This window comes from Ornithinibacillus bavariensis (assembly GCF_050433565.1).
Classification (GTDB): Bacteria; Bacillota; Bacilli; order Bacillales; family Amphibacillaceae; genus Ornithinibacillus; species Ornithinibacillus bavariensis.
In genome coordinates this window covers 159,444-201,693 of sequence record NZ_JBNPWZ010000002.1, presented here as the reverse complement: position 1 = coordinate 201,693, position 42,250 = coordinate 159,444, and the positions used below count along the sequence as shown (strand labels likewise).

Here is a 42,250-nt window from a genome sequence, read left to right as displayed (position 1 = left end):
TGTTTAGAACCCCTCTATGTTTCATTTCACCCAAAAGTTAACCTTGAAATGACACTTAGAGCACTCCTATGTTTCATTTCGTCTCCTAGTCAGCCTCGAAATGATGTTTAGAACACTTCTATACTTCACTCCACCCCAAAACCAGCCCACTAAACCATACAAAAGTCATCCCTCAACTGATTGCACAATAAATTGAAGGGGGAACAGGAAATTAATCCATTGTTCCAATTGGCTTATTGTATTTGACGAAAAATGTTAATACGAGTCCGATTGCAGCAAAAACACCGGCTAGGGCAAATGCCATATTTACTCCATGTATCATTCCACTTAAACCTTCAGATGGTATGGCTGTTGAAGTCATTACTGTGACAAGCATTGCTGTACCAATTGCACCTGCCACCTGTCGTAAAGTATTATTCATTGCCGTACCATGTGGAAGCATTTCTCGTGATAATTGATTTAACCCAGCTGTAGTCACTGGCATCATAACCATCGATATACCAAACATTCGAAACGCATTTACTGTTGCAATATACGTAAAAGTGGTTTCAGGAGAAAACGTAACGAACATAAATGTAGTTACTGTCACAATAATCAACCCGATTAACGATAACCATCTCGCTCCATACTTATCAAACAAACGTCCTGTTATTGGGTTCATTAACCCCATAATAATTGCACCTGGGAGTAAAGCCATTCCAGACTTCATAGGAGAAAAACCAAGCATATCCTGCATTAATAAAGGAAGAATAACAGCTCCACCAATCATGGCTAAAAATACGGTCATTCCTAGCACGGTAGTTAACGTGAATACAGCGTTTTTGAATATCCGAAACTCCAATATTGGATGTTGTAGTTTTAATTGTCTTACTATAAACCAAAGTAAACCAAGCGCGCCAATAATTAAGCTGCCAAACACCTGTATACTTGTCCAGCCTACACTTCCAGCAATACTAAATCCATATAACAGCCCGCCAAATCCAATAGTTGATAAGGCAATTGACACTAGATCAACCTTTGGAAACGTACGCTTTGTAACATTAACTAAGACAAAATACGCGACAATAATATCTAGTAATGCAATCGGGAAGACAATATAGAATAGACTTCTCCATGGATAATGCTCGATAATATAGCCTGATAATGTCGGTCCTATTGCCGGTGCAAATGAAATAATTAAACCAAATAACCCCATCGCTGCGCCTCTTTTTTCTATTGGAAATATTAGAAACATAATCGTTTGCATTAATGGCATTATAATACCCGCACCACTTGCCTGTAACACCCTTCCTAATAGTAAAGAATAAAATTCAGGTGCAATTGCACAAATTAATGTTCCGATAGCGAACAATCCCATTGCTGTAAGAAATAGTCCCCTCGTAGTGAACCTTTCAATCAAGAACGCCGTAATCGGGATCATAATTCCGTTTACAAGCATAAAAATCGATTGTAGCCATTGGACTGTATTATCATCAATACCGAAGTCATGCTTAATGACAGGTAATGCAGTAGCTAAAAGGGTCTGATTTAAAATTGCTACAAAAGCACCTGATAAAAGTACAATGATTAGAGGAACCTTCTTAATATTTTCACCTGTTGTTACACGATTATTTCTTCTAACCATCTTGCTTCCTTCTTTCTCTTTTTTCTCATTCTTATTGATGCCACAACAACACATTTTTATGTTACTTTGAGAAATCTAGGTTCGGTTAAAAACTTAACGCTCGCATAAATTTTATGCGAGCGTCGATTTACAATATTATGGAAAGTGGTATCTGTGCCCGGTCTTATCGTACTCTATCCGATATCTAAATAGAGGAATATCGTAAATAATCCAAAAAATGGAACAAGCTCTCATTATAGAAAAGATACTTTGAGCTACATAATATAAAGTGATTTTTATCCTCGTATCACCTATAATTTAGGGAGAAGGAGGACTTACTAACCTATGTGCTTAATACTTTTTCAATTACAAGACCATCCAACATATAAACTAATTCTCGCTGCAAACCGCGATGAGGCATATGATCGTCCTACTAAGGAGGCTAGCTTCTGGGAAGACAAGCCTACTATTTTAGCTGGCAGGGATTTATTACAAATGGGGACCTGGTTAGGAATAACAACGGAAGGTAGATTTGCTGCGTTAACAAATTATCGTCATCCAGACCATATGAAATCAGGGAAATTCTCGCGTGGTGAAATAACAACGAACTACCTAGCAGGGAATGAATCCTCTAGACAATATTTAGAAAAACTTAGTCAAGCTAAAGGGAATTATGTGGGCTTCAATCTTCTTGTTGGAAATGCTGATGGCCTAGTGTATTATAATAATATAGAAGATAAGATAACAAAAATTTCACCAGGAACTCATGGATTAAGCAATCATTTTCTTGATACACCCTGGCCAAAGGTAGAAAAGGGAAGAGCAAAGCTGAGAGAGTATGTTAACCAAACAAATCAGGTGAGCCATGAGGAGTTATTTCAAATTCTGGCAGATTCAGATGAAGCACAAGAAGAACTTTTGCCTGATACTGGAATTGGATTAGAATTAGAAAAAAAACTTTCCCCATTGTTCATCAAGATGCCTGATTATGGGACCCGATGTTCTACCGTTTTAACGATTAATAATTCCAATCATGTAGCCTTCACCGAAAGAACATACATTTCTGGTGTTTTCCATAATGAAAAAAAATATAACTTTCAAGTATAAAGTGGAAACAAGGACTATATCCAAACAATTATAAAAAGATAGGGGGAAATTGGAGTGAGATTTATATTGGAACTAGCGCGAATTATATTGATTTTTGGTTTACTAGGGGCTATTTTTAGTTCTGTTTTAAAATATGTTTATCAATCGTTCGGCGTAATTCAATATGAATGGCTAGGGTATATTGCTATATTACTACTTTTGTTTGTAGCTTATCGGAATAAATGGCAATTTTCCGGTTGGTACAAGGGGAAAGGAAGAGAAAAGCTACCCCAATCAATCACTAATTTGCTAGTCTCTTTCTCTGTAGCGTTATTAATAGTACCTTCCGTCTTTTCTTACATTTTATAAAGTTATTGGAGTTATTCTCCCATTTATATCAGAAAAGTCTAAATAGGAGACCCTAAGCAATAGGGTTTCCTATTATTCTATACTCATAATATCCCACGCAGTAATCATACCTAATAATTTCCCATCTGCTTCACCATTATCCGTGATTAGTAATGCGTCCATGCGATTTCCTTTACTAATCTCATCTTTAAATAACTCCACTGCCGTGTAAACAGAAGTATCCTTATCTATAAATTGATGATTCGTCTCCTTTTCATATGGTAAAATTTCTTCTATTAGCACATCCCTGATAGAGGTTTCTTTATTCATTGATAACCATTTCGTTATACCGCTCCCTGTTACGAGCCCTTTGAATTCCTGAGCATCATAAATTGGAAATTTAGAATACCCCTTCTCTCGAATAACGTGCAGCAACTCCGAAAGTGCCTTATTGCTTTGAAAGATATGTACCCTTCTCTCAAAAATAGGAATAACAAGTCGCGGCTGTGTAAATTCTTTTTCAATCTTCTCAATACTCTCCACAACGGAATCATGGGGTTCAGCAATTACTTGAATGGTATCCAAGCGATTATGTACAATCGCATTTCGTAGCTCAGCAAATTCAAGTAAATCATCCTTATATCTGCGTACAATAGCATTATATCTTGTTAAAATTCGTACCGCTTTAGAAAATCCAATCCCTTTACTGCTTTGTAATTCCCCATCCATTGCTTTATCAATTCGATTAAATGCGGTAATAAATCGTTCTGAATTCTCTGCCATGAATATTTCTCCTTTTAAACTGGAAAAAATAACTAGAAACGTTAAGATATCTTCGTACCGTTTTCTACCTTTTCATCTGGTCTTAATAGTATTACATCATCCTCACCAGGCACCCCACCAAGTACTAATACTTCCGATTTGAATCCTGCAATTCGTCTAGGTGGAAAATTAACAACTGCCACGACCTGACGACCCACTAACATTTCAGGATTATATCGTTTCGTTATTTGAGCAGACGATTGCTTCATACCAAGCTCACCAAAGTCGATCTCTAGCTTAATAGCAGGCTTTCTTGCCTCAGGAAATGGTTCTGCTTTTACGACCGTTCCGACCCGCAAATCTAGCTTTAGAAAATCTTCAATTGTCGCCATAGTATTTACCTCCTAAAAAATAATAAGCCCCTATGTAAATAATCGTTTAACATGGGGGCTCTCTTCTTCTGGTTGTGTATCTCTATTATTACTATTGTACTATCTCTTATACATTTCTAAAAGCTTTTAAGTAGCTACTATTTATAAAATATGTAAGTATGTATTCTTTTCTTTCATAAGAAAATATTATATCCTAGTAACTGTGTACGAATTAATTTTAGGGGGATTTTACCATGACAATGAAAAAAGCATTAACCCTTGCAGGATCGGATACGAGTGGTGGCGCTGGAATTCAAGCAGATTTAAAAACATTCCAAGAACATGGCGTTTATGGTATGAATGCTTTGACTTCTATCGTTACGATGAACCCAAATGGTTGGAATCATGATGTGACAACCATCGATGTGGAGGTTGTAGAAAAGCAGCTTGATACTGTTCTATCTGTCGGTATTGATGCAATGAAATCAGGTATGCTTGGAACGGTTGAAATTATTAAGCTTGGTGCCCAAAAAATAAAGGAGCATCATATAGATAAATATGTACTTGACCCTGTAATGGTATGTAAAGGCGAAGATGAATTACTATTACCGGAGAATACAGACGCTATGCGTGAAGTCTTACTTCCATTATCCCTAATTGCAACACCGAATCTTTTTGAAGCATGGCAATTAGCACAAACCTCTGGTCCTATCAAAACCATTGACGACATGAAAGAAGCTGCGAAGAAAATTATTGACCTAGGGGCAAAGAATGTTGTTATAAAAGGTGGAAGAGCTATCCAGCATGAAAAAGCAGTAGACTTATTTTATGACGGAAAAGATTTCACACTACTTGAAAGTGAGAAAGTCGATACTACCTATAATCATGGTGCAGGTTGTACATTTGCAGCTGCAATTACAGCTAATCTGGCAAATGGACTATCTGTTTTAGATGCGGTTACAAATGCAAAGAAATTTGTATCGGCTGCTATCAAGCATGGCTGGAAACTTAATGAATATGTTGGACCAGTTATGCATGGTGCTTACAACAAAATGTAACGATATTTCACTTTTTTAAAAAAACTAACACATGCCTTTTTTCACAAAAAGGAGTATGCGTTAGTTTTTTATCTTTGATCGTTTTTTATTTATTTCATGAAAATATGTATTTCCTACTCATTTAAAAAGGAATCTACTAGCTCGAGAAAAGCTACTCTATCCTCTATATTAGGAGCATGACCGGAGTTTTCAAATACAACAAACTGTGCATTAGGAATATGTATAGCAATTTCCTTTCCATCTTCAGGTGGGTTCAATCCATCATGTCTTCCGTTTATCACCAATGTTTTTGCTGTCACCTTATGTAAATCTGGTCGAAAATCAAATTCGACTAGAGCATTAGCTGCTATCTCTTGTTGTTCTCTTGTTAGTCCCCCTGGGATACCTTCAAGCCATTTACCAACTGATACTAAATCATGGAAAATATAGGAGGATAACTTAGCCATTTGCTCTTCGAAGGTGAGACCATTCAACTCATTTGCATGTCTACCTAACAAACTAGTTGATGGATCTTTAGCATGAGAATTCCCCGAGACAAGAATCAATTTGTTCACCCGATCAGGTATTGCAACCGCCACTCCCTGGGCGACATACGTCCCCATTGACATACCGAATAGATTTGCACGTTCAATTCCGAAATCATCCATAAAAGCAATCACATCTTGAACATGGTCATTCAATGTATAGGTGAGGGGTTTTTCGGACTTTCCATGTCCTCTGGAATCAAGCCCAATCACTCGAAAACGGTCCTTAAAATAGTCCATTTCCTGTTTAAGCATGAGATGATTGCTTGTTAAGCCATGAAGAAATATCATCACCTCTCCTTTTCCAGTTTCCTCATAATAAAGCTCTATTCCATTAACAACAGCTTTCGGCATACTATTCCCTCCAATTGAAATGGTACTATCATTATAACAAAAAGTAATATCTAGTAATTGTTTTAACTAACTATATTCAACTCAGATTAAAATCCGAAATCACTTTGAATATAAAAAAAGACAAGGAATTAGGTTATTTCCCAATTCCTTGTCTTGTATTAAGCCTCTTTTTCTTGTAAAACAGCAACAGGCTGTTTCGTAGGTAACATATTAAAAATTATATTTAATAGAATGGCAGTTACACTCCCTGCTACAATTCCGTTACTTGTTAAGATTTGTATACTAGATGGCAGCTGGGCAAATAGTTCTGGAACAACTGTAACCCCTAGTCCCATACCAACGGAGCATGCTACGATCATCGAATTGCCTGTAGATTTTCCAATTTCCTTACTTAACATTTTAATTCCTTGGGCAATAACCATACCAAACATCGCAATCATAGCCCCTCCAAGAACAGAGGTTGGAATGACGGTTGTAAATGCAGCAATTTTAGGAATTAGCCCTAATGCCACTAACATTCCACCAGCGACCATAATCACTTTTCTTGTTTTTATTCCAGTTATCTGAAGCAGTCCTACATTTTGCGAGTAGGTTGTGTATTGAAGGGCACTGAAGAGTCCACCAATGACAATCGCTAAGCCCTCCGCTCTGTATCCTTTTGACAGGTCTTCTTTTGAAAGCTTCTTATCGGTCATATCACTTAATGCAAAATAGACACCAGTTGATTCCACTAAGGAAACACATGCAACAAGTGTTAATGTAATAATCGCAGGCCATTCAAATGTTGGCATCCCAAAATAGAAAAACTCTGGTAATCGAAAATAAGATGCTTGATGTACTGCACTTAAATCCACTTTCCCCATAAAAGCAGCAATAATCGTTCCACCAATCAAACCGATTAAGATAGAAATCGAACGGATATAACCTTTCGAAAATCGGTACATCAAAATGATAAAGAATAATGTACCAAAGCCTAAAGCAATATTAGAAATAGAACCAAAATCAGCTGCATCTTGGCCACCACCAAGATCATTAATTGCTACCGGTATTAGCGTTACCCCTATTATTGTAACAACAGTCCCAGTTACAATTGGTGGAAAAAAACGGACCAACTTCCCGAAAAAACCACTAACTAGTACAACGACAACTCCGGAAACAATAATTGCTCCATACATAGCACTTATCCCGTACTGACTACCAATTGCTATCATTGGGCCTACAGCGGTGAAAGTGCAACCAAGCATAACTGGTAAACCAATTCCAAAAAAGCGATTTTTTACAACTTGAAGTAATGTTGCGACACCACTCATCAATATATCAATTGCTACTAAATAAGTGAGCTGTTCAGGGGTTAAACCTAGTTTACTACCTATTATTAGAGGAACTAATACGGCTCCTGCATACATTGCAAGTACATGTTGAATGCCTAAAGTAGTTGTCTTCATCATAATTCCTCCCTAAAGATTACTTGATTATGATGTAAAGATTCGATAATCGCCAATGATTCTACACGAACACCTTGATTTCTAAGGAAATCTCCACCTGCTTGAAATCCTTTTTCAATGACAATCCCAACACCAGCTAGATGTGCTCCAGCTTGTTTAACAATATCTATTAATCCACGAACAGCCTGTCCATTCGCTAAAAAGTCATCAATAACTAATACTACATCATCGTCTTTTAAGTAATCCTTTGAAACGGAAATCTCATTTGTTTCATTTTTAGTGAAAGAAAATACCTTTGCTGTCAATAAATTATCAACTAATGTGAGGGACTTTCTCTTTCTAGCAAAAACAACAGGTACACCAAGCTCTAACCCTGTCATTAAAGCAGGTGCTATACCAGATGATTCTATCGTTAGGATTTTCGTAATACCCGCTTCTCTATATCGCTCTGAAAATTCCTTACCTATCTCCTGCATTAAAGTCGGATCTATTTGGTGGTTTAAAAATGCATCAACCTTTAACACCTCTTCCGATAATACCCGACCTTTTTCTATAATAGCCTTCTTTAATAGTTTCATAGAAACCTTCCTTTCTATTCATGCATTTCACCGTTTATTTTCAAAACAAAAAAAGCTCGAAAAACATGCCCCCACTATGAAGAAGCACTGTTTTTCGAGCCAAAAGGTTGTCGAAAAATCGAATGATAAAATACATCAATTAATAGAATGTAATTGATCATTCAGCCACTTTTCATAGTCAGTTCATTTACGGTGAACTGGTAGAAACTTGCAAGCCGTATCCTTGCGATTATATGAAAAACGTATTTAATTGTTTTAAGTATAGCGGTTGAAAAAGACAAAATCAACCCTATAACCGAATATAGAAAGATTCTGATATTTCTAGATTACGAATTAATCCTAGCTTTATGCCGTTTCCAAACTCGTCGATAATCTACTCTCCCGTGGTGATCCAACTCTATATTAGCGTATTCACTATCTTTATGCTGATATATCGTGTGCGTGCGATGATTTAAGAATATTATTTGATACTCCGATTTTAAATAATCCTCCATTTCAAAATAGAGTTTCCACCTAGAGGATTCATCCTGAAGCAATTTTATTCTGGTCATAAAATTATCTACTTTTTTATGAATTTCTTTACTCATAGAAGGACAAATTGGTAAATGATTAGAGACGGTAGCAGTTAAGACAGATAATAGATGGTCATCTGACAATGCTATACCACCAACTACTAAATCAAATGAACTTATGATTTTTGGCTTACTTAGCTCTGAGGATTTTACAATTTCAATAGTAGAGTCTATACCAGCTCGCTTTAATTGATTTTGTAAAATTATTGCTTCCCGTTCATGATTAACCCCTTCTCTAATTTCTTGTGCAGCAATCTTCAGTGTATTATCAATCGGAATCATTTTAGTAGCTGCTATGAATTTTTTCTCGTTCAATTCTAGACTTCTATTCGATAGAAAGCTAGATGCAACAATTTCCCCTTCGATACAGAACTCTACAGGATTAATGATTTCGCTTAAACGTTTTCTAAATCGAATGTCCTTCATTAAAGATCGACTACAATTAAAGGTGATATAATCTGCCCCCTCTTCTATCTCTCTAATTTCCTCCCACGAATCGTCAGGCGCCTTTAACATCAGGGGATGGTTAACTTCTCTTGCTGAATTTGCTGTTTTAATTATTTCAACTCTGTCCAACCATGGTCTCTCACGATAATAATTTTTAAAAACATCTAATCTAACTAAATCGTCATCATGAACAGTCAATCTATATGGTCCTGTACCAATAGGGAATTTCTGAAATTTCTTCTCATCCTCCAGTATTACTTCTATAGGTACGATGGAGGCTTTACTATTGGAGAAATATCTTGGAAATAAGTAATCAACTTCATTCAAATAAAAAACTATCGTATACGGAGAAGGTGTAGCAATTTCTTTGATTGATTTCACTATTATATTATTGCTTGGTATCCGTTTAATGGATTGCTTAACATCTTCACTGGTCATTTCTCTCCCGTGGTGAAATGGAACGCCTTTTTGCAAATAAAATATCCATATCCTTCCATCACCACTCTCCCAACTCCGTGCTAATCTAGGAAGAAGGACGTTTCTTTCAGGATCATATTCTACAAGCCTATCAAAGATTTGCTGGATCATATGTCCATCATGTCGCGAAACTGCTTTTATAGGATCCATACATAATTTCGTTTCATAGAATGAATATCGTAATATATCCTGTTCTACATTCTCATCCTTTTCATGTACGATTCCTAAGTCTGCCTCCATCCATTGGTTGAATTCGTTTTGTAAGGATTTTAATGATTTTGCTATTTCAAACGCCTTTCTATATTTCCCAGATGAAACAAGCTCCTTTGCCTCTTCAAATAGCAGTTGCTCCTCTGTAAGAATGATGGTGAGTAAAGGTTTTTTACCCCTTCCTCTTTGTATCACCCATTGGATATCCCCTTGTTCATGCAAAGATTTTAAAATTGTTTTTACATGTCTTTCACTGCAATTCAATATGACGGCCAAGCTTGATATCGTTGTTTCCGTCTGGATATTAGAGGGAAAATAGTGTAATAACGATTTTAAATGATTCCGATATTTCATAAATTCCTCCTATTATTTTATTTCCACAAATCGTACTATGTAGCCTTATGAAAGGCAGAAATAAAATTATACTTCGCTATCTAAAAAAAGGTGAACATATCAATATCAATTTTTCACTTTTTATTCACCTTTTTAAAGGATACTATAAAATATAGCTTTAATCCATTTCCATACAGTACATACAGAAAAATAAGGAAAGAGGCATTTTAAAATGAAGAACCAAGCAATGAACGTAATGAAAGAAAAAGAGATTTCGCTTTGGAAAAATAGAAATTTTTTACTCCTGTGGGGTGGAACTGCAGTATCCAATTTTGGTTCCCAGATGTATTCGGTCGCAATACCATTATTAATTTATGAGATGAGTCAATCCGCTTTAGCAATGAGTGCAATGCGAGCAATAGAATTTTTTCCAAATATCTTTATTGGCATGCTTGCAGGAGTATTAGTAGACAGATTCAATCGAAAGAGGATGCTACAATGGACAAGCCTTATTCAAGTTATCGCTATGATTTTTATTGTTTCTCTTTTATTCTATGAGAAGATAGAATTATGGCACTTATATTTATTTGGTTTCATTTTATCCTCTGCAGGTTATACGTTTGGTAATGCCAACCATTCAACAATTCCACAAATTATAACAAAGGAACAACTTACCACTGCAAATGCTAAATTAACATTTGTGAGTACTCTAATTTCGATTATTGGCCCTGGAATTGCAGGATCATTACTTGTTATATTTTCTTTTTCTTCTACATTAGCTATTTATACTGCAAGTCTATTCATTCTTTTTCTTTGTATCCAATTGCTTCAATTACCAACAGAGGAAAAATCAAGTACAGGTAATATATCCATTTGGAAAGATATGAAAGAGGGTATTGATGAGTTAATCCAAAATAAAATATTATTAACGCCAACTATAACGGTTCTATTTATTAATTTTGCTGCTAGTTTAGTAATTGGTGTGCTTATTTTCTATGTTACAGATCAATTAGGAGCGACCGAGGATGAAGTAGGGCTTATGTTTTCTATTTCAGCTATCGGAGGATTACTAGGAGCATCAGTAGTAAGTAGTATTCGAAAAAAATGGGGACGTGGAAATATTTATACCTATTGTTTATTATTCGATGTTGTAGGTATGGTTACCTTAATCATTGCACCAAATTGGTGGACAATTGGAATTGCCCTAGGTATTAGGACGTTTTCCACAACTATTTCCAATATCGTCTATTTTACTATTCGCCAAGAATTCACACCAAACCATTTATTAGGCCGTGTTGCAGGAACATCATCCATGCTCATGAAGCTTACCCTCCCCCTTGGTTTAACCATTTCAGGATTATGGGCTGAATGGCTACCAATTCCAATTTTATTTGGTATTTCAGCACTTATTATCTTTGTTCTCTTTATAAGGCTTTATTTTCACCCATTTCGTAAATTGCAATAAATCTAATGGGCTAAGAATTTTCTTCTTAGCCCAGCACTAAATTAACCATATTGATTTTACCTAGCTTTTTACTAAATACTTTAGGATATAAACCTATCATGGAAAAAGTGTCACAATATAACAATGAATTTAGCATCTTCATCCAAGATTAATCTATAACACATTTAAAAAAATTCACATTACTTTTCCTTTCAATATGACACAGGATATGGCTCTACATTACTTATTAGCTCAAGCTCTTCTGCACCACGCAGTACCTGTAAGGAAACTGGTTCATTAATGGCTTTTGAATTTAAAAACCGCTCAAACGATTCATAGCCTAACACAGGAACATTATCCAATCCAATAACGATATCTCCAGGTTGCAATCCAGCATTCGCTGCAGCAGAACTATCATTTACTTGTAAAATTTCTGTGCCAATTGACTCGTGATGAGTTGTGTGTACGATCCCAATCCACGCTTGCCATAAGTTTTTCCGATTATCTAATCCTGTTTCATAAACACTTTTAAGGTTCTCCAGAAATTGTCCAGTCCCAAATAACATATTTTCCTTTGAAGCTGCATCCATTTCTTCGAGATAAGAAGCAGAATATGTAATACTGACCTTTACCCCTTCATCCACAACCTCTACGTTTGTTATCGTTGTAAAATCACCATCATTTCCCTGTAAAACAAAGCGCCTCATAGGAACTATCTCGGTAAAAGTACCCTCTGAAGTTGCACCCCAGCCATGATCCATATAACCTTTTCCACCTACACGAAAATCCAATTTCGCTTCTTTTGTATACCATTTGTTTAAGTGCTCCTCTTTTGTAAGAGCCTCCCAAACCTTTTCCATCGGTGCATTTACAACGATTTCCCGCTTAACAAAATTTTCAACCTTGGTCATCTCGACTTTCCCCTTTTTCCACATAATTTTTTAAGCTCTCGAGCTTATTATCTAGTAAGTCTGCGATGTATTGAAGCATTTCATTGTATGCAAGTTGTAATTTCCCTTTATTCAAGGAGTATACACGATATTTTCCTTGAATCTCTTCAGAAATAATATTTTCTTCCATTAAAATATTCAAATGCTTCTTGATTGCTGGTTGTGAGATATCAAATGAAGCTACAATTTCCTTTTGAGTTAAATCACCCTCCTTTAACATATTCAGGATAAATCTTCTTGTTGGGTCGCCTAAAGCTCTGTACACATCCGACATCTTTTTTCACACCTTATTCATATAACCTTTTGGTTATATATAATTTAGCAAAGGATTTCATATTCGTCAACACTTATTTAAAATTGTTTCATTCACATCAAGACAGCTTAGGAGTAACATGCTATTCTATGATTAATAAATAATAAGAGGAGAAATTAAATGAAAAAGACCCTTGGACTTTTACTTCTTTCAACCATCATACTTCTTACGGGCTGTGGCATTATTGAGGAGACAAGGAAGACGATTCATTATGCTACAGAAACAACGGACTTTATTAATGAACTAAGCGCCTTTTCAGTAGAGGTACAGTCAATAATGAATAACGGAGAAGTGAATGTAACTTCCATAGAGGAGAAACTGTTAGATATAGAAAATACCATAGCTGAATTTAATTCTATTGAGGCCCCTGCAATTGCAGAAGGCATACACAACGAAATACTCATACAAAATGAAAAACTACTTGATACAATTAATCAAATACAATCTGGAGAACTAATGATAGAGGATCTCAATAAAACAGACTTCACCCAATCTATAGATAACATTACAACGTTTATGGATCAAATACAAAATTTAGAGAACAATTGAAAAAGGATTATTTAAAAATAATCCTTTTTACAGTCATTACTCATAAAATCTCATATGCTTTTTTTCTTTCCGGTAATAGTCTAATCTATCCTGTAATGTTCCTGTATGAAACTCAAATTTATGTCCATCTGGATCAGTAAAGTAAATAGATTGTTTATCCCGACTATCCCTTTCTCTTCCTATAAGTATACGTACATTTAGTTCCTTTAGCTTTTTACAATGTGCGTCAAAGTCCTTCTCATCTACTGAAAAAGCGATATGTGTATAGGAATGTTCTATTTCGTTTCGAGGAATTGTCTTTTCTTCATTTAATGCCAGCCATAGTCCATTCAAATCGAAGTAAGCAGTTGTTTTCCCCTTTACCAAGAGTTTTGCATCAAATACATGTTGGTAAAATTGAATGGATTGCTCTAAATCCGATACCGAAAATAATAGATGATTAATTCCACCTAATTTCATTCTTAATCCTACTCCTCGTCTCTTACCATTACAATAAACTTAACACCATCGCCCCTAACAAACTCGCTCTGCTTTAAAAAATTAAACTTCTCATATAGGCGAATTGCTCGAAGGTTAAATTCTGCCACCGTTAATCGTATACTGCCTTTTGCTTCTCGTAAAACTTCTTGTAAAATAAACCGTAAAAAAATGGTTCCTATTCCTTTACCAGTTAATTCCGGTTTCATGCCAATTCCAATATCCACACAAGAATCAGCATAGGCATTAACCTCATGCCCCTTAGGTACTTGTGCATCTCTTCCTGTACAAAAGAAACCGATTACCTCTTCCTTATGAAGAACTGCTCGATAAGAATTACTCATCAACTCCAAAATAGCTTCGCCAGATAGAACATTATTATAAAAATCATACGGCTTTTCATATTTCCAAGTTAGGATCTCAATTGCAGTATTTTCTTTAATTCTACTTGTTGTCAATTCCAATTTCTTACCCTCTATTCTTTATTAGATAACCATAGTGACATATATTCTTCATCATAAAATGCATGATTAACCATAAGTGCCTTCTCTTCTAATCCAAATGTCTTAAAGCCATACCTTTGATAAAGTCCCTTTGCTTCATGGTTATTAGATACTACAGACAGATTAATTTTAGATAGACCGCCTAATTCGTATGCCTGTTTAAGTGCAGCCTCAAGAAGTAATTTTCCAATACCTTGTCCCCTATATGCGGGTTTTACGTACATTGCAAAAATACTAGCTTTATGTTTTAATTTTTCTTTTGTTTCGGGAAATAATGTTACCATTCCGATCATCTTATTTTCCTGAAATGCACCAAAATTATAGGTATTTGTCTGTCGAAAGCTCTTCTCATAATGTTCAACTATATTTGGGCTTGTAATTACTTCCTCAAAGCTCGTAGAAAAGGCTTCTGGATTTACTTGCAATGCCTCTAAACGTAAATCGTAATATTCCTTAGCATCGTTTGGTTCTAACAAACGAATTATCACAGCCATTCCCCCATATAAAATTCCTATTCTAGTATTCTAGTTTTTGCGACTAAAACCCTTTAAAAAAATTAAATGCTTTCAAAAAAATATTGGTTGCAAATATATGTTCCTATATAATAAGAAGAAAAAGGACGTGAAACCGAATGCTATCTCCCGTCATACAGGAGGAAAAAGCGACATATGGCTCTCCAGATTATGATAGACTTTGGAAAAAGCTTATAAGTGAATTGTTTGAGGAGTTTATTCTATTTTTCGCTCCATTCCTGCATGAGAAAATCAATTTTTCAAAGGAAGTAACCTTTCTACAACAGGATTTTTTTCAAGAGATTTTAGATTATAGATCAAACAGAAGTTATGCTGTTCTAGTTATTAAAGTGCCACTTGTAAACGGAAACGAAAAGTGGCTATTGATACATATTGAGATTAACGGAAAGGCAGATAGAGCATTTCGAAAACAAATGTTTCGCTATTTCTATCGAATATATGATAAGTACGATCGTGAAATATACGCCATTGCCATTCTTACAAACTCGAAGGGAAATCGCAGACAAAATTACTTTGACTATCATTATTATGGTACAAGTATCATCTATCACTACCACGTGTATAACTATTTAGAACAGGATATTCATGAACTTCAAAAGTCATCGAATCCATTTTCGGCTGCAGTATTAGCAGGAATCTACGCAAATGAAACAAAAAATAATGATTTGAAAAGATACATCTTAAAACGTAAGCTAATGGTTCAAGTGTTAAGACATTTCTCCCAGCAAAAAGACAAATCCAAACAATACCTTTCTTCATTATTCTACTTCATCGATTATTTACTCCCAACACGAGAAGAATTACAATCGATACTAACAGAGGAATTGAGCAATTTAGTTGGAATGGGGGGAGCAGATAAAATTAACTTTGATATATCTGAATTTTTCCCAACATCAACAGGAAATCTAGATAAATTTAAAAAACATTGATTGAAAAGAACACGTACTTTTAAAATCAAGAAAAAGGTTTCACTAATAGTCTTTACGAAATAAAAAATGCTTAGTGACGGAAGTTCTGTAGAAAAAATATAAAAGCCGTATCCTATTGGATACGGCTGAACTCTTAAGTATTTTCCTAACGGAGAAGGTGGGATTCGAACCCACGCGAGCTATAAAGCCCCTAACGCATTTCGAGTGCATCCCCTTATAACCACTTGGGTACTTCTCCATAATAGTGAATGATGCTGGTGAGAGGACTCGAACCTCCGACCCCTTCATTACGAGTGAAGTGCACTACCAGCTGTGCTACACCAGCATAGTTATTAAATTCATGATATACTCCGAACATAAAGCTCCCTGCACTTTCTAAATAACCCATGGATGTTGAGTGCTGTACTTCATAGAATACATGAACCTCTGTAGCAGGTTTACGATATTAGCTAGGATACTTAGTATAACTTACGAAGAAAATAATACTCCTATCCTTGGATGATTTCAAGTAAAAATTATTGGTAATCTATATTCCCTATTTTCATTATAAAAGCTACTAGATGTTATGAACCACAGCTTCTATTTCTACAGCTTTATAAATTTATAAATTTTATTGCAAACTTTTTAAACCTGATTCTGATTTATTTGATCCTCATATTCTAATCTGATAAGTAAATAGACAATAATGGTGGCAATATAGTTGTAATGACTACTTCAATATAAATTTTAATTTTCCTATGTTTTAACATAGTAATGAAGGATATTGTAGTTTTGCTCACCTGATAGGGAAAATTCTAAGACCTATTTTTAGCATTATTTATAAACATAAATCTTTTCTATTAATAGCTTACCTTATCTGTTGCAAAGATTTTACTATATGTATAAAATACTTAAGTGCTTTTAGTTTGAAAAAAGAAAGTAGGAAGAATATTATGACTAAAGTTGAAACACAGGAACATAAAGTCCCTTATGGAATAATAGCGATATTATTTATTGGAGCATTTGTGGCCATACTAAATGAAACATTTTTAAATGTAGCATTACCTTCTATTATTGATGAATTTAGAGTTAGTCCATCGAAGGCTCAATGGTTAGCAACTGGGTATATGCTTATAAATGGAATCCTAATTCCTGCAAGTGCATTCTTCATTCAGCGATTCTCAAACCGCGCGATATTTATAACAGCAATGGGCTTATTCTCACTTGGCACATTACTTGCAAGCCTATCTCCTACATTTGGCGTATTAATTGTAGCGCGAATGATTAAGGCATCTGGTTCAGCTATTATGATGCCACTACTTATGAATGTAATGTTAGTTGCTTTTCCTATTGAAAAACGTGGACAGGCTATGGGAGTATTTGGGCTTGTTATGATTGTAGCACCGGCATTAGGACCAACCTTATCAGGAATTATTGTGGAACATTATAGTTGGAGAATGTTATTTAACATTGTACTACCTTTCTCTATTCTTTCACTAGTCTATGCGATATTCAAACTTAAGAATTTTACACCGCAGCGTAAAATTAAATTAGATGTGCTATCCATCCTATTATCTAGTATTGGTTTTGGTGGACTCCTATATGGATTTAGTGTTGCCGGAGACCTAGGATGGAGTAATCCGCAAGTATATGGTACTATCATCGCTGGAGTAATCGGTGTTATTTCGTTAATTATTAGACAGTATCGACTTGAAGAGCCATTACTTGAATTTAGGATTTTTAAATATCCGATGTTTGCGCTATCCTCCGCAATATCGATTATCATTTCACTGGCATTGTTTTCAGGGATGATTTTAGTGCCAATCTACATTCAAATGATTCGAGGATTTTCACCAACAGAAGCAGGTTTACTAATGCTTCCAGGTGCGATTGTAATGGGAATTATGTCTCCTATTTCCGGTAGACTATTTGATAAGTACGGTGCAAAAACCTTATCCATTATCGGATTACTCATTTTGCTGGTTACGACCTACGAATTTAGTAAGTTATCCTTGACGACTTCATTTGCATTCGTAGCAATCTTATTCTCGATTCGTTCATTTGGAATGTCCATGGTCAATATGCCTGTCATGACAAATGGTTTGAATCAATTGCCACCACAAGCATATCCGCATGGAACTGCAATGAATAATACATTATCACAGGTATCAGGTGCAATTGGATCAGCTTTATTAGTTACAGTCATGAATAAAAGAACAGAGGCAAAATTGGAAGAGTTAACGAAGGGACCGATTGACGAAAGTATGATTGATACAGGAAGCTCTGCAATTGACGTGCAATCACAACTTGTCAATCACGCAATGTTGAATGGGATAAACTTCTCCTTCTTCGTATCTTCATTGATTATAATTGCAGCATTAATATTAGCCTTTTTCATTAAAAGAGTTCCTGTTAACCAGCCTGAAGCAGAAAATAATACCAAAAGTAAATAAAGCAGAAAGACCCTTTTGAATGAATCCACCTTGGATTGTGAGCTTCAAAAGGGTCTTATTAATTATAAGTAAACAATATATTGCCTTCTTTATCTAGAATGTTAAATGTTATCGTATAAGAATCTGAAATGGGCTCCTCTATCACATCGACAAAAACATGCTTTTTATTAATTTCTACATTATTTTGAAATACCTTTGCCCCTTCATCAGTACTATGTATTTTATACGCTACATGTTTAGCACCTGAGTGATGGAATATCCCACCCCATATAACATTAAATGAATCACCAGATTTTTCCTCGATTGAATTTAGCGTGATAAATTCCGACTTCTTGCCAAGCTCTATCGGAATCATCTGATCACCACTTGTGACCAAATTATAACGATCTAATCCATTTTTTTCATAGGAGCTTTGACAAATAATAAATTCTCCTTTTTCATTCTTGGTCAAAAATAATACAATTCCAATATCATCATTCTGGTACAAAATTTCCGGTTTATCAAATTTACCATACACACTATCACTTATTGCCTCTTGCAAGGTATTGGATGAACATCCAACTAAGCATATGATACCAAACAGCATTATTATAAGTAACCTCTTCATTTTCGCCTCCCTGATATCAGGGTACCGTTCCCCCCACCCTTCTCGTATTGAAGAATTAAATAGATCACTATTGTAATAGGAATAACAAATCCCATTCATGATTAATACTACAATGTAAATCCATAGAGTGGGATCTTATCCATTAGTTGGAAGGTATAATATATTCCATTAACATAGTGAAAATTTGACATTCGTCCAACCTTTAGCAAATAACCTTTCTAATAAAGTTGGAAATCAATATAGTTTCTTGTGGGATAATAAAATAATAGTTCTCTTCTATATAAGACGAATATGGACGTGAAAAGGTTTCAAATAATTGGAAAATATTTATATTAATAGTCCGAAAGTATCATTTCTCATTAATGTCATCTAGCTAATTGGCAAAATCTTTTTTAGTAAACCGTCCATAATCTTCAACTTCGTATCAAATCCTCTGGAGTGTCATTTCAATTATACCAATATTTACTTCTGGAATAGCCATTAAATCTGGAGAGGAAATAAAAATAATCTATTTTTTCAGCCAAGCTTGTTTGGATAATGCCTTCATAAATGATTTAAATGGGGTTGCCTTTCTTTCTCGAACTATCCAATCCCTATTTCTTTCAACCTCATCATACCGACTTCAATCGATGTTTCCACGTAACCAATAATCTGTTGGAAGGTAAATACATTTAATGCTGCTTCCAGATCTTCTTGAGGATAATGGATATCTTCAATAAGATAAGGAATAAATTTCTCTACATCCGCTACCTTAACCTCCTCTAGGTCATGAATGGATGTTAGCTGAAAGTCCTTTAAAATATTTGTATCAATCTGATAATAATGCAGTAATTTACCATTCAAAACCTTAAAATCATGGTGATATCTCTCCAAAAGGGTTTTATCTTGATCCATTCGATTTTTCAACCAACCTTGGTAAAAACCTTTTACCCAAATATAATCTGCAATAAGGTGGGTATAATACCCCAGTATATAGTCACTTTGTTGGGGATATTTTTCTAGAAAAGCGTTAAAATCGATCGAGGTTGTGTAATCATCCTCATTACCCTTATAAAAATGTGACCTTGTTTTTGGGTAGACGGCATCAGGTGCAATTCCACCGATTAGAAATGCATGCTTATCCATTATTGTAGATTGTCTAGCGATTTGAGTAGCTACGATTAAGTGCATAATTCGTGACCCCATTAGTCATTCTCCTTCTCTTTTTGAAACGTTATTAAAACTGGCTCTCTTGGGAATGGTTTAGATTTCAGCATGTGCATGGCATAAGGACTTGTAGTATCAAATTCTCCTTCAAGGAAACGGTAGCCATGTAATTGAGAATAATAGATTTGTTTTTCCAAAAGTATAGAGAGTATGTCTATCTCTGATAAATCACTTGCCCCAGACCATCCTAATTCAACAGTCCCTTGCTGGTCTGATTTATGTAGAAATGAATATGCTAATATTCCATCTCCCTTTTCATTGAGATAAACATAGCTTCCATCCAGCAATATATCCTCAGCCCAAATCATTTCCTTCCATTTATCTAACGTTAAATCAGCTACGGGATTTACAAGATGGGTTTCTTCATAGTTACGTTTTACTAGTTTTGTTAGCTGAGTGATAATGTCTGGCCTTGTTTCTATTTCTCTTAATGATTTTATTTGTTGAAGAGCTACGGGAAGCATTCCTTGCAATGACACTGATAAATCCAATGATGGCAAATAGGTTTTTCTGATGATTTTAAAATTAAGCCTGCTAAAATAGTTGCCTAAAATGGAATTCTCATCTAAGGATATTTGTAGAGGATAATCTCCCTTACTAAGGCTACCTTCCATTTCGGCAAGTAACCTATCAAGACAATCTAAATATTCAGGTAGGGCAATACACCGAAAGTAAGTACAGTATGGATGAAAAATACTTTTCCATGAAGTAATTAACCCAATCATCTTCTCTTTTTGTAGAGCAATAAATGAACCTTTACTAGTACTACGATTGCCTTCTACTAAATTTAGAAGATTTAATTCCCCATTGGCTTGAATTATAAGTTCTCTTAATTCCTCTTTATATGAATTATTGTATTTTTTTATAATGATTTCCATTATCTCTCCTTAGCTAATCCAGCCTTAATTTAATGCTTTCTGTAGAGCTTGGATCGCTTGTTTAACCTCGTGAACATTTTCTTTATTGTTCATATGATTTCTTGCATGAAGAAGAACGGGTCTCACTGATTCTACGGAACGGCCGAATTCATACATCCATTTATATCTTGGTACCATCCACGTGTGAAAATGATGGGTAGTATCTTCATTATAGAAGTAATAGACATTCTCGATTCCTAAAATTTCACGCTGTGCTCTCCTAATTCTAGTTAGTAAATGAATATAATCAAGCTGTTCTTCCTCGGACATTTCATCCATAGTGGTAAAATGACGCTTGGATGCTAATATGACTAACCCTTTAATTGGGTATGCGACATCCTGATGAGCGTGAAAAAATTCCGTTTCCACCACTACTCCTCCATCAGGTTGGACTGCGCCACTTACAATTTCACAGCTTAGACATTCTACTTCTACGGTTTCACCATTAGACAATTTTATGATTCTTACCATTTGTTAGTCCCTTTCTTCGTTATTACGAATTATTTTCTCTTTCCAGAAACAATATGCCAATGCAAATGTTTCGATTCTTGATACTCTCCTAAATTTGTAATTACCCGACATGCACCATATTTCTTCTCAACTTCTGCTGCTACCTTTTGGATTACCTTTATTAATTCGAATAAAATAGCCTGATCCTCTAATTCAATGTTCGTTAAAGAAGGAATATGCTTTTTGGGAATAGCGACAATATGAACATCATATGCAGGTCGAGTGTGATAATAAGCCAAAACATTTTCAGTTTCGTGCACTTTTTCTACTATAGTATTTCCGCTAAGTACTTCGTCACAATAAAAGTCGTTAGTCAATATAATGTCCCCCTGTTAAAATGATTTTAAAATATTATAATATTTAGGATATGATAAAATGGAAATTAAAGCAAAAATCATCTTTTGGAGGGATATCATTGATCAAATGGGAATACCTAGTTGAGACTTGGACTCTATCAATCAACACTGCAGACCGCGAAGAGTTTGAACAAGAATTAAATGAATACGGAAGAGATGGGTGGGAATTGGTTACCATCATTCCAAACGCAGGAGATTCTAACGATAGTATTTCTATTGCATGTAACCAATTAGTTTTTAAAAGAAAAGTTGAATAGCGGATAGTAAATATAGTAGGGTAGCCTTTCCTCATTTATCGAAGCTAGCTTTAATAGAAATAAATAAGGACAAGTAGGAGTCTATAATTTTGACTCCTACTTGTCCTTATTATATATAGTAGAATAATAGGCTTCTAGTGTTTTTTATTACTGGGAACAATGCTTCTTCCCTTAAAATTCCTATGAAAGGTCTAATGTGGATAAATATAAAGCCAACTCCCTTATTCGTCTATCTGTCTCATCCATTATTTGACTAATTTCCTCCGTTGTCGAATAGAAGGTATCCCCGTTTATGATATGGTCAGATAAATTTAATAGTCCAATTGCTCTTCTCTTAAAGTATTTAGCAATGGCAAAGGTAGTTGCTGTTTCCATATCGACACCAAAATGGCCGTCCTCGGACCAGCCTTTTACAATTTCTGCTGTTTCCATGTACATGGCACTCGTTGAGAAAACAGAACCTGTCACATATTGGTACCCCTTCCTCTCACAGAAACCTATAGCGGCTTCTATTAAATCATGATCTGCATATACCATTGTATCCCCTGGAGAATACCACTGGGATACACCATCTTCCATATATGCACCTGTAACGATTAAAATATCTCCATAGTTTACATCACGAGATAATCCGCCGAAATAGCCCGTTTGAATGAACTTCTCCGTCCCTAATGTTCCAAAGAGATGGGCAGTAATAGCCGCAGATGGTCCACCAAACACATTAGAAAAACCTACTTTTCTCTCATGATGATCCCCTATTACTGTATTCCATTCAGGTAGCCATTGATCATTAGCTAAAATATTTTTCCATAGTAATAGATTTTCATGATGCTCCCATTCTCCATGTAAAATAAACGTTTCAGGAATATATTTTTCCTCTATTTTTAATGATTTCTTCCAGTCCTCTTTCGTAAAGTCCCCATATAGTTTCATTGTCTGTCATTCTCCTTTTAATTGCGCATAAGCTAGGATATGTTTGTAGATTTCATGCCAATTCTTATAGTAGCTTTTTACATCACATGGTTTAATGAATGCCCTTCTACTAGATTCATACCTTGCCTTAAATGTATAAATAACATGTATATCCATGCGGTAGAACACTTGATAACCAACTACTGGATATGGACTCAAGCCATCCCAGTTAGGGTTCTCACGATGGTTTACCTCAATAGCACCTAAATAGAAACAGTCGCCCTCGACATATCCCTCTTCCATCACTTCACGTTTAAAGGCATCCTCTGGGGTCTCACCTGGCATTACATGTCCACCTGGAATATCCCACCCCCGATTGTCTAAATCAACTAGCATTACCTTTCCCTCATGAAAGCAAAAACCATGAGCACTAGTCACTAACTCTCGCGGAGCTTGAAAATCTCGTAGCCAGGTTAGTTTAACTGTTGAATTGCCCCAATCTACATAAATGGACTCCATACTACCCGCTCCTAATTATTCTTTACGACATAGGTGATGGCTTTCGTTCTCAGCAATATCTCACGTTCACCTCGAGTAATCTTATACTCTAATTGCTTCACAAGACTTTTTAATACGGTCCATCCTTTATAGTTATTTTCTAAAATGTGATTCATTTGTTCAGTGGAAAGATTCACTTCCACTTTTACATCTAGTTTTTTACTAGTTTCCACATCAATTTCTTCAAGGTCGGAGTTAATAATAATACAATTAATCCCTCCAGACTTAGTTCCAGCTGCCATGTCTTTTAATACCGTATGCAGTGCGACTTCAGATTCTACATGCTCTAGGCTTGAAACAGCTACAATGAAATCAAACGCACTTTTCTTAATGTAATAACTTTCAATCGTGGATTTGATTGGTTCAATAAGCGTCGAAACATGAAATTGTTTAGCATAAGTTCTTAACTTTTCCGTTGCCGAATCTAACAAATCAACACAAACAACCTTGCCTAATACATCCGCCTCTCGAATCCATTCCGCGATTGGAATACTATTACGTCCTACCCCACTACCTAAATCAAGAACATTCACCCTCTTATAGCTAGCAAACAATGGCAATAATTCAACAACTGTACTGACTGGTTTATGCAACCAAGATCCACCTTCAAATAAAGTATAGTTGTCATAACAAAAATCGTGATAAGCTTTTTCCTCTTTACGTATATGGTCAATTCGATTCATTATGCATTTCCTCTTCTATGTTTTATTTCTTCCTCTATCTATTTATTTCGACAATTTTATCCCTTTTCCTGCAGTAAAGTTCCAATAAGTTAGAGCTGTTTTCGAAGATTGCCCACACCTATCGTCCCTTCCAGAAATACACTGCTATAGGGGAAGAAGGGAGGTTTAACTATGAGAAAGTACGAACTTTTTACCCTGATAAGCTTGGTGATTATTATTACCATCCCCATCCTGCTTCACTTCTTTTATACGCCACAGGAAACAACTCATAAAGCTCAAAACTCCGAAATAGCGGAAAAAGAAAATAATGTAGAAGGAAGAGAAAGCAAAAATAAGGAAGATGCTACTAAAAACAATGATAAAGAAAATTTAGATAAGGATAACAAACAAGATGATAAAAGTGATGAAATTCATTGGGGTGTTGATTCTGCAACGTATACCGACAGTGATTTCCTCGGCTGTGTTATTGACAACTATGGAAAACCGACTATATGGGGACGCTATCTTGGAGACAAAGAAGGTGTTTCCGCTGGCTTAGACAGTAATGAAGTAAAACTTTTGCATGAATCTAATATTAAAATCCTTATCGTTTACAACCATGTAGAAGACGCAACTGGTCATGATAACGGAGTGGAACATGCGAAAAATGCTATCGCTATGGCAAATAAGCTTGGTGTACCAAAAGGTGTGGCTATTTTTTTAGATATTGAACCAAATTATCCAGTTGATGCAGAATTCATTCAAGGCTGGTATACAACACTAGCAGACTCAAGCTATCAACCGGCAGTATACGGAGTTTTTGATAAAGATAGTGATCTATTAAAAGCTTACAATTCCATGGATAAGGAAGCACAAGAGAATACCATTGTATGGACAGCCTATCCTCAAGCAGAAATCACCACAAAGGAAGACGCTCCAAAATATGATCCACAAGGACCAGAAAATTCCAAACTCTACGGCTGGCAATACGCAATCGAAGGAAAAACCTGCAATATTGACACAAACCTATTTATCGGAAATATACTCGAAGTTCTATGGTAGTCGGAGTGGGTTTGTACCCACTCTTTTCTTTTTCATTTAAACCAGACTTAGTCTAAGACTAGTTCCTTAATCACTCACCTTGTTTTTTTGCAAGGAGGGCGGGCAGGCGTAGTTATATGCTTTGATTTTTTTATTAATCTCTTTAATTAGTAATCGTCTATCTTTACCTTCTAACCCCATCAATCCTTCCTTCAATCTATCAATCTCATTGGCAAGTTCAACCCATTTTGGAAGAACATGATTATCCTTTAAGGTTTTATACAGCTGTGCCTCTGATGGGTTTAGAAAGCTAGGGCCGAGATCAAGAGGTTTTCCTTTTCCAGGGAGGTTATCAAAATCACCGGCTGCTTCTGAACGTTTAACAATCTCTGTTAAATGGTCTGTATACGAAATAGGAGCATCCTGCTCATACTTTTTCTTCCTCCACTCTGGCTTTAATAAGGAGAGTACGTAGGCATCATTATGTTGATTATGTTGATAAAGATAGCCTTGGAGAATTCCTTCTTCTTTAAACCCCGCCTTTTTTAATAGTCCATTGGACGCATCGTTCGCCGGATAAGTAATTGCCCCGATACGATAAATATCTAACTCTATGAAGCAATATTCTAAAACCCTAGTAAGCGCTTCTGTTAAAATTCCTTTTCTCCAATATTCTGGATGAAGTTCAAATCCTATTTCAGCCCTTTTCATACCAGGAACATAATTATGTATACCAATAGTTCCAATCAATTGATCATCCTCTTTCAAAGCAATGCCCCATCGCATCCCACGACCCTCTTCAAAAATTAATTGAAAGTGATCAATTATTGCTTCTGCTTCCTCTAACGATTTCAAGCTATTACGACCGTAATATTTGGTGACTTCATCATTAGAGAGAATATCGTAAATATCGTTTGCAAATTCTTGATGAATTTCTATTAATCTCAATCTAGCGGTATAAAGAACAGGAAATTTCTTCATATACCTCAACTCCCTTATTTTTATTCCGATATAAATGATTCTTTCTAATTCCAATAATCCGGATCGTCCATCCGCAGCTCTTCCACCATATCATCTAAGTCCATTGGGGTTATCAAAAATATCGGGTAATCCTTATTCGCCTTTTTTGCTTCTTCATAAAAAAACCGATTACTACCTGGATATTCTTCATCGATTAAAATTAGGCAACCATCGCTCTTTTCCACCAACCATTTATTTTTGGCGCGAAATTGAAATGGTCCCTTATATTCACCTTTGTACAGAGGCTGGTAAAAATCCACTACCATCGTCAGTTCCTCGTATTTAAATTTTAAATCCTCCGGCCAACGCTCATCCTGATTTTCAAAGGGTGGGATGAGAGCAATTTGAATATCATACTGCTCCTTTAATTCCAATGCTACCTCAGCTGTCCATAGCTCCACTCCCATTTGCCCGGAAAGAAGAATCCATTCCAATCCCTCCTCTATGAATCCGATTAATCGTTTTTTAATCGCTGCCTTTATAATAGCAATCTTAGGATCATTTTCTTTAAAAATATTTATTTCCCTTGGCTTATACCCAGTAACAGATAGTACCTTCATTGGGAATTGCACATCCTTTTTCAAGAATAACTAATACATACATTATCCCATACTTTTATAAAACTTTATCCTCAAATATCATTTTTTATGATGGAAACAGCAATGAAAAAGAGCCGACTCCATAGTCGACTCTTTTTCAAGGAAGTTATCCTCCTAGCATTGGATTTACACCTGTAGGGCCGAATCCCATGCCTGGACCCATCATTCCCCCAGGGCCCATCCCCGGACCCATCATTCCTGCAGTTCCAGGTGCTACACCCATGCCTGGACCTATTCCAGGACCCAGCATTCCTGGTCCTACTCCTGGTCCCATTACTCCTGGACTAGATGGAACTTCAAACGCTCCTCCGAATGAATTAGAACTATCAACTGTATTCACAACAGATGTGGAGTGTGGGAATACATGTTGGTTATGAATATGATGATGATTCATTACAGTTGTATGAGAAGGATGGATATGCTCAACAAATTCTTCGGTGCAATTTTGTACGACATTACATATAGTTGGATGAACAATGGTTTTCTTACATCCACAATGTGGACCACAACGATGTCTCATATGGTTTCCCCTTTCTTGTGATAAGTTCACTATTAACCTATGACAAGTGACGGATACTTGTATCAGACAATAACCTAATTTTAAGGAAATTCGCTGAGATTTTTATTTCGCTTTTCTTCTGATGCTCCAGATTGCCCAAACACCAACAATTCCCAAACAGCTAACAAATGTCCAAAATCCTGTTACCATCCACTCAGGAAAAACCCTATTAAATTCTTTCTCCAATTCCACATCTTTGGTTGGAGACATACCTTGGCCTAAAATATCAAAATCATTTTCAACGGATTGTACAGCTATGGTCCTATCACATATACCAGTCGACAAATAATTGTCAGAATCAGATAATAACTGTTCGCTTGCATAGACTAAATATTCCTCACCTACTTGAAAGTCAATGCCGCAATCCCCACCTCGGAGTCCTGTCTGAATAATGATTTGTGATTGATTAGCACCTTTCCAATTCTCGAATACATCAAATAGAACCCTTTTAGAATTGCTAGTATCTTTTATTCCGATAACCACTCCTCGAAAAACAGCCATAGACTGCATGAACTCACCTTCAACAGATTGCTTTTCCGCACATGAGCATCCTGAGCTAGTCACTGGAATAGACAATACTATTACCGTGACAAGGATTAAAATAGTATATAAACGAATCATTTTCATCAATGTTCCCCTCTTTAACTATGACGAAACTATTACGAAAAATGATTCAAAAAAAGATGGTATTAGTCGTTGACCGAATACCATCGTAAACCTTAATAATGTGCTAGTAAGCCCTTACTCATTGCATAGCGTTCACAACGTAAGAAAATAAATAGTCCTATCCCAAAGTAAAATAATCCATTGAACACTAAAATAGAAATATCACCAACACCAAATTCGGTAATGGTAGTGCCATTGATCATGACCTCTCTTACCATGTCAACTCCCTTTACAAATGGAAAAAATGCTAAGAATGGAGCTACCGATAATGGCACAAAGGTTAAACCTGCTAGTAAGAATTGCAAAATTTGTAAGAATGCCTGTATTTGCTTAATAATCATGGTGAAGCCTGCAATAATTAAGCCCAAGCCAAACATACTAATTAACGTTAAAATTAGTATTGGTAAAATTGATAGTACATCAATGTTTAACCACTGACCAGCTGTAAACATACTTAAATATAAAAGCCCAATAATTATTATAAACTCAACGATTGTAGTAGATAAAAGCCTTGAAAGCATAATTCTCCATATCCCCATTGGTGACATGCCTAACTGCTCTAATGTTCCTTGTGTTGCTTCGTTTGTAATCTGCCAACCAATATCGTTTACGACAAGCATCGCTAAAAACCAGAAAATATAATTAACAATGACATACTGGATATTTGCATCTTGTGTTGTAGGATCTCCAATTAGTGAAATTCCAAAAAACATCCCAATGAAAATGACATAAAAGGTTACAAGCATTGCAATCGTATTCGGTAAGTACCGTTTCAATAAGATAAATTCTCTTCGAATATTGGCACTAAGCACGTTCAGAAACCGCATCCTGTGTCTCTCCCTTCACTATCTTCATAAACACTTGTTCAAAATTAATTGTCTTTCGGTCAATTGTATCCACTGGAATTTGTTCTAGCTTCAGTACATCAAATAGTTCATAAATGTCTTGAGATTGTGTTAACTCGACCTCTAATGTAGATTGGAAGGTATCAGGTGTATAAACTAGATGAGGGAATTTTTCTAAGAGCAGATGATGCTGCTCCTCACTCAAATGCCCATCAAGTTTAATTACATATGCCCTTACTTCAAATAGTTTCATCAGATTTTCCACTCGATCATTCGTTACAACTTTTCCACTATTAATGATCACAGTACGCTCACATAAATCCTGAATAACATCCATATCATGTGAGGTAATAATAATTGTCCTCTTTTGCTCCCTCACAATTTCACGGAGTAATTCACGAACCTCATATCCTGTTTCTATATCTAAACCAAGTGTCGGTTCATCTAGTAAAATAACTTCACTTCCTGCAAGCATCGCTACCGCAATAGCCAATTTTTGCTGCATTCCTCGAGATAGTCGATTAACCATTTCATTTTCTTTATCCTTCAAACGAAACTGGTGTAACAATTCCTCAATTTGACTAGTGACCTCTTTTCTTGATTTCCCACGATTACCAGCAAAATACTCCATATTCTCTCGAACGGTTAGCCGCCAATATAAATTCCTATTTCCTTCTAGAACAGCACTAATATGCTCCTGAGCACGAAGTCTTTTTGACTGATTATCAATTCCATTGATCGTAATAGCTCCACTATCAGGAACAACTAAGCCACAGATCATCTTAATAGTGGTGGTCTTTCCTGCCCCGTTCGGCCCCAGAAGACCTAAGATTTCCCCTTTATTTACTGTAAATGAAATATCATTTACTGCTGTTATGTATTCTTTTGTTTTCCGCTTTTTGTATGACTTTTTAAGGTTTTTCACCTCAACTATTGGTACAGCCATTTCTCTCATCCCTTCTCATTTTCTAATCATAGTGTACCTTTTATCAATTTTTCATTCTACAGCCCTTAGTTTGAAAAAGTTTCAGTCTAGAGACGGAGAAAACAGATAATTAAAAAAAGAATGGCAAACCATTGCCATTCTGAAATAGGAAATCATTATTAAATTTAGCCAAGACCCTTCCCATAAAAAATTAAGTCTTCATATGGATGATCACCTTCTATATCAAAGGCTATACAAAAAGCGGGCTCGGTCTTTATTCCATCTAACTTCAGCTTTATAATGTTTTCTCTCTTTTCCGGATACTGTTGTAATAGCCTATGTTCAATTACCATATGAAGATAAGCATATTGTTCTTCTACAGCTTGAGCTTGACCAAATAATTCAAAAGCAAAGCCTTGAAAGGAGAAATTTGCTTTTATTACTTTTCTACCACGAATCCTCTTTTCTTTAATCCGAAATTGATTTTTATCTCCGAAGTAAACTATTAAGTCTGTTTTAAATTGCTCGAAGTCATGAACTTCCATGATAATATCTACATCCGATTGCAACGTATAAATATTGATTGGAAATGTTCCACAAACAAATGGATTATAAATGGCCAATTTTCTTATTACATCTAGCTCGATAATTGCCGTATATACTCCTTTTTGTACATCATTTCCCGTCCTTAATGCTTCTAAGGAATCAAACATAATTATCTCCTTTAAAATCGCACACTTATCCTCTGAAATTCGTGGATACCTGTTCCATGTCGAATAACATCTTTTTCACGAAGATCCTGAATTAACGACTGTACCTCAAGTAAAATACTTGGATCAAGTCCTAGTTCATTATGCGAACCAAAAACGCGCTGAACCTGTAATAAGGAAATACGCTCCAAGGAGTTCACTAATGCTTCTGGATCAGTTGTAGGATAAAATGCGTAGATTGGCGTCCCAGTATAAAGTAAATCTCCAGTAAATAAATACTCACGGTCATTGTCTAAAATGCAAATGTGACCTGGCGAATGCCCTGGTGTATGAAAAATGGTGAGTAGCCTATCACCCAAATCAATTAAGTCACCGTCGGTTAATAAAGCAGTTGGTATTCCAGTAAAAGGTGTGTATGTATGCGGATGAAAGCTACTAGGAGTAGGTTTTGTTATATCACGTCCAATATCTTTTCTTATCTGTTCGATACTTAAGCCCTTAATCCCATTGATAAGCCAATCCTCCTCGGCTTCATGAACAAGAATCGTATCGTATTCCCTATGGCTTCCAATATGATCAGCATGAACATGTGTGGTGATGACCACAATGGGCAAATCCGTCAATTGATCCGTTATTTGCTTCATATTATCTATTCCTAATCCTGTATCAATTAAAGCTGCTTTCTCGTTTCCAATTAATAAAAATGAATGCACTTTTTCCCAATGACCATATTCACTAATTGCATAGGTTGTTGAATCAATCTCCTCGACAGTGAACCACGGATGGTGAATTTCTACCATAACAATTCCCCTTTACTTATTGTTTTCATTTTGTTCTCGTAAAATATCACGAATTTCTACCAATAACTTTTCTTTTGGATCTACTTTAGGTTCTTCTGTTTCTTCTTCCTTCTTTTTATGCCTAAACTTTTCTAATACACGAATAAAAATAAAAATAGATAAAGCAATTACAAAGAAATCAAATACAGACTGTATAAATATTCCATATTGGATAGCTACACCGCGAATCGTCCATACTGCATTGCTGAAATCAATTCCATTAAATAGGATTCCAACAAGTGGAGTTATAATATTTCCCACCAAGGAATTAACTATAGCACTAAAAGCTGTTCCTATCACTACAGCAACAGCTAAATCTAGTACATTTCCCTTCATTGCAAATGTCTTAAACTCTTCCCAAAATTTTTTCATTCTACCAATCCCTTTTCATCAGTATAGTTCTCATAATAGGTTAACCTATTAATGGAATCAATTAAAAAATGGCATAAAAGTAAAAAGACAGTCTAAAGACTGCCTTCTTAAGGTTTTACATATCATGGTGTGGATTATGATTTTGGCGGGAATGATTTTTATTCTTTACTTTTTTTGAGCCGTCTAATCCTTCTCCATAAGGCATTTCTGGCCCTAAAGGAAGATTCGGCTGTTTTTGTTGTTTTGGTCCTTTTGGTCTACTCATTATGTCCCTCCTTTCAGGTATGTTGTTAGTGTTGTGTGGTCAGGAAAATTTATTCATTCGCAGTTAGCAATACATTTTGAATTGGTTACATGATGCTACACCCTTACCTTATATCAAAATATAGCTATTTCTATAATGATATTTACCATTCATATACGACTCGACTCGCACCTACTAAAAAAAGTAGTAGCTATCAAATGATAGCTACTACCAATAAATGTTGGAGTTATAAATGGTTAGTCGGACCCTATCTATTGATTTAAGTTAAAGCTGCAAGAAGCGCAATCAATAGGATAATCGGTGTAAAGATAACGAACCATACGAATAGCAATACAAATGCTGCTAGCATCTACAAACACCTCCTATAGCTTTACTATGAGGCCTCACATTAATACATTATGTAACTCTTTTCATTCAGTTTGGACGAAATAACTTCTCTATTAAAAAATGGTTATCTTCAATAGGTTTGATAACCTATTAACTTTACTTCTAGTAGGCAAGCATATATTTAATATTAAAAATAGACTTACACACTTACCAATGGAGACCTTTATACGTACCAATGTAAAGAAAGTACTGTTAACAAAGGTGGTGATTTTCATGAAGCAGATTTCCTTTAAAAATACCGCTGCCGGAAAATATCGTCGGGCAAAGGCTAACCAGATCGATTCCACAGAGGAGGATACTATCCAACCGAAAGGAAAACCAATGACAAGTCCAATTTTATCGAAAATGAACAACAATAATCAGGGAAAGCCTCTAGATAACCTATTTGAGCAAATTCGTATAGAATGGCAGAACAAAGATATTAATTCTGATTTTTCGGATAAAATCCAGAGCATTATCAATCTAATAAATTCAGAGAAAGGAAAGGAATTTACAAAAAAGGTACTTCATTCTACAAGAAATTTGCTTAAAAAAATACCTATTAAAGGAGTGTTAAATGCGATGAAGAATGGTAACCTAAATGACCTATTTAAAAATTTAGGGGAAAATGGCGATGTGAATGATTTATTTAAGAAGATGATGAATAACCCTGAAATGAAGCAAACAGCCATGGAGATGATGCAGGAAGTGATGAGTGATGAAAAGAAACTAGCTGAGATGACAGAAATAATGTCTAAACTAATGAAGGATAACAAGTAACTATTTCAATCAATTTAAATAGAAATAATAGAAACACACTAGCAAGTACTACCTCCTTTCATATGATAATTTTAGAAAGGAGGTTTTTTAAATGTTAGAAGAAGCAAAACAAAAGGTAGCTGAATCAATACGACAAATGCAAGCTAAACTGAGTCAAAATGCGAACAGTATGCGTTATCAAATAACACCTGTAAGAAAATCTTCAAAAACAAACCATTCCATTGTCAGCCTAATTAATCGTATAAGAAAACAATAACAACTGAACCCTCTCTCCTATTAATTTAGCCTTGGTTTACACCAAGGCTATTTATATTAATTTTATAGCTTCTTCTATTATTTAGTGAAAGAAATATACCCTTCCCTATTCTCCAAATAAATAAGTCTGTTCTACTTCCAACATAAAGAGCCCCCATGGATATGGAGGCGATTATTATTGACTATTATTTTGTAAAAGCGTCAGTTAATGCAGTAACGATTTGTTTTTTACGAGATACAACACCTTTTAATAATGCACGATGACTGTTATCAAGTGTTACACCAAATGCATCTGCTACCTTTTCATAACCCTTACCACGTGCTAATACTTCAGAATCATTGTTTATAATGTCTGTTACAACAAAGAGGAATAAATCTAATCCTTTTTCATTAATTGCTTTATCCATTACTTCTTCTAATTCTGCTTGAAGCTCATAAACTTTGCTAGCATCTACCGTATTTACTTGAGCAATTTCAACCTTTGCATCACCCATTGCAAATTCTTTTGCATCCATCGAGATTAATTCGGTAGCTGATTTATCACTTAAATCGGCTCCTGCTTGTAACATATCTAGTCCGTACTTTTCTAGTTCTACACCAGCTATATCAGCAAGCTCATGGGCTGCATCAACATCCTCCTGTGTACAGGTTGGAGATTTAAGTAATAGAGAATCAGAAATAATGGCAGATAAGAGTAGACCAGCTATTTCCTTTGTTACTTCAATGTCATTTTCCTTATACATTTTGTATAAGATGGTTGCTGTACAGCCAACTGGTTCAGCACGGAAATAAAGTGGTTCTTTTGTTTCAAAATTAGATACTCGATGATGATCGATAACCTCTGAAATTCGAACATCCTTAATATTACTTACACTTTGTTGAAATTCATTATGATCGACTAAAATAACTTGTTCAACATCCGCTGGGACTGCATCAATAAGTTGCGGTGCTTCTACATTAAAATAGGTCAATGCATAGTTGGTTTCTTTATTAACCTCACCAAGACGTGCAGGTTCAGCATTCACACCTAATTTATTTTTTAGGTTAGCATAAGCGAGCGCTGAACATATTGTATCTGTGTCAGGATTTTTATGACCAAAAACTAGTGTTTTACTCATCTTCATTCTCCTTTATCCTTTATATGTATAGCTTATAATCCATTATATCCAGATACAAGATTACCATAAAAATTTATTAGATTAAATTGTTTTACCTAGTAATTTTACATTTTCAATAATAATTCTTATAGTTAATATAGAAGATTTTTATTGAAGAGGATTTTGACTATGAAAGATTTTATAATTGTTGGTGGTGGAATTCTTGGAGCAACGACAGCCTATAAACTCGCAAAAAGTGGTGCTGACATACTTCTAGTTGACCAATCTGGAAATGGACAGGCTACAGATGCCGCTGCCGGTGTAATTTGCCCTTGGCTATCACAACGTAGAAACAAAAAATGGTATTCACTTGCAAGAAATGGTGCACGTATTTATCCTTCTATTGTCCGAGAGCTAAAGGAAGATGGTGAGATAGAAACAGGTTATGCAAAGGTTGGTGCCCTTAGCATTCATCATGCAGAAGAAAAGTTACTAGCGATGAAGGAGAGAGCGATTACTAGAAAGGAGGAAGCCCCTGAAATAGGAGAAATTTCCCTACTATCACCGAAACAAACTAGAGAACTATTCCCATTGCTTGATGAATCTTATAGCTCCATTCATATAAGTGGAGCAGCACGAGTTGATGGACGTGTTTTCCGAAATGCATTATTACGTGCTGCCAAAAAGTATGGTGCTGAGCTACTTGACGGCCATGCAACCCTTTATCATAGTAATTCACGTGTCAAAGGAATCTATATAAATGACACCATATATGAAGCAAAGACAGTAATTGCTGCTTGTGGAGCATGGATGGGAGAATTATTACAACCTCTTGGAATCCATTTTCAAGCGAGAGGACAAAAGGGACAGCTTTTACATCTTGAATTACAAAATGAGGAAGCAAATCATTGGCCAGTGCTAATGCCTCCAACAAGTCAATCGATCGTTCCTTTTAAACACCGACTAGTAATTGGTGCAACACATGAAAATGATGTTGGCTTTGACCAGCGCATTACAGCTGGCGGAATCCATGATATTTTATCAAAGGCACTGGAGGTATTGCCTTCCTTATCCGATAGCCCTATACTTGAAGCACGAGTAGGGTTTCGCCCATTCACACCTGAATTTCTGCCAGTAATTGGTACAATTCAAGGAATAAGCGGATTAATGCTTGCTAATGGATTAGGTTCATCAGGTCTTACCACCGGACCATTTGTTGGTACTCAGCTAGCAAAGCTGGCATTAGGTGAAAAACTTGACATAGAGCTAAAAGATTATGATGTACATGGTGCACTTTTTAAATAAACCAACCTTCCATACGTAGAAGTGAACTTTCCTAATTGCCAGGAAAAAAGAGATTTGCTAGGCTTATATCAAGTTATTTATTTAATAGAATCGAGGGTGAAAAATTTGAAAGGTAAATTCATCGTTGTTATTATGATTCTGCTTGTTATTGCGGTTTTAGGGTTTGCTTATTTTCTACTACAACAGATTATCGGTAAAACAGAGACAGCTAAAGTAGAAACTATAATTCATACATCACACATAGAGGATGCTTTATGGGGGAATAATCCCTCGTAAAGCATCCTCTATTACCTTCTTATGGCATATTGATTACCGCCTGCATTTTTTGCTTCATAAAGAGCTTGGTCAGCATTCTTAAACAAAGATTCATAAGTATTTACTCTATCCTCAGCTAACAAGGATATTCCAATACTAGTAGTCGTATTAAATTGTGCATTCTCGATACACCATGGATCTTTTACTACCTTAATAATATCCTCTGCAACTTGGATTACGTCCTGCACATCTGTCCTACCTCTTACTAATAGGACGAATTCATCTCCACCAAGACGTGCAAGTGTATCAGTTGGATGTATTTGTTTAGCAACCCGCAATGCAAATTCAGAAATAGCTTTGTCACCAATATCATGTCCAAATGTATCATTTATCGCTTTAAAACGGTCCAAGTCCATAATAATAACCGCGAAGGTTTCATGATTTTTCTCAAATAAATCTAGCGCTTCTTTAAGCTGCATTGCGAAATATCTGCGATTAGGAAGTCCAGTCAACGAATCGTGATATGCGAAGTATTTCAATTTTTCCTCGTAATTTTTACGAGAAGATATATCCCTAGAAAGAACAACCATTTGCTTAAATTCTCCAACATAGTTATACACTGGAGAACCCTTTAATTCAGACCATATCCATCCAACCGATTGATGTTTTTGTCTAAATTGTGCAATCCATGGCTTTCCAGTAGTTTTGGAAACTTCAAAGGATTGAAGTAAATGCTCAATATCCTCTGGATGAACATTATGATAAAATTCTCTCCCGATATATTCCTCTGGATTAGCCTGAAGGACATCACGATAGGATGGTGAGACATAAGAAATTTTGCCATACTGATCAAGCATGGTTATCAAATCACCGGAGTTTTCTGCAATAATTTCAAATTTATTTTCACTTTCCGTGTATTTATTTTTCATTTTTATCTGCTCAGATATATCTTTACAAATAGCATATATCCCGACTGTTTCATTATTAACAATTATTGGTGTAAGCTTTACAACAGTTTCAATTTTTTTCCCATCTCTATTCTTTAATCGCATATGAAACTCTTCTAAAATACCATTGATGGCAATATTAAAATACTTTTCAACGATAGGAATATCTTCTTCTAAGACAAGGCTCGTATACAGTTTCCCTCTTATATCAGCAATACTATTACCAGTGACTAGCTCTAATGAACGATTCCCTGTAACAATCACCCCTTCTCTATCAATCGCAATAACTGCATCTATGTTATATTCAAAAAGGGATTGATATCGCTGTTTCTGCTCATTTAACTGCTCACGTGCGACTATAGCAGCTTTCTCTGCTAATCTTCTTTCTGTTATATCTTTTACAACTGTGACCACATGTGTACAATTACCATTTTCATCAAAAAGTGGCGTTAAAACATTTTCACCGTATCGTACCTCACCAAGTGGAGAGGGGAAAAAGTCTTCATATACTACGAGATCCTTTATTTCTACAGCTTTTTGATATTTTTCAAATAGAAACTTTGCTTTTTGTTTATCCAAAACTTCGTCGAAGGATTTGCCAATAACCTCGTTCGTAATACCTGCATATCTTTTCACAGCATGATTAATAAAATGATAGACAAAATGGCTATCCTCTATCACTTCCATGATATAAACCATGTCTTGAATTCCATTTAAGAGGACATTATTTAAGAAGTTATCCCTTTGTTTTCTCATTTACCCTCACACTCGATTTCTTAAAATAAGGTATGTAAAATCGATTCTGAATATCTAAAATATAGTTAAAAAATACTAAAAAATACCTACAAAAGCAATAGGACTTAATACCTACAAATAACGAAAAAGCTAGTAAACGTAAGAGGAAAGTATATTATATCTAAAGTGCTTCCCTTTGAAAATGATTATTATCTTGTAATTTCATCCTATGCTGGGTACCTGAGGGCTCCATCAAAATCCTCTTTTCCATCTTTTTAAATTTTACGAAAAATAATTCTGCTTCTATATAGTATTTTTTCTTTTTTTAAAAATTGTGATAAACTACTTAGTAGCAGCTACCAAATTCGACATTTTTTGACAGGTGAGTCGTTATGAGTCCATTTAGTATAAAAAAAGTTCCATTGTTTCTCTGGATCATTGGGATATTTGTTATCGCAATTACCATCTATATGGAAGAATATGCATCCCTTCAAACGATGGGCTTCTATTGGTATGTAAGCCTTATCATGGTTGTATTATTTTCGTATTATGGAGGTATCTTTGGCGGTATTACCATTTTTATAATTCTTGGTGGAGTTTATATGATAATGGGAATCATATCATCGCCAAATGAATTATCTGTTGAAAATCTTTTCCCATATGTTATTGGATTATTTATCGCTTTATCTATTGGCACTTTAGGATGGAAAATCAAAACAAATGAAGCTCAGTTAAAAACAATATTTGAGAATAATGATATTACGTTTTGGACATGGGACCTTGAAACAAACGAGCAAACCTTTTCTGAAGGTTATGCAGAAATATATGGTGTAACCAGTGAAAAACTAAAGGAGAATCCTAATCACTGGATGGATGTTGTCCATCCAGAAGATAAAAAAATCATACAAGAGGCTCACCTGCAACAAAAAGCGGGAAAGAAAACCTCCATTACGTATCGTTTTTATCACGCCAATGGTGAAATCCGTTGGTTAGAGGATCGTGCAACACCATATGTAGAAAAGGATGGGACGGTTTCAAGAGTGGATGGAGTCATTTTTGATGTTACGGACCAAAAAAGGGCCGAACAAAAAATGAATCACCTGATACACTATGATTCATTAACTGGACTAACTAATCGTAAATGGTTCCAGAACTATTTAGATACAGCATTACTATCTTCCAAGAAATATGGTCGTCCATTAGCTGTAATGTTTATTGATTTTGATAATTTCAAACGAGTTAATGATACACTTGGACACAGTGTCGGTGATGAACTACTCATTAAAATAGCCAACCGTTTAAAAACAATTCTTCGTCCTAGTGATGTGGTTTCCCGCCAAAGTGGAGATGAATTTTTAGTTTTAGCCGAAGGCCGAAGCTTAGCCGAAATTGAGAATCTTTCCCAAAAAATTATTAAGGAAATGTCTCCCCCATATTCAATAAATGGAATAGAAATCATTTCTACACCAAGTATTGGAATTAGTATGAACATAGACCATAGAGATAATGCAGAAAGTTTAATCAAAAAAGCGGATTTTGCCATGTTCCTTGCTAAGGAAAATGGTAAAAATAATTACCAGTTCTACAATGATGAACTAAATAAAAAAATGAAGCGGAAAATGATTTTAGAAACATATTTACATAAAGCAATTGAGAATAATGAATTAACTGTTCATTATCAACCACAATTCGATATTTCAACCTATCGAATGGTTGGGGCAGAAGCTTTGCTTCGCTGGAAATGTGAGTTAGGACATATTCCGCCTGACGAATTTATTCCAATCGCAGAGGAAACAGGACTAATTATGCCTATTGGCGAATGGGTAATCCGTCAAGCTTGTATGGATATTAAGCGATTCAAGAATAAGAACATCCATCTTTTTCCAATTTCTGTAAATATATCTACTAGACAACTGATGGCGCCTACCTTTATTGACCGTATCCGTTCTATTTTGCTGGAAGAAGAGGTTGAACCAAATTATTTGACATTAGAAATAACGGAAAGTTCTTTTCTATATTATGAAGATGCGAAGAATAATATCTTGGAATTACGAAATCTTGGTGTACGTGTTTCTCTAGACGATTTTGGAATTGGATATTCTTCCTTAAGTATGATCCGAAATATTAAAATCGATGAATTAAAAATCGACCGTTCCTTCCTAAATGATTCATTGAAGAACAACCGAGTAAAGTCACTACTTGAAGCAATTATCCAAATCGGTAAAAGAATTAATACAAAGGTCGTAGTAGAAGGAATTGAAACGAAGGAACAAATTGAATTACTATCCTCCCATGGCGTTTATGGACAAGGATATTTCTATAGCAAACCTATTCCTATCAATGAATTTGAAAGGTGGTATATAGAAACCATTGGAAAAGCGAAGACATAATACTTCGCTTTTTTCTTTTGTTTCGCTTTCTGTAGCCCTTCTTTTTTTACACATTTCTATATATGAAAAATCACACGTAATTACTAATTTATAACTCGAATTAAAAAGGCCATATGTACAAAACGTAATAGCAAAGGGAGGGATTAAACTGACAAAAAAAATATTTACTTTACTTTTATTCGTCTTACTTCTTGGTTGTGCACCACAGGGGCAAACTACAACTCCTAGCACAGCATTAGCTAATCATATAAAGAATGCTACCTCGATTGGGAAGAGCCTAAATTTCACCAGTGAAAAACTGGAAAATAACATCAGAAGCCTTACTTCAGGTATTAATACGACAAAGCATGTACAATCCTTAAGTATTGATGAAATGAAATCAAAGCCAATAAGGAAAACAGTGGAAAAACCGAAAAAGGTCGATGTTAAAGGCATATATCTTAATCGTACCTCGATAAGAGAAGAAAATGTACAAAAATATATTGATCTCATTAAAAGTACAAATCTCAATGCAGCAGTCATCGATATTAAGGATGACAACGGGAAACTAACATATAATTCTAATATTGAATTAGCCAATGAAATTGGCTCAAATAGTAACCCAGCAATAAATGACCTTAAAAAGACCATAAAGCGTTTCAAAGATGAAGGTATATATACTATTGCACGAATTGTTGTATTCAAAGACCCTTATCTTGCCGAAAACAAAGGAGATTATGCCATGAAAAGAAAAAATGGTACCATATGGCAAGATGCAGCAGGGACAAAATGGGTAGACCCTTATAAAAGAGAGGTATGGGACTATATTACTTCAATTGCTCAAGAAGTTAGTGACAGTGGCTTCGACGAAATCCAATATGACTATATACGATTCCCAGAAAATGGTAAAAGAGTGGATCAAGAAGTATCCTTTGACAATCCAGACCGACTATCTAAAGCAGAAAATATCCTCGCCTTTCTTAAATATTCAAATGATAAGTTAAAAAACGAACCTGTCTATGTATCTGCAGACATCTTTGGATTAGTAACGACAGCAACAAACGATATGGGGATTGGACAGATTTGGGAAAACATCTCCCCAAACGTGGATTATATTTCACCGATGACCTACCCTTCACACTATGCACCGGGTTCCTATGGTATTAGTAACCCTGACCGTGCACCATACGAGATCATGCTTCAAGCCATGAAAGATGCAAACATGCGCAACAACAAACTAAAAAACCAAGGTTTAAAAGCAGCTGTTATTCGCCCCTGGATTCAAGACTTTGACTACAAAAGTGTCTACAGCATAGAGGATGTACAAAAACAAATTAAAGCCCTTCACGACCAAGGAATAACCCAATATTTAATCTGGAATGCCGGTAATGTTTACACGGTAGAAGCCTTTAAATAACCACTTAACAACCGCTGAGCAATCAGCGGTTTACATAGCTATTTTGGTAAGAGTCAGCCTCTTAGCGTTACTATTCCTAAAAGACAATTCGAATAAACTGAAGTTCACTTGGTTTATTAGACTGCTCTTCGGGGTTTCTACTCTTTTATGTCCATATTAGAGCGGTTCTATTAGACTGTTTTACAGCGATTCCGCTCTTTTGTGTCCATTAGACTGGTTCTATTAGACAGTTTTACGCGGTTTCTACTCTTTTGTGTCTATTAGGGTGGTTCTATTGGACAGTTTTACGCGGTTTCCGCTCTTTTGTGTCCATTAGGGCGGTTCTATTGGACTGTTTTACGTGGTCTCTGCTCTTTTGTGTCTATTAGATCGGTTCTATTGGACAGTTTACGGGGTTTCCGCTCTTTTGTGTCTATTAGAGCGGTTCTATTGGACTGTCTACAGCTTTTCCGCTCTTTTGTGTCCATTAGACTTGTTCTATTAGACAGTTTTACGCGGTTTCTCCTCTTTTGTGTCTATTAGAGCGGTTCTATTGGACTGTCTACAGCTTTTCCGCTCTTTTGTGTCCATTAGACTTGTTCTATTAGACAGTTTTACGCG

The 42,250-nt window shown here is 35.6% G+C and carries 47 protein-coding genes, 2 tRNA genes and 1 riboswitch; of the genes, 15 read left to right on the top strand and 34 right to left on the bottom strand.

Annotated features, from left to right (window positions below):
• Positions 1–211: 211 nt before the first annotated feature.
• Positions 212–1,624, bottom strand: a complete 1,413-nt coding sequence (locus tag HNR27_RS04880) for a DHA2 family efflux MFS transporter permease subunit (protein WP_429338961.1) — start codon at positions 1,622–1,624, stop codon at positions 212–214.
• 324 nt (positions 1,625–1,948) lie between these two features.
• On the opposite strand from HNR27_RS04880, the gene HNR27_RS04875 reads away from it, so the two are divergent.
• Positions 1,949–2,710, top strand: a complete 762-nt coding sequence (locus tag HNR27_RS04875) for an NRDE family protein (RefSeq protein WP_429338960.1) — start codon at positions 1,949–1,951, stop codon at positions 2,708–2,710.
• 54 nt (positions 2,711–2,764) lie between these two features.
• The gene (locus HNR27_RS04870; protein WP_212919116.1) at positions 2,765–3,058 is read left to right on the top strand and encodes a hypothetical protein; all 294 of its coding nucleotides are present in this window, start codon (positions 2,765–2,767) and stop codon (positions 3,056–3,058) included.
• 72 nt (positions 3,059–3,130) lie between these two features.
• Here the strand turns inward: HNR27_RS04870 and HNR27_RS04865 are convergent, their stop codons facing one another.
• Both HNR27_RS04865 and csaA read right to left on the bottom strand, forming a co-directional pair.
• Positions 3,131–3,820 carry a CBS domain-containing protein gene (locus HNR27_RS04865; protein WP_429338959.1) on the bottom strand — a complete coding sequence of 230 codons (690 nt, stop codon included), beginning with the start codon at positions 3,818–3,820 and terminating at the stop codon, positions 3,131–3,133.
• Positions 3,821–3,861: 41 nt separating this feature from the next.
• Complete coding sequence (csaA, locus tag HNR27_RS04860) at positions 3,862–4,191, bottom strand: chaperone CsaA (RefSeq protein WP_212919114.1); 330 nt, start codon at positions 4,189–4,191, stop codon at positions 3,862–3,864.
• 233 nt (positions 4,192–4,424) lie between these two features.
• Here csaA and pdxK point away from each other — a divergent pair, with 233 nt between their 5' ends.
• The gene (pdxK, locus tag HNR27_RS04855) at positions 4,425–5,228 is read left to right on the top strand and encodes a pyridoxine/pyridoxal/pyridoxamine kinase (RefSeq protein ID WP_429338958.1); all 804 of its coding nucleotides are present in this window, start codon (positions 4,425–4,427) and stop codon (positions 5,226–5,228) included.
• Positions 5,229–5,341: 113 nt separating this feature from the next.
• Here the strand turns inward: pdxK and HNR27_RS04850 are convergent, their stop codons facing one another.
• The 4 genes from HNR27_RS04850 to HNR27_RS04835 form a co-directional block, all read right to left on the bottom strand.
• Complete coding sequence (locus HNR27_RS04850; RefSeq protein WP_429338957.1) at positions 5,342–6,106, bottom strand: alpha/beta fold hydrolase; 765 nt, start codon at positions 6,104–6,106, stop codon at positions 5,342–5,344.
• 158 nt (positions 6,107–6,264) lie between these two features.
• Positions 6,265–7,551 carry a nucleobase:cation symporter-2 family protein gene (locus HNR27_RS04845; protein ID WP_212920002.1) on the bottom strand — a complete coding sequence of 429 codons (1,287 nt, stop codon included), beginning with the start codon at positions 7,549–7,551 and terminating at the stop codon, positions 6,265–6,267.
• On the bottom strand, positions 7,551–8,129 hold the full coding sequence (locus HNR27_RS04840; RefSeq protein WP_429338956.1) for a xanthine phosphoribosyltransferase: 579 nt from the start codon (positions 8,127–8,129) through the stop codon (positions 7,551–7,553). Before HNR27_RS04840 ends, HNR27_RS04845 begins: the two co-directional genes overlap by 1 nt.
• A 155-nt stretch (positions 8,130–8,284) precedes the next feature.
• Positions 8,285–8,386: riboswitch (purine riboswitch) on the bottom strand.
• A 69-nt stretch (positions 8,387–8,455) separates the two neighbouring features.
• Entirely contained in the window at positions 8,456–10,189 is a 1,734-nt protein-coding gene (locus HNR27_RS04835) for an ABC transporter substrate-binding protein (RefSeq protein ID WP_429338955.1), read from the bottom strand.
• Between the two features lie 211 nt (positions 10,190–10,400).
• On the opposite strand from HNR27_RS04835, the gene HNR27_RS04830 reads away from it, so the two are divergent.
• The gene (locus HNR27_RS04830) at positions 10,401–11,633 is read left to right on the top strand and encodes an MFS transporter (RefSeq protein ID WP_429338954.1); all 1,233 of its coding nucleotides are present in this window, start codon (positions 10,401–10,403) and stop codon (positions 11,631–11,633) included.
• Positions 11,634–11,824: 191 nt separating this feature from the next.
• On the opposite strand, the gene HNR27_RS04825 is transcribed toward HNR27_RS04830, so the two are convergent.
• Together HNR27_RS04825 and HNR27_RS04820 are read right to left on the bottom strand one after the other, a co-directional pair.
• Positions 11,825–12,523, bottom strand: a complete 699-nt coding sequence (locus HNR27_RS04825) for an SRPBCC family protein (RefSeq protein ID WP_429338953.1) — start codon at positions 12,521–12,523, stop codon at positions 11,825–11,827.
• On the bottom strand, positions 12,510–12,836 hold the full coding sequence (locus HNR27_RS04820) for a metalloregulator ArsR/SmtB family transcription factor (protein ID WP_429338952.1): 327 nt from the start codon (positions 12,834–12,836) through the stop codon (positions 12,510–12,512). The genes HNR27_RS04825 and HNR27_RS04820 overlap by 14 nt, the downstream gene beginning before the upstream one ends.
• A gap of 159 nt (positions 12,837–12,995) precedes the next feature.
• Between HNR27_RS04820 and HNR27_RS04815 the strand changes: the two genes are divergently transcribed.
• Positions 12,996–13,424, top strand: a complete 429-nt coding sequence (locus HNR27_RS04815; RefSeq protein WP_429338951.1) for a DUF6376 family protein — start codon at positions 12,996–12,998, stop codon at positions 13,422–13,424.
• Between the two features lie 36 nt (positions 13,425–13,460).
• Here HNR27_RS04815 and fosM read toward each other — a convergent pair whose 3' ends face one another.
• Genes fosM through HNR27_RS04800 form a run of 3 tightly spaced genes read right to left on the bottom strand, consistent with a single transcriptional unit; the run spans position 13,461 to position 14,892 of the window.
• Positions 13,461–13,883 (bottom strand): FosM family fosfomycin resistance protein, encoded by a 423-nt coding sequence (gene fosM, locus HNR27_RS04810; RefSeq protein ID WP_429338950.1) that lies wholly within the window; start codon positions 13,881–13,883, stop codon positions 13,461–13,463.
• Between the two features lie 8 nt (positions 13,884–13,891).
• Positions 13,892–14,365, bottom strand: a complete 474-nt coding sequence (locus tag HNR27_RS04805) for a GNAT family N-acetyltransferase (protein ID WP_429338949.1) — start codon at positions 14,363–14,365, stop codon at positions 13,892–13,894.
• 11 nt (positions 14,366–14,376) lie between these two features.
• On the bottom strand, positions 14,377–14,892 hold the full coding sequence (locus HNR27_RS04800) for a GNAT family N-acetyltransferase (protein WP_429338948.1): 516 nt from the start codon (positions 14,890–14,892) through the stop codon (positions 14,377–14,379).
• Between the two features lie 143 nt (positions 14,893–15,035).
• Here HNR27_RS04800 and HNR27_RS04795 point away from each other — a divergent pair, with 143 nt between their 5' ends.
• Entirely contained in the window at positions 15,036–15,866 is an 831-nt protein-coding gene (locus tag HNR27_RS04795) for an RpnC/YadD family protein (protein WP_429338947.1), read from the top strand.
• A gap of 149 nt (positions 15,867–16,015) precedes the next feature.
• Here the strand turns inward: HNR27_RS04795 and HNR27_RS04790 are convergent.
• Together HNR27_RS04790 and HNR27_RS04785 are read right to left on the bottom strand one after the other, a co-directional pair.
• Positions 16,016–16,104, bottom strand: a tRNA-Ser gene (locus tag HNR27_RS04790).
• A 14-nt stretch (positions 16,105–16,118) separates the two neighbouring features.
• Positions 16,119–16,191: transfer RNA gene (locus HNR27_RS04785), tRNA-Thr, on the bottom strand.
• Between the two features lie 607 nt (positions 16,192–16,798).
• Here HNR27_RS04785 and HNR27_RS04780 point away from each other — a divergent pair.
• Positions 16,799–18,298: a DHA2 family efflux MFS transporter permease subunit gene (locus HNR27_RS04780; RefSeq protein ID WP_429338946.1), complete on the top strand. Its 1,500-nt coding sequence runs from the start codon at positions 16,799–16,801 to the stop codon at positions 18,296–18,298.
• Between the two features lie 58 nt (positions 18,299–18,356).
• On the opposite strand, the gene HNR27_RS04775 is transcribed toward HNR27_RS04780, so the two are convergent.
• The 5 genes from HNR27_RS04775 to HNR27_RS04755 all read right to left on the bottom strand — a co-directional run bounded on the left by HNR27_RS04775 (position 18,357) and on the right by HNR27_RS04755 (position 21,855).
• Positions 18,357–18,905 (bottom strand): hypothetical protein, encoded by a 549-nt coding sequence (locus HNR27_RS04775; protein ID WP_429338945.1) that lies wholly within the window; start codon positions 18,903–18,905, stop codon positions 18,357–18,359.
• Between the two features lie 582 nt (positions 18,906–19,487).
• Positions 19,488–20,090: a zinc dependent phospholipase C family protein gene (locus HNR27_RS04770; protein WP_429338944.1), complete on the bottom strand. Its 603-nt coding sequence runs from the start codon at positions 20,088–20,090 to the stop codon at positions 19,488–19,490.
• Positions 20,090–20,989, bottom strand: a complete 900-nt coding sequence (locus HNR27_RS04765; protein WP_429338943.1) for a GNAT family acetyltransferase — start codon at positions 20,987–20,989, stop codon at positions 20,090–20,092. Before HNR27_RS04765 ends, HNR27_RS04770 begins: the two co-directional genes overlap by 1 nt.
• Before the next feature lie 24 nt (positions 20,990–21,013).
• Positions 21,014–21,499 (bottom strand): HIT family protein, encoded by a 486-nt coding sequence (locus tag HNR27_RS04760; protein WP_212919097.1) that lies wholly within the window; start codon positions 21,497–21,499, stop codon positions 21,014–21,016.
• A 29-nt stretch (positions 21,500–21,528) separates the two neighbouring features.
• The gene (locus HNR27_RS04755) at positions 21,529–21,855 is read right to left on the bottom strand and encodes an HIT domain-containing protein (RefSeq protein ID WP_429338942.1); all 327 of its coding nucleotides are present in this window, start codon (positions 21,853–21,855) and stop codon (positions 21,529–21,531) included.
• Positions 21,856–21,953: 98 nt separating this feature from the next.
• Between HNR27_RS04755 and HNR27_RS04750 the strand changes: the two genes are divergently transcribed.
• A complete protein-coding gene (locus HNR27_RS04750) occupies positions 21,954–22,151 on the top strand; it encodes a DUF4177 domain-containing protein (protein ID WP_429338941.1) in 198 nt (65 codons plus the stop codon).
• A gap of 180 nt (positions 22,152–22,331) precedes the next feature.
• Here the strand turns inward: HNR27_RS04750 and HNR27_RS04745 are convergent, their stop codons facing one another.
• The 3 genes from HNR27_RS04745 to HNR27_RS04735 are packed head-to-tail and all read right to left on the bottom strand — an operon-like array spanning position 22,332 to position 24,304.
• Positions 22,332–23,084: a nucleoside phosphorylase gene (locus tag HNR27_RS04745; RefSeq protein WP_429338940.1), complete on the bottom strand. Its 753-nt coding sequence runs from the start codon at positions 23,082–23,084 to the stop codon at positions 22,332–22,334.
• Positions 23,085–23,090: 6 nt separating this feature from the next.
• Positions 23,091–23,582, bottom strand: a complete 492-nt coding sequence (locus tag HNR27_RS04740; protein ID WP_429338939.1) for an NUDIX hydrolase — start codon at positions 23,580–23,582, stop codon at positions 23,091–23,093.
• Between the two features lie 11 nt (positions 23,583–23,593).
• Positions 23,594–24,304 (bottom strand): class I SAM-dependent methyltransferase, encoded by a 711-nt coding sequence (locus HNR27_RS04735; protein WP_429338938.1) that lies wholly within the window; start codon positions 24,302–24,304, stop codon positions 23,594–23,596.
• Between the two features lie 171 nt (positions 24,305–24,475).
• Between HNR27_RS04735 and HNR27_RS04730 the strand changes: the two genes are divergently transcribed.
• The gene (locus HNR27_RS04730; RefSeq protein WP_429338937.1) at positions 24,476–25,345 is read left to right on the top strand and encodes a glycoside hydrolase domain-containing protein; all 870 of its coding nucleotides are present in this window, start codon (positions 24,476–24,478) and stop codon (positions 25,343–25,345) included.
• Positions 25,346–25,411: 66 nt separating this feature from the next.
• Here HNR27_RS04730 and HNR27_RS04725 read toward each other — a convergent pair whose 3' ends face one another.
• The 10 genes from HNR27_RS04725 to HNR27_RS04680 all read right to left on the bottom strand — a co-directional run bounded on the left by HNR27_RS04725 (position 25,412) and on the right by HNR27_RS04680 (position 32,124).
• Positions 25,412–26,305, bottom strand: coding sequence for a GNAT family N-acetyltransferase (locus HNR27_RS04725; RefSeq protein WP_429338936.1), 894 nt, complete (start codon positions 26,303–26,305; stop codon positions 25,412–25,414).
• A gap of 44 nt (positions 26,306–26,349) precedes the next feature.
• Complete coding sequence (locus HNR27_RS04720; protein ID WP_429338935.1) at positions 26,350–26,904, bottom strand: SLOG family protein; 555 nt, start codon at positions 26,902–26,904, stop codon at positions 26,350–26,352.
• A gap of 145 nt (positions 26,905–27,049) precedes the next feature.
• The gene (locus HNR27_RS04715; RefSeq protein ID WP_429338934.1) at positions 27,050–27,463 is read right to left on the bottom strand and encodes a CotD family spore coat protein; all 414 of its coding nucleotides are present in this window, start codon (positions 27,461–27,463) and stop codon (positions 27,050–27,052) included.
• Between the two features lie 102 nt (positions 27,464–27,565).
• A complete protein-coding gene (locus HNR27_RS04710) occupies positions 27,566–28,129 on the bottom strand; it encodes a hypothetical protein (RefSeq protein ID WP_429338933.1) in 564 nt (187 codons plus the stop codon).
• Positions 28,130–28,221: 92 nt separating this feature from the next.
• Positions 28,222–28,995, bottom strand: coding sequence for an ABC transporter permease (locus tag HNR27_RS04705; RefSeq protein WP_429338932.1), 774 nt, complete (start codon positions 28,993–28,995; stop codon positions 28,222–28,224).
• Positions 28,973–29,959 (bottom strand): ABC transporter ATP-binding protein, encoded by a 987-nt coding sequence (locus HNR27_RS04700; protein ID WP_429338931.1) that lies wholly within the window; start codon positions 29,957–29,959, stop codon positions 28,973–28,975. The genes HNR27_RS04705 and HNR27_RS04700 overlap by 23 nt, the downstream gene beginning before the upstream one ends.
• Before the next feature lie 164 nt (positions 29,960–30,123).
• A complete protein-coding gene (locus tag HNR27_RS04695; RefSeq protein WP_429338930.1) occupies positions 30,124–30,651 on the bottom strand; it encodes a DUF4269 domain-containing protein in 528 nt (175 codons plus the stop codon).
• Positions 30,652–30,662: 11 nt separating this feature from the next.
• Positions 30,663–31,448: an MBL fold metallo-hydrolase gene (locus HNR27_RS04690; RefSeq protein ID WP_429338929.1), complete on the bottom strand. Its 786-nt coding sequence runs from the start codon at positions 31,446–31,448 to the stop codon at positions 30,663–30,665.
• Positions 31,449–31,460: 12 nt separating this feature from the next.
• Positions 31,461–31,859: a large conductance mechanosensitive channel protein MscL gene (gene mscL, locus HNR27_RS04685; RefSeq protein WP_212919084.1), complete on the bottom strand. Its 399-nt coding sequence runs from the start codon at positions 31,857–31,859 to the stop codon at positions 31,461–31,463.
• A 115-nt stretch (positions 31,860–31,974) separates the two neighbouring features.
• The gene (locus HNR27_RS04680; RefSeq protein WP_212919083.1) at positions 31,975–32,124 is read right to left on the bottom strand and encodes a small acid-soluble spore protein P; all 150 of its coding nucleotides are present in this window, start codon (positions 32,122–32,124) and stop codon (positions 31,975–31,977) included.
• A gap of 600 nt (positions 32,125–32,724) precedes the next feature.
• Between HNR27_RS04680 and HNR27_RS04675 the strand changes: the two genes are divergently transcribed.
• Positions 32,725–33,270 carry a hypothetical protein gene (locus tag HNR27_RS04675; protein ID WP_212919082.1) on the top strand — a complete coding sequence of 182 codons (546 nt, stop codon included), beginning with the start codon at positions 32,725–32,727 and terminating at the stop codon, positions 33,268–33,270.
• Positions 33,271–33,361: 91 nt separating this feature from the next.
• Positions 33,362–33,526: a hypothetical protein gene (locus HNR27_RS04670; RefSeq protein ID WP_429338928.1), complete on the top strand. Its 165-nt coding sequence runs from the start codon at positions 33,362–33,364 to the stop codon at positions 33,524–33,526.
• Between the two features lie 184 nt (positions 33,527–33,710).
• Here HNR27_RS04670 and HNR27_RS04665 read toward each other — a convergent pair whose 3' ends face one another.
• Positions 33,711–34,643 (bottom strand): manganese-dependent inorganic pyrophosphatase, encoded by a 933-nt coding sequence (locus HNR27_RS04665; RefSeq protein ID WP_429338927.1) that lies wholly within the window; start codon positions 34,641–34,643, stop codon positions 33,711–33,713.
• 168 nt (positions 34,644–34,811) lie between these two features.
• Between HNR27_RS04665 and HNR27_RS04660 the strand changes: the two genes are divergently transcribed.
• Positions 34,812–35,927, top strand: coding sequence for an NAD(P)/FAD-dependent oxidoreductase (locus HNR27_RS04660; RefSeq protein ID WP_429338926.1), 1,116 nt, complete (start codon positions 34,812–34,814; stop codon positions 35,925–35,927).
• Positions 35,928–36,032: 105 nt separating this feature from the next.
• Positions 36,033–36,203, top strand: a complete 171-nt coding sequence (locus tag HNR27_RS04655) for a hypothetical protein (protein WP_212919078.1) — start codon at positions 36,033–36,035, stop codon at positions 36,201–36,203.
• A gap of 11 nt (positions 36,204–36,214) precedes the next feature.
• Here HNR27_RS04655 and HNR27_RS04650 read toward each other — a convergent pair whose 3' ends face one another.
• Entirely contained in the window at positions 36,215–37,885 is a 1,671-nt protein-coding gene (locus HNR27_RS04650) for a diguanylate cyclase domain-containing protein (protein WP_429338925.1), read from the bottom strand.
• Positions 37,886–38,256: 371 nt separating this feature from the next.
• Here HNR27_RS04650 and HNR27_RS04645 point away from each other — a divergent pair, with 371 nt between their 5' ends.
• Together HNR27_RS04645 and HNR27_RS04640 are read left to right on the top strand one after the other, a co-directional pair.
• Positions 38,257–40,254 (top strand): bifunctional diguanylate cyclase/phosphodiesterase, encoded by a 1,998-nt coding sequence (locus HNR27_RS04645; RefSeq protein WP_429338924.1) that lies wholly within the window; start codon positions 38,257–38,259, stop codon positions 40,252–40,254.
• A gap of 400 nt (positions 40,255–40,654) precedes the next feature.
• Positions 40,655–41,650, top strand: coding sequence for a putative glycoside hydrolase (locus HNR27_RS04640; protein WP_429338923.1), 996 nt, complete (start codon positions 40,655–40,657; stop codon positions 41,648–41,650).
• Positions 41,651–42,250 lie beyond the last annotated feature (600 nt).

Excerpts from the sequence above, each read along its gene's own strand:
- HNR27_RS04880 (WP_429338961.1), bottom strand. The coding sequence starts at position 1,624 with ATGGTTAGAAGAAATAATCGTGTAACAACAGGTGAAAATATTAAGAAG.
- HNR27_RS04875 (WP_429338960.1), top strand. The coding sequence starts at position 1,949 with ATGTGCTTAATACTTTTTCAATTACAAGACCATCCAACATATAAACTA.
- HNR27_RS04865 (WP_429338959.1), bottom strand. The coding sequence starts at position 3,820 with ATGGCAGAGAATTCAGAACGATTTATTACCGCATTTAATCGAATTGAT.
- csaA (WP_212919114.1), bottom strand. The coding sequence starts at position 4,191 with ATGGCGACAATTGAAGATTTTCTAAAGCTAGATTTGCGGGTCGGAACG.
- pdxK (WP_429338958.1), top strand. The coding sequence starts at position 4,425 with ATGACAATGAAAAAAGCATTAACCCTTGCAGGATCGGATACGAGTGGT.
- HNR27_RS04850 (WP_429338957.1), bottom strand. The coding sequence starts at position 6,106 with ATGCCGAAAGCTGTTGTTAATGGAATAGAGCTTTATTATGAGGAAACT.
- HNR27_RS04845 (WP_212920002.1), bottom strand. The coding sequence starts at position 7,551 with ATGAAGACAACTACTTTAGGCATTCAACATGTACTTGCAATGTATGCA.
- HNR27_RS04840 (WP_429338956.1), bottom strand. The coding sequence starts at position 8,129 with ATGAAACTATTAAAGAAGGCTATTATAGAAAAAGGTCGGGTATTATCG.
- HNR27_RS04835 (WP_429338955.1), bottom strand. The coding sequence starts at position 10,189 with ATGAAATATCGGAATCATTTAAAATCGTTATTACACTATTTTCCCTCT.
- HNR27_RS04830 (WP_429338954.1), top strand. The coding sequence starts at position 10,401 with ATGAAGAACCAAGCAATGAACGTAATGAAAGAAAAAGAGATTTCGCTT.
- HNR27_RS04825 (WP_429338953.1), bottom strand. The coding sequence starts at position 12,523 with ATGACCAAGGTTGAAAATTTTGTTAAGCGGGAAATCGTTGTAAATGCA.
- HNR27_RS04820 (WP_429338952.1), bottom strand. The coding sequence starts at position 12,836 with ATGTCGGATGTGTACAGAGCTTTAGGCGACCCAACAAGAAGATTTATC.
- HNR27_RS04815 (WP_429338951.1), top strand. The coding sequence starts at position 12,996 with ATGAAAAAGACCCTTGGACTTTTACTTCTTTCAACCATCATACTTCTT.
- fosM (WP_429338950.1), bottom strand. The coding sequence starts at position 13,883 with ATGAAATTAGGTGGAATTAATCATCTATTATTTTCGGTATCGGATTTA.
- HNR27_RS04795 (WP_429338947.1), top strand. The coding sequence starts at position 15,036 with ATGCTATCTCCCGTCATACAGGAGGAAAAAGCGACATATGGCTCTCCA.
- HNR27_RS04780 (WP_429338946.1), top strand. The coding sequence starts at position 16,799 with ATGACTAAAGTTGAAACACAGGAACATAAAGTCCCTTATGGAATAATA.
- HNR27_RS04775 (WP_429338945.1), bottom strand. The coding sequence starts at position 18,905 with ATGAAGAGGTTACTTATAATAATGCTGTTTGGTATCATATGCTTAGTT.
- HNR27_RS04770 (WP_429338944.1), bottom strand. The coding sequence starts at position 20,090 with ATGGGGTCACGAATTATGCACTTAATCGTAGCTACTCAAATCGCTAGA.
- HNR27_RS04765 (WP_429338943.1), bottom strand. The coding sequence starts at position 20,989 with ATGGAAATCATTATAAAAAAATACAATAATTCATATAAAGAGGAATTA.
- HNR27_RS04760 (WP_212919097.1), bottom strand. The coding sequence starts at position 21,499 with ATGGTAAGAATCATAAAATTGTCTAATGGTGAAACCGTAGAAGTAGAA.
- HNR27_RS04745 (WP_429338940.1), bottom strand. The coding sequence starts at position 23,084 with ATGAAACTATATGGGGACTTTACGAAAGAGGACTGGAAGAAATCATTA.
- HNR27_RS04740 (WP_429338939.1), bottom strand. The coding sequence starts at position 23,582 with ATGGAGTCCATTTATGTAGATTGGGGCAATTCAACAGTTAAACTAACC.
- HNR27_RS04735 (WP_429338938.1), bottom strand. The coding sequence starts at position 24,304 with ATGAATCGAATTGACCATATACGTAAAGAGGAAAAAGCTTATCACGAT.
- HNR27_RS04730 (WP_429338937.1), top strand. The coding sequence starts at position 24,476 with ATGAGAAAGTACGAACTTTTTACCCTGATAAGCTTGGTGATTATTATT.
- HNR27_RS04725 (WP_429338936.1), bottom strand. The coding sequence starts at position 26,305 with ATGAAGAAATTTCCTGTTCTTTATACCGCTAGATTGAGATTAATAGAA.
- HNR27_RS04720 (WP_429338935.1), bottom strand. The coding sequence starts at position 26,904 with ATGAAGGTACTATCTGTTACTGGGTATAAGCCAAGGGAAATAAATATT.
- HNR27_RS04715 (WP_429338934.1), bottom strand. The coding sequence starts at position 27,463 with ATGAGACATCGTTGTGGTCCACATTGTGGATGTAAGAAAACCATTGTT.
- HNR27_RS04710 (WP_429338933.1), bottom strand. The coding sequence starts at position 28,129 with ATGAAAATGATTCGTTTATATACTATTTTAATCCTTGTCACGGTAATA.
- HNR27_RS04705 (WP_429338932.1), bottom strand. The coding sequence starts at position 28,995 with ATGCGGTTTCTGAACGTGCTTAGTGCCAATATTCGAAGAGAATTTATC.
- HNR27_RS04700 (WP_429338931.1), bottom strand. The coding sequence starts at position 29,959 with ATGGCTGTACCAATAGTTGAGGTGAAAAACCTTAAAAAGTCATACAAA.
- HNR27_RS04695 (WP_429338930.1), bottom strand. The coding sequence starts at position 30,651 with ATGTTTGATTCCTTAGAAGCATTAAGGACGGGAAATGATGTACAAAAA.
- HNR27_RS04690 (WP_429338929.1), bottom strand. The coding sequence starts at position 31,448 with ATGGTAGAAATTCACCATCCGTGGTTCACTGTCGAGGAGATTGATTCA.
- mscL (WP_212919084.1), bottom strand. The coding sequence starts at position 31,859 with ATGAAAAAATTTTGGGAAGAGTTTAAGACATTTGCAATGAAGGGAAAT.
- HNR27_RS04680 (WP_212919083.1), bottom strand. The coding sequence starts at position 32,124 with ATGAGTAGACCAAAAGGACCAAAACAACAAAAACAGCCGAATCTTCCT.
- HNR27_RS04675 (WP_212919082.1), top strand. The coding sequence starts at position 32,725 with ATGAAGCAGATTTCCTTTAAAAATACCGCTGCCGGAAAATATCGTCGG.
- HNR27_RS04670 (WP_429338928.1), top strand. The coding sequence starts at position 33,362 with ATGTTAGAAGAAGCAAAACAAAAGGTAGCTGAATCAATACGACAAATG.
- HNR27_RS04665 (WP_429338927.1), bottom strand. The coding sequence starts at position 34,643 with ATGAGTAAAACACTAGTTTTTGGTCATAAAAATCCTGACACAGATACA.
- HNR27_RS04660 (WP_429338926.1), top strand. The coding sequence starts at position 34,812 with ATGAAAGATTTTATAATTGTTGGTGGTGGAATTCTTGGAGCAACGACA.
- HNR27_RS04650 (WP_429338925.1), bottom strand. The coding sequence starts at position 37,885 with ATGAGAAAACAAAGGGATAACTTCTTAAATAATGTCCTCTTAAATGGA.
- HNR27_RS04645 (WP_429338924.1), top strand. The coding sequence starts at position 38,257 with ATGAGTCCATTTAGTATAAAAAAAGTTCCATTGTTTCTCTGGATCATT.